This is a genomic window from Pseudobutyrivibrio xylanivorans (genome assembly GCF_010906925.1).
Taxonomy (GTDB): Bacteria; Bacillota; Clostridia; order Lachnospirales; family Lachnospiraceae; genus Pseudobutyrivibrio.
Genome location: NZ_VTVE01000003.1, coordinates 346,029 through 403,699 on the forward strand (window position 1 = coordinate 346,029; position 57,671 = coordinate 403,699).

Consider the following 57,671-nt stretch of genomic DNA (forward strand, 5'->3'; position numbering starts at 1 on the left):
TAGGAGATATTCGTTTTGAAGCTTTCAAAGAGGGCGTACATTTGATGGTAGTGCAGCACTGGGGCAATTTTAATTTTACTGTTCTTGAGCTTGATACCAGTGGAAATATGTGGCTGGACTACGGACGTGAGTCGGGAATCATGGTCCTTATTCCGATATTGATTTTCTTTGGACTTACTATCAAAGACACTATACAGCTTGCACTTAATAAAAGCGTTGGCATTTTCACTAAGACACTTTTGATTACGGCTTTTGTATTATTTAATGTTTACTATTTCATAGAATCGGATGCATTTATTTTCCAGTTCTACTGGTTTGCTGGCCTTGCAGTAAGTGGTGCTATAAGTGTCCTTAGACTATCTGGCAAGGAAGATTAGCATTACCGTATAGACGATATAAATTCTATGAATTAATTATGGAGTTACACCATAATAGATTTTTTTACGATATAATTAATAGGGATAATTTAATAATTGATTAGTGTTTGAATTGGAGTTATGGACACATTTACTGAGTGATAACTGAGAGGGGAAGGTTATGGCAGGTTCAAAGATTAAGGGGCAAACACGAAAGACAAATGAGCGTTTCTTCGACGAGTACAAGATATTTGACGAGATACTTTGCGAGCGTTTTAATGTACCGGAGCACGGTGTTACTGAATACATTAAGCGCATGAAAGAGGCGGTGACGGAGGCTAGAGAGGCAATCCCAGAGTGGGATGTGACTTATCAGCGTCTTAAAAATATAAAAAAGCGTTCCGACGGCTTGAAGAGTCAGGAGCTGACCTTTGATGATTTTCAGGGCAAGGACGAGGATGTGGTCTGGATGAATATCTTCTGCGAGAAGATGGATGCAAATGCAGACCCACTTTCAAAATATTCTACCATGAGCTTTACCTATAAGAGACGCAGCAAGACTTTATTTCAGCGTATAATGGAGGCGCTAAATTTGGGGTAGATTAAAAACCTAGTAACATTAAAACAAGTGCACGGGGGTGTACTTGTTTTTTTATTGTGCTATAATTATACAGATTATGTGCGCCTATATTTATTTGGCGCTATGACAGGAGAGAAAAATTGAAGATTCTGATTACCGGTGCAGCCGGATTTGTTGGGAAAAATTTAGTAGAGACTCTTAAGTGCGTAGCTGACGGCAGAGACCGTTTCCACGGCATTGACGCTGATGAGCTAGTTGTTTACGAGTATGATATGGATTCCACCCCAGAGGAGCTTGACCGCTACTGCAGCGACTGTGATTTTGTTTTTAATCTTGCAGGTGTCAATCGTCCAAAGGATAATAGTGAGTTCATGGCTGGCAATTTTGGATTCGCTAGCACACTTTTAGATACACTTAAAAAGCATGGTAATACATGCCCTGTTATGCTTTCATCTTCTATCCAGGCCACACTTCTTGGACGCTACGCTGGTAGCGAGTACGGACAGAGCAAGCTTGCAGGCGAGGAGCTTTTCTTTAAATATGAGCAGGAGACAGGAGCCAAGGTTCTTGTGTACCGTTTCCCTAATCTTTTTGGTAAGTGGTGCAGACCTAATTACAACTCGGCAGTTGCTACTTTCTGCAACAACAAGGCTAACGACCTTGAGATTACTGTCAATGATCCGACTACAGAGCTTGAGCTTGTATATATAGATGATTTGGTAAATGAGATGGTAGACGCTCTCAGAGGCGACGAGCATCGCTGTGATTTTGATGGTGAGGGACAGGTGGTTCCTGACACAGCTGGCAAATATTGCTTCGTTCCAGTTACTCACCATGTTACATTGGGAGAGATTGTTGAGCTTCTTGATAGCTTTGTGGCTCAGCCTAAGACACTTCAGATGCCAGCCATTCCAAATGGCTCATTTGTGAAAAAACTTTACAGCACATATCTTAGTTACCTTCCAAAGGACAAGGCATGCTTTGATTTGAAAATGAATGTAGACAATAGAGGCTCATTTACAGAGCTTTTAAAGACAGCTGACCACGGTCAGTTCTCGGTTAATATTTCAAAGCCTGGCATTACAAAGGGCCAGCATTGGCATCATACAAAGTGGGAATTTTTTATCGTAGTTTCAGGCCATGGCTTGATTCAGCAGCGCCGTGTAGGCCTTGATGCCGATGGCAATCCATTCCCAGTTATCGAGTATGAGGTTTCTGGTGAGAAGATTCAGGCGATTCACATGCTTCCTGGATACACTCACAACATTATCAATCTTTCAGATACACAGGATTTGGTTACACTTATGTGGGCAAACGAGCAGTTAGAGCAAAACCGCCCAGATACCTACTATGAGATAGTATAGTGTATTTAATAATTTTAATGAGCTGGTAAGCATCAAGCTCTGAGATTTCTTGAGCGAGACGTGTTAGTCGAGCGGAGAAATACTCAGGCTTGTAGCTGTAACCAGCGGATTTGGAGTATTGAATGTTTAAAAATAATGGAAAACTTAAGCTACTAATAATAGTAGGGACACGTCCGGAGATTATTAGGCTTGCCGCGGTAATCAAAAAGTGCCGCCAGTATTTTGACTGTGTGCTTGCTCACACCGGCCAGAATTATGATTACAATCTTAACGGAGTATTCTTCAAGGATTTGCAGCTAGATGACCCTGAGGTTTACATGGACGCAGTAGGTGACAACCTAGGTCAGACAATTGGCAACATCATTGCAAAGTCTTATGAGCTCATGGTGGAGATTCAGCCTGATGCACTTTTAGTCTTAGGCGATACCAATTCATGCCTCGCTGCTATTTCTGCAAAGCGTCTTCACATTCCAATCTTCCACATGGAAGCTGGAAACAGATGCAAGGACGAGTGCCTTCCAGAAGAGACCAACCGTCGTATAGTAGATATTATTTCTGATGTTAACTTGGCATACTCAGAGCACGCTCGCCGCTACTTGGCAGAGTGCGGACTTCCTAAGGAGCGCACCTATGTTACAGGTTCTCCTATGGCAGAGGTCCTTCACGAGAATCTTGAGTCAATCGAGGCATCGGGAGTCCTTACAAAGCTTGGACTTGAGCCAAAGAAATATATGCTTCTTTCCGCACACCGCGAGGAGAATATTGATACAGAAAAGAATTTCACCAGCCTGTTTACAGCTATTAATAAGCTGGCTGAGAAATACGATATGCCAATCCTTTACAGTTGCCATCCACGCTCTAGAAAGCGTCTTGAGGCATCGGGATTCAAGCTTGACCCTAGAGTTAAGATGCATGAGCCACTTGGCTTCCACGATTACAATCATTTGCAGATGAATGCTTTTGCAGTAATCTCAGATTCTGGAACACTTCCAGAAGAATCAAGCTTCTTTACAAGCATTGGCAGACCATTCCCAGCTGTGTGCATCCGCACATCAACTGAGCGCCCTGAGGCACTTGATAAGGCATGCTTCGTGCTTGCTGGTATCGATGAAAAGTCCCTCTTACAGGCAGTCACCACAGCAGTGGAGATGAACGAAAACGGCGACTACGGCATTCCAGTACCTGACTACGTAGAAGAAAATGTTTCCACAAAGGTAGTCAAAATCATTCAAAGCTACACCAACGTAGTCAACAGAATGGTATGGCGCAAATCCGACGACTAGTGGCGCTGTGCCGATGGTTAGAATGTTGTTTAAAACAATTTTAATTAAATGAGTGAAATTTGAACTACTACATACTTGCAAATGAACCCTTGATGAGCCATCCCTACTTAGATGGTGCAAAGCAGCATCTTATGTAGGGCAATGAGCGAATAAGAGCGAAAGCGTGGTGAATTGCAAGGTATGTAGTATGTGAAAATCACGGATTAGGAGATAAGAAGATGAATTGTGAATTATTTAAAGACAAGACTCTTATGATAACAGGAGGTACAGGTTCTTTTGGTTCTACTGTACTCAAGCATTTTTTGGATTCTGATTTAAAGGAAATCCGTATTTTCTCACGTGATGAGAAGAAGCAGGATGATATGAGACATCAGCTTCAGGCTGAGCACCCAGACCTTGCTGGCAAGGTTAAGTTCTACATCGGTGATGTTAGAAACATGCGCTCAGTTCAGGATGCTATGCCAGGTGTTGATTTCATTTTCCATGCAGCAGCACTTAAGCAGGTTCCTTCATGCGAGTTCTTCCCAATGGAGGCTGTTCGCACAAATGTAGAGGGTACTGACAACGTGCTTCACGCAGCTGTTGACGCAGGTGTTCAGAGAGTTGTTTGTCTTTCAACTGATAAGGCTGCATACCCAATCAATGCTATGGGTATTTCAAAGGCTATGATGGAGAAGGTTATCGGAGCAAATGCTCGTGTAGCTGCAGGTAAGACAACAATCTGCTGTACACGTTATGGAAATGTTATGTGCTCTCGTGGTTCAGTTATTCCTCTTTTCATCGACCAGATTAAGGCAGGAAATCCTATCACAATCACAGATCCTAACATGACACGTTTCCTTATGAACCTTGATGAGGCTGTTGCACTTGTTATGTTTGCATTTGAGCATGGTGAGCCAGGCGACCTTTTCGTTCAGAAGGCAGATGCTTCTACAATCGGAGACCTTGCTAAGGCTGTTCAGCAGCTCTTTGGTGATACTGGTACAAAAATCATCGGTACTCGTCACGGCGAGAAGCTCTTCGAGACACTTATGACAAACGAAGAGTGCGTTCGCTCAGTGGATATGGGCAACTACTACCGCGTTCTCCCTGATGGACGTGACCTCAACTATGACAAGTTCTTCGTTGACGGCCAGGTTAACACTATGGCAAACGACGCATATACTTCTCACAACACAAACCGTCTTGATATTCAGGGCACAGTAGATAAGATCATGACTACTGACTATGTTCGCGAGATGTTAGAAAAGTGGGATAAATAATAATCTTTAAAAGTTTAGGGGCGCAACATGATAATGTGGCAGCCCCTTTTTATTTATATAAGATTTATGCGGCTATCTATCAAGGAATACTTCCGGAACTACTGCCTAAAAAGGAAAAAGCAAAAAAGCAGTAGCTCAAAAGAGAAATACTACTGCCTAAAAAGAAAAAAGCAAAATAAGCAGTAGCCAAAAAGAAAAAAGTTACTGCCTAAAAAGGAAAAATCAAAATAGGCAGTAGTCCAAGAGAAAAATGCTACTGCCTAGAATAGAAAAAACGAAATAAGCAGTAGTCCAGGAGAAAAACACTACTGCCTAGAATAGAAAAATCGAAATAAGCAGTAGTCCAAGAGAAAAATGCTACCGTCTAAATAGAAAAAAGCAAAATAGGCAGTAGCCCAAGAGAAAAATGCTACCGTCTAAATAGAAAAAAGCAAAATAGGCAGTAGTGTATCATGTGGAGCTCGTGGTATTTGATAATAAACTAGCTTTTCAGAGATTCAAGAGTTATACTTATATGGCTTATGAAGGAAAAGAATAGGTAGAGAATATGAGTAAACAAACAAAAAGTATCGTGAGTACCACACTGGTGGTTTCCATACTTACTTTGTGCTTTAAGTTACTTGGCTTTGTCAAACAGATGGTAATAGCCAAGGTCTTCGGCACAGTATTTGAAACAGATGCATATAATGTGGCATTCAATTTTGTGGGGATGCTTAGCTCTGCGTTTATAAGGGCTATAACTATTTCATTGGTGAGTATATACACTCATTGCTTGGTGCAAAAGGGTAAGGATGCAGCATCCCGTCTGATGTCGGCTTGCCTTGAGATATTGGTACCTGTTGTATTGATGGTGCTTCTTGTGGTCTATATGATTACTCCATTTATAGCTGGAGTGTTAGCGCCCAAATACACGCCGGATCAGTCTTTGGTTTTGCAATCCTATTTGAGAATATGTTATCCATTCTTTTTATTTGCTGTGGTGACGCTTGTGTGGACATCACTTATGGATGCCAACAAAGATTTTGTGGTGAGTCGTACAGAATCATTTGTTACTAGCGTTACAACAATTGGATGTTGTATTTTCTTAAATTCGATTTTAGCTGTCAAATCCCTTGTGGTGGCGCAGTATTTAAGCTACATCATCTTCGGAACTCTTCTATTGATTAGGGGACGAAGATATTTTAAATTTACACTTGTAAATATTTTTGAGGTACCGGAAATACGATTTGTACTTGCGACAGCCCTTCCGCTTTTTGTAGGAAATTCTGTATCTCAGATTAATAAAATAGTTGATAATGCACTTTCGACTGGACTCGGTGAAGGCAATGCCTCTGCTCTTACATATTCAGTTACACTAGAGGATTTTGTAATTGTAATTCTAGTAAACAATGTGGTAGATATATTATATGTTAATTTCTCCACCTACATTGCGGAGGGGAATTTTGATAGCCTTATAGCTACAATGAAAAAGGCAATCAATATCATGATTTGCATGATGCTACCGATAACAATTGTTACTTGTCTTTGCGCCTCTAATATTGTTTCTATAATATATGAAAGAGGTAAATTTGATGGTGCTTCAGTGGCTATGACGAGCGCGGCTCTTATAGGATATGCACTTGGTTTCGCTAGCATGGGTGTAAGAGATATTATTTTGCGTGGTCTCTATTCATTTAAGAATATGAAGGGACCTATGATTACAGGTATTATTGCAGTAGCAGTTAATATTCTCTTTAGTGTGATTTTATCCCGATTCCTTGGAATAATGGGAATAACTATTGCTAGCTCCATTAGTATGACAGTTAATTTTATAATTAATTCGCAGATGCTAAAGAAGCACTTGCCAAGCTACAATTTTTTGGCACACATTCCAGTGCTACTTAAGCAAATACCATCGATTGCTTTTTCTTTGGTGGTTATAATATTTATAAAAGAACATGTAACTAATAACATACTCGTCTTCCTGCTTTCGGCTGTTATAGGAATAGCAGGCTATGGGCTAATCCTTCTATTTATGAAAATAGAAGAGGTGGATTACATAAAAGAAAAAGTATTAAGCAAACTCCCAAATCGTAAATAATTGACGAGTTTAGATTTGGATTGAGAGATAAATCGTAAATAATTGACGAGTTTAGATTTAGTTTTATATAGTAAGTAAAGAATCGCATCTATAAAGATTATAAATAGCTTGTAGTTATCAAGCTCTAAGTGTTGCGTAGGTTCACATGTAGTGAACCGAAGCAATATCTTAGGCTTGAGAACGTAACAAGCGAGAGATATCCTATGGTGCGTATGTATTATAAAGGAGGAAATTATGATTCCTGTTATGAATGTCCAGAGACAATATGCGTCTCTCCAGGATGAATTAGATAAAGCAGCTCTTGAGGTTCTTCACTCAGGTGGATACATTTTAGGACCAAAGGTTGCAGATTTTGAAAAGCAGTTCGCAGACTACTGCGGAGCAAAATATTCTGTTGGTGTAGGCAATGGTACAGATGCTCTTGTAATTGCACTTTTAGCAGCAGGCATTGGCCAGGGCGATGAGGTAATCACTACAGCCATGACATTTGTATCTACTGCTGAGGCTATTGCTCAGGTTGGTGCTACACCAGTATTTGTCGATATTCAGCCAGAGGTTTACACAATGGACCCAAGCAAACTTGAGGCTGCATTTACAGACAAGACTAAGGCAGTTATTCCTGTTCACATCTATGGCCAGGCTGCTGATATGGACGAGATTTGCCGCATTGCACATGCTCATAATGCAATCGTAATTGAGGATTGCGCTCAGGCAGCTGGTGCAAAATATAAGGGACGTCGCACATGCTCTCTTGGAGATATGGCTTGTGTTTCATTTTTCCCTACAAAGAATCTTGGTGCAGCAGGAGATGCTGGAATCATCGTTACCAACAACGAGGATTTCTACAAGGGTTGCTTAGCTTACCGTGTTCACGGTTCAGGAATTAATGGAGCATACACTTATGCTCGCCTTAACAATCAGGAGTTTGATGAGAGCAAGATTGATTTCCACGGAAATCTTCCAAAGTACTACAACTACCTTGTAGGCTTCAACTCACGTCTTGATGCTCTTCAGGCAGCTATGCTTTCTGTAAAGCTTCCACATTTGGATAGCTGGAATGAGCGTCGCCGTCAGATTGCAGCCATCTACAATGAAAAGATTACAAACGCTAAGATAACAAAGCCTGTTGTTGCAGACTACAATGAGCACATTTTCTATGTTTATCCACTTCGTGTCGAGGATAGAGCAGCTTTCCGCGCATTCCTTGAGGAGCGTGGAGTTACAACTGGCGTATACTTCCCAGTTCCAATGCACGAGCAGGCATGCTTCGCAGGACTTGGCTACAAGCACGGTGATTTCCCAGTTGCAGAGGACTTGGCTGAGCACGGTGTTACAATCCCAATGTTCCCAGAACTCACAGATGAGGAAATCCAGACAGTAATAGATGCAGTAAATGCATACGCAAACTAAAGTTAAGGGCTTACACAAAAGTGTAGGCCCTTTTTGTCTTGACATGTAGTACGGTGATACCGTATTATAAATACGAGGAGGACGTAACATGCAATTATCAAATGAAGATATTAGAATAACAATTTCTAATAATATAAAGTTTTATTTGAATAAAGAGGGTAAATCTAGAAAAGAAGTATGCAAGGATTTAGGATTAAAATATACGACTTTCTGTGATTGGATTAATGCAAAAACTATTCCTAACTATGGCTCTTTAGAACAGTTAGGGAAATATTTTGGGATTGAAGCATGGGATTTTTATAGATCAAGTGAAGATCAAATTAGAAGATTGAGTATATATGCGCAGGAATTAGAAAAGGGGAGGTTGCTTGATATGAGTATTATAGATAATTTAGATGACGAACAGATTAAAAAACTTTTAGAATCAGGCTTTAGATTTAAACATAGAACACTAGAAGAATATATACGTTTATCTGGAAAACCAATGCAAGCATCAGAAGAATATGAATGGGGAGAACCTGTAGGAAGAGAAATATGGTAGAGCAAGGTGATATTATACAAATTGAAAATATAAATGATTTAGCGTTGGTTATTAGTAAAAACCAATATAACGAATCTGAAAAAGCTATTCTATGTCCTATTCTAAAAAATAGTTGTGGTTCAACTTTTGAGATAGAATTTACTTATAATGAACAATCATATTATGTTGTTTGTGATAGTATTAAGCAAATAGATTTAAGGCCAAGACATTATTCTAAGAAAGGGACAATCCCTCTTAATAAATTAATGTATATTTCAGATATGATTCAAGCAATCATCGATTATATATAAAGATACATATACCCTAGGTTAGAAAATGAAGCACCTGGGGTTTTATTATGCTCTTTAATGTGGTAAAGTGGAAAAAGCGAATTTAATCAGGAGGGAAATGATTATGAGCAATAATGGAATAGGTACAAAATGTGTACAAGCTGGTTACACACCAGGAAATGGCGAGCCACGTCAGATTCCTATCGTGCAGTCGACTACTTTTAAATATGACACAAGCGAGGATATGGGCAAGCTTTTTGATTTGGAGGCATCTGGATACTTCTACACAAGACTCCAGAATCCTACTAATGACTACGTAGCTGCTAAGATCGCAGCACTTGAGGGTGGTACAGCAGCAATGCTTACATCATCAGGTCAGGCAGCTAACTTCTTTGCAATTTTCAACATTTGTGAATGTGGAAGCCACATCGTAGCATCTTCTTCAATCTATGGTGGTACATTTAATCTTATCGAGGTTACACTTAAGAAGATGGGCATTGATGTGACATTTGTAGATCCTAATGCATCAGAGGCTGAGCTCAATGCTGCATTTAAGGAGAATACTCGTGCTGTATTTGGCGAGACTATTGCTAACCCAGCACTTACAGTTTTAGACATCGAGAAGTTTGCTAAGGTAGCACATGAGCATGGTGTTCCACTTATCGTTGACAACACCTTCCCAACACCTGTGAACTGCCGCCCAATCGAGTGGGGTGCTGATATTGTTACTCACTCTACTACAAAATACATGGACGGTCACGGTGCAGCAGTTGGTGGATGTATTGTAGATTCTGGTAAGTTTGATTGGATGGCACATGCTGACAAGTTCCCAGGACTTTGCACACCAGATGACAGCTACCACGGTATCACATACGCTGAGAAATTCGGCAAGGAAGGCGCATTTATCACAAAGGCTACAGCACAGCTTATGCGTGACTTTGGTTGCATCCAGTCACCACAGAATGCATTCCTTTTAAATCTTGGTCTTGAGTCACTTCACGTACGTATGCCACGTCACGTTGAAAACGGACTTGCTGTTGCTAAGTTCTTAAGTGAGCAGCCAGAGGTTAAAAAGGTTACATACCCAGGCCTTGAGGGAGATGATTACTATGAAATCGCTCAGAAGTATCTTCCAAATGGCGGATGCGGCGTAGTATCATTTGAGCTTGAGGGTGGCCGTAAGGCAGCTGAGAGCTTCATGAAGAAGCTCAAGCTTATTGCAATCGAGACACATGTTGCTGACGCTAGAAGCTGCTGCTTGAATCCAGCTACATCTACACACCGTCAGATGACAGATGAGCAGCTTGAGGCAGCTGGTATCCCAGCAGGCCTTATCCGTGTATCATGCGGTCTTGAGGATAGCGCAGATCTTATTGCGGATATTGCACAGGCACTTAAATAAATTAAAAAATGCAAATAAAAAAGACATCCTACACTTATGCCAATTGGCCATAGTATAGGGTGTCTTTTTGGTTCATACAAATAGTCTATAAATTAATACCAATAACTTGGATTATATAATGGCGCAGTAACCATTCTGAAAATCATAATTAAAAAAACTATTTCAAGAACAACTAATACCGCTGCAATAATTAAAGCGATGAGTGACATTTTTTTATTTGATTCATCCTTGCTGACAGCCATTCCAATGATTCCAAGGATTAATCCTACGAAAGGTAAAAGAATAGAAAATACAAGAGCACATATAGCAAGAGCCTTGCTCTCTGGTTTCTGAGCTGGCTGGCTGCCGTAGTATTCGGTCTGCTGTGTAGCTGGAGCTTGAACTTGAACTACATCTCCTACAGGCTGACCGCAGACGCTACAAAAGCTAGAGTCATCAGGTATTTCGTTTCCACATTTTGTACAGAATGCCATTTTTATATCTCCTTAAACATAAAATTTAAAACCGTTTATCTCCCCGAGGAAATAAAACTACTAGCACATTATACAGTAGTAAAATAATAACGTCAAATGATAAATATAAAGGAAAAAATAATAAGAAACATAGGCTATGATGCCAAAATCTGGTATATTGAAAAGGTATAGATTAGACAAAATTGTAAATAAAAGATGGAGTGCAAAATGACATTTACAACTCTTTGCTACTTAATAAAAGATAATAAATATTTGATGCTTCACAGGACTAAGAAAAATGCTGATATCAATGCCGGCAAGTACATTGGTGTAGGTGGTCATGTGGAGGAGGGAGAGTCTCCAGCTGACTGCATCAAAAGGGAAGTGCAGGAGGAGACAGGGTTAACCCTTAATTCATACAAATGCAGAGGTCACATTACATTTGTGATGGGGGATATTACAGAGTATGCATTTGTCTACACTAGCGATGATTTCTCAGGTAAGCTACGTGAAAATTGCGACGAAGGCGAGCTTGCCTGGGTAGATATTGATAGAGTTATGGAGCTTAATCTCTGGGAGGGAGATAGAGTCTTTCTTAAACTCCTAGGGGAAACGGAGGAGTTCTTTAGCTTGAAGCTTGTGTATGACAAAGATGATAATCTGATTTCCACAACCATAGAATAGAAAATCCCAATGGCACCCATGATAAAAGGGTGCCATTTTTATAGTGATTTTAGTTATAAAATATGAGAAAATATTATTTAATGTAAATTAACGGGTGAACCTAAACAAGGAACAGATATGTTATTCAATTCATATATATTTATATTTTTATTTTTACCAATTTGCATAGTGGGATATTTCCTCTTAAACAAGACGGGGAAGTATCAGCTGGGGCGAGCTTTTTTGCTGGGTATGTCCCTATGGTTTTACGGCTATTTTAATCCAGCATATCTGCTGATTATTGTTTCTAGTGTCTGCATCAACTATCTATTTTATCTATGGATGAGCAGATTGCAGCAGCAGGATAAAAATAAATTCTGCAAGCCGGTAATGATTTTTGCAGTGGCGGTTAACTTAGGAATTATCGGCTACTTCAAATACATGGATTTCTTTATTGAAAATGTAAATGCTGTTGCAGGTACTGATTGGCCACTTAAGCATATTATGTTGCCACTTGGAATCAGCTTTTTTACATTCCAGCAGATTTCCTTCATTGTAGATACCTACCGCGGACAGGTTCCGAGGTACGATTTCCTTACATACGCTTGCTATGTGACATTTTTCCCACAGCTAGTTGCAGGACCAATCGTGACTCATGATGAGCTGGTTCCTCAGCTTTTGGACGCAGACAAGAAAAAAGTTGATTGGAATAACATGGCGAAGGGATTTTATATTTTTGCCATGGGTCTTGGAAAAAAGGTGCTGATTGCGGATGTGTTCGGTGGTGCTGTCAACATAGGTTATGGAAATATAGCGACACTTCAAGCTACTAATGCCATCATGGTTATGTTTGCCTATAGTATTCAGCTTTATTTTGATTTTAGTGGATACTGCGATATGGCAATTGGTCTTGGCAAAATGCTCAATATTGATTTGCCACTTAATTTTGACAGTCCATACAAGGCCCTTAATCTGGCAGATTTTTGGAATCGCTGGCACATGACTCTTGGTCGATTTTTCACTAGATATGTCTATATTCCACTTGGTGGCAATCGCAAGGGAAATATGAGAACATACTTCAACATTTTCATTGTATTTCTCCTCAGTGGTTTTTGGCATGGAGCAGCATGGACCTTTGTAATTTGGTCAGTGCTAAACGGACTTCTTGTTATAGTGACTAGGATGTTTAAGAAGGCATTTGATGCTATGCCATCAGTACTGGGATGGTTGATTTGCCAGGTGTATTTTAGTATGTCACTGGTGTCCTTTAGAGCAGCCAGAACTAGAGATGCTATAGATTTCTTTAAGCAGATTTTTCATTTGAATTTTACAAGCATAGATAAAAATATTATGACAGCATTTGCGACCCCTGGGTTAAAGTTTCTTCTTGATGGCTCAGCACTTGCAAATTTACTGCCAGTAATTTACGCGGCCATCTATTATGTGATAGCTCTAGTGATTATTATATGCTGTAAGAATGCCCATGAAAAAATGGTGGCATTTAAGCCTAATGTACGAAGCCTGCTTTGGACTGTGGTGCTCTTTGTTACCAGTGTTTTGTCCTTCAGCGGCATCAGTACATTCCTCTACTTTAATTTTTAAAATTAGGAAGAATTCGTAACTCTAGCGGAGTGAATTAATATGATAAAAAATGTTAAAAGTTGGTTGGTATGGGCCTTGGTGCTGGTACTAGCGGCGCTTGGGATTGTAGGCGGAACTATCGCTTACATTGACCCATATTTTCACTATCACAAGCCACAGCCCAACCTATACTATGAACTTGATAATCAGCGAAGCCAAAATGATGGCATCATCAAGAGATTTGATTATGATGGCATGATTATTGGTACCTCTATGTCGGAAAATTTCAAGACAAGCGAGGCGGAGGAGCTCTTTGGAGGTAGCTTCATAAAGGTTCCATTTGCTGGTGGCACATATAAGGAGCAAAATGAAAATATTGCAAATGCCATAGCAGCTAATCCAAATTTAAAAACCGTGATTCGCCCACTTGATTACGCATATATAATAGACGAGCCTGACAGAATCAGAGATGATTTGGGCGATTACCCAGAGTACCTTTATGATAATAATCCATTTAACGATGTAAATTATATTTTCAATAAAGAGATTTTATTTGATATTTGCCTGCCAATGATTCAAAAGTCTATAGCAGGAGCACCAGCAGGAATCACTAGCTTTGACGACTATTCCAACTGGATGGATGAGGCTACATTTGGGGCTAAGGCAGTTTTAGGAGACAGGACTGAATTTGCACCAGCTCCATATAAGGTGCCTTTTGTAGATGAGATTAAGGCCAACGTATATGCGAATATTACTGAAAATGTTACTGACATTGCAAAGGCTAATCCAGACATCGACTTTTATTATTACCTTACCCCATACTCAGCTGCCTGGTGGGGCGCTCAAAATGAAAAGGGTGAGGTACAGAGATGGATTGAGTCGGAGAGATATGCTATTTCTCTTATGTTAGAATGTGATAACATTCATCTATATTCATTTAACAATGAATACGACATCACCACCAATCTGGACAATTACAGGGATGAGTGTCACCATGGTGATTGGGTTAATTCTCAGATTTTAGCTTGGATGTATTCTGGCACCGACCAGCTTACACTTGAGAATTACAATGAATACATCGAAGTTGAGATGATGTATTATTTGACATTTGATTACAACAGTCTGCTAGAGCAAAAATAGCAGCACTGTTTTGATAAATAGATTTCAAAAGTCTGTTATGGATAAATGAAATCTAAAGTTTTAAGGAGTTAATAGTTATGATAGAAATTAAAAACATCAACAAGAGCTACGGCAAGCACAAGGTGCTGAAGGGCTTGGACTTTACAGTCGAGCCAGGAGAGATTGTTGGTATTCTTGGAGAAAATGGTAGTGGCAAGTCCACTCTTCTTACAATTCTTGCAGGTTTGCAACATCCCAATAGCGGATTTTTCAATATTGATGGCAAGGATCTTTTGAAAAATACAAAGCTCAGAAATGAGCTTGTTTCTTATGTTCCACAGGAGACTCCACTTATTACTGAGCTTACCGCGTGGGACAATCTTAGAATGTGGTATCCAGTAGATAAACTTAAAAAGGAGCTTGAGGGAGGTTTCCTTGCAATGCTTGGAATCAACCAGTTTATTAAAGTTCCTGTAAATCAGATGTCAGGTGGTATGAAAAAGCGTCTCACTATTGGTTGTGCTATAAATTCCAATCCAAAGCTTTTGCTTTTAGATGAGCCAACAGCAGCACTTGATTTGGTTTGTAAAGAGAGAATTTATACATATTTTGAGCAATTTAAGCGCCAGGGCGGGTCGCTTATTATTGCAACTCACGAAGTGCAGGAAATAGAACTTTGTGACAAGTGCTTTATTTTGAAAGAGGGAGTGCTTTCTCCATATAAATACGACGGGGATATTCCACATTTGATAGGAAGATTATAGAGTTATGATTAAGTTTAGAGATTATTTAATAATACAGTACAAGAGAATCTTTAAGCTCCTTCCAGGTATAGTGGCCATGATTTTGGTTATAGCAGCACTTTTGGGTGCGGCTGGCATCGCGTTGATGTACAGCGATGCTTACAAAGAGGAGCAACAGAGATACAAGCTAGGTGTTGTTGGTGACACGGATGATGAGATGATTAGTCTTGGTGTTTATATGATAGGCACCCTCGATGAGAGCCGCTACATGATTGAGCTTGTTCAATTTGATGATGAGGAGGCAGCCAGAGATGCTATGCGCGCTGCAGAAGTTTCTGCATATATCGTAATTACGGATGAGTTTAGCGATGCCCTGAATGCCATGACTAATGACAAAAAGCTGAAATACTACGCTACCTCTGGTCAAAAGGGTATTTCAAATGTAATGATGGATGAAATAGCATCTATCGCAACCAATATTATCGTATATTCGGAGACTGGAATTTGTACAGTCCGCCAGCTTATGAAGGAGCAGGGATACGATAAAGCTTACCGTCATGAAAAAATAGACGAGCTGTTTATGGTTTATATAGCTTCACTGATGGTACGTACAAATGTTGCTGAAATAACAGAACTTGGACTATCAGACGGATTGTCTACACCAGCATATTATTTTTCGGGAATATTGGCATTTTTTATGATGCTGCTTTCCTTCTGTGCAATCTCATTTTTCTTGGGACAAAAAAATGCCCAGTACAAATTTATGAGTGCAAAGGGCATTACGGCTCCATATCAGATAGCGGGAGAATATATACCATTTTTATCTATAAATGTTTTGTGTACAGCTATTACACTTGGAGTTATATTTACGGTCATGGGTATGGGAATCTTCTCCATGGAAGAGTTTGCAAGGGGATATGTAAGTGATTACATTGGATTTGGAATAAAGCTTATCCCTGTATGCATTATGTTTTCTGCTCTGGGATTTATGATTTTTGAAATTCTCATTGGCGTAATTAACAAGATTCTCGTGGCATTTATGCTTTACATTGGCATGGGATATGTATCAGGTTATTTCTATCCAAAGACATTCTTTCCAGGACTAGTGCAGCGCATTGGAGAAATAATTCCGTCAGGTGTGGCCTTTAGGTATATTGGCCAATTATTAACTAGGGGACACTGGGGATTATCTTGTCTGTGGATGTTTGGTTATACTGTAGTATTTTTAGTTGTGGCGACAGCTTTGCGCCAGCAAAAGATTAGATAGAGTTATGAGATATTTATTATTATTAAAAAGATTATTAAAAAAGAAAAGTTATATAGCTATGCTTCTTGTTGTCCCTCTTATGGTGTTCATGCTAAACATTATGAGTTCTGCAGATGCAGGGCTTATGACAATAGGCGTTTATATTCCAAAGGATGATGAGTATTGTCGGACCCTGAGGGAAAATATAGAAAATAATCCTGGGTCACTGCAGTTTATTTTCTATGATGATAAGGATGAGGCAATTTCAGATGTGGAGCACCAGCAGATAGCAGAGGCATGGATTATCCCAGAGGATTTTGAAAAGACTGTCTCTGACATGGCGACAAAGGGTAGGACAAAAGAAAAGATTGAAATTGTAATCAGAGAATCTGGTCTTACTCATATGCTTGGTAGAGAGGTGCTTTGCAGTAGGGTTTATCCACTTGTAGCTAGAGAGATAGGTATTAAATATACCGCAGAGGCTGTCTACAACAATGAGCCAACAGACGCTGAGCTTTCTCATATTATTGATACTTATGACACCTACGGAATAAATGGAAATTTATTCGAAATGGGATATGTGGACCAGCCAAAAAGCAATGATACAGATGTTAGTTATCTGATGATGCCTCTTCGAGGAATTTTAGCCCTGTGGCTTTTACTTTGTGGCGTTGCAGCATCAATGTATTATATCGAGGATGATAAGAACAGTCTCTTTATTTGGTGGAAGACTAAGTTTCCTCTTGTTAGAGATTTCCTATATTACCTGGTGATTATTTTGATTCCATCAATTATGGTTCTCATAGGATTGGCATATGGCGGTGTATTTACAAATCCTCTTCGAGAGGTTGTGGCATTGCTTGCCTATGACTTTGCTGTTATCTGTCTGGCCAGTGTTTTGAGACTTTTAATTCGAGGAATAAAGGGGCTTGGAATCATTACACCGATACTGATTATGTCATCAGCTATTCTTGCTCCAGTGTTCATAGATTTAAAAGAGGGAAGATATTTGCAAAAATTTTTCCCAACATTTCACTATTTGTATTGCATTCATGATGAATATTATGTAAAATCATTATTGTTTTATGGTACAATTTTGTTATTAATTTGGTATCTATTAAATACTTTGAGCCGTAGGTTCAGGTAGAATTTATAGGAGGAGATGAATTATGAATTGTTCTAAATGTGGACATGAGCTTACTGGCAATGTTAAATTCTGTCCAAAATGTGGAACTCCTGTTGAGGAGACCCCAGTAGTTGAGGAGACTCCAGTAGCTGAGGAGACTCCAGCGGTTGAGGCTTCAGCAGAGGAGAGTGCATCTTTATTTGGTGAAAAGAATGAGCCACTATTTGAGAAAAATGAGGGCTCTATTTTCGAAGAGACTTCTGCATCACAGGAGGATGTTTTAGGAGATGCGCCTACAGAGGAGCTTGTTCAGGAGGATGCTTCTGCACAGGCATCAGAGCCAGCACAGGCCGCAGAGCCAGCTATGGAACAGCAGCCTGCATATGACTATGCTACATCTGACTATACACCAGAGGCACCAAAGAAAAAGTTCAACAAGATTTGGCTTATCGTTATTGGTGCAGTTATTTTAGTAGGTGCTATTGTAGCAATTATTTTCTGTAATTTCCGCGCAGCTTTCGCTAGCCCAAAGAGCTTGATGAAAAATGCACTTGTTGGATATACAGAGGATTCACTTGATAAATATGAGGATCAGTACAATTCTCGTATCGATGCGTTAAAAGACAACGGCAATCAGCAGGTTGTAGATGCTACAGTCACATTAGATGATGGCTTCAGAGATTTACTTGATGCATATAATGTAGATGCAGATTGGCTTGAGTCAACACATATCAAAATGGAAGTTAACGCTGAAGATGATAGCAATATCGGCGCAAATATCTACGCTGGCGTAAACGGAGTGGATATTTTCTCATTATTATATCTTGCACAGATAGAGGATGAGATGTTTTACATGCAGATCCCTGAGTTATCTGATGAGTACATAGGTGTAGATTTAGCTGAGCTTAGTGATAGCGATTTTGGTGGTACGTTCTCGAATTTTGATTCTATTTCAAAGGTAGAAAAGATTTCCAATGAGGATGTAAAGAAATTATCTACTAAGTACATCAAGATTATAATCGGTGAGCTTGAGAAGGTTACTAAAGAGAAGGAAGAGCTTGAGGTAGAAGGCGTTTCAGCAAAATATTACAAGCTTACAGCTACTGTTGACGAGGAGACAAGATCTGCGATTAATGTAGCTGTTGATAAAGCAATTCTTAAGGATGAGGATCTCAAGGACATCCTTAAAATCTACCATGAATACTACGGTACTAACGAACAGTTAGCTGAGATGTATGGTATCTCTTCAACAGATTTCGACGAGTGGTATGATGAGCTTATGGAAAAAGTTCAAGAGAATCTTGATGAAGAGGAAGAAAAGCTTGAGGGCTATAAGAAGAATAAAGATGGAGATAAAGAGATTTTCGACATTGTTGTTTATGTAAATCGCAAGGGAGATCTTAAGGGTCTGGAGATTAACAAGTTAGAAGACAAAGGTGAGATGTATATCCATTATCCAGAAGATGGTGATGATTTCGGTATGGAAATGGGATTCTATGATGGTGATACCAATGTTGTTATAACAGGTGCAGGTACAAATTCACATGATGTTATCAATGGTGACTTCACAGTCAAGTCAGACGACAAAGAAGTTCTTGAAATCGAAGTAATTGACTACGATGAGGGTTCATCTAAAGATGGTGGCGTCAATGGAGAGTTCATTGTAAGAGCTGGTGAAGATGCTGGCGAGGGCACCGATATGGCATCTCAGATGCTTGCTAGTTTAGAGTATGATTTTGTCTTTGATTCATCAGATGACAATTCGACTTGCAAAATTACTGTTAAGAATGACACTGTAAGTTTTGCGACAATCAATATCGAGTCAACATATGATGATGTAGAGACTATCTCAGAACCATCCGATTATTTAGATGTTACTAATACTTCAGATGTTGGAGAATATGCTAAATCAATGAGCTTATCAACACTTATTTCTAATCTCAAAGAGGCTGGTGTTCCTGAAAAATACACATCACAACTTGAGTATTTTGAGCAGATGTTGAGCTACGGATACTAAGATTATTAATTAAGCCCCTGCTATTTGGCAGGGGCTTTCATATATTCTCTAGGTGTTTTATTGTATTTCTTTTTAAAGCATCGGTTGAAATGGGACAGGTTTTCAAAACCTACCTGCTGGGAGATGGTGAGAATGTTTTCCTCGGTGGACAGCAGGAGTCTGGCTGCCATCGAAAGCCTGTAGTCGTTAAGATAGGTTATAAAACTTACTCCAAATACGTCCTTGAAAAATCGCATAAAGTGGGATTCTGAAAATCCTGCAAGCTTTGCCATCTCAGCAACAGTCATCTGTTTACTATAATTCAACTCTACATACTTGATGACTGGCTTTAGTTTATCTATTCGTTTGCTTTCTGCAATATCTATTTTTGTCTCATAAAGTGTTACCAAATTAAATAAAAGAAGGTACATGTTTCCTTTTATGGCTAGGCCCCAGGCGCCCTCTCTATGACTTGAGATATTGTCATTGGCATCTAGATATTTTTTGATGCTTTCGTATCCAGTAACCCCTCGACGGAAAATGTGGGGGATTACCACTGTGTTTTCAAAAAATGGCAGCAGAAAAGTATCATAGAAATCATCTGTGGTGGAGGAGAACATTTTTGTATCAAAAAGAATGTTTTCATACTCCATGGAAGAGTTCTCAAACTGATAAATACCGTGCATACGCCCAGGAAGAATAAATGCTATATCTCCGGCAACAACAGTATGTTCCTGTCCGTCTATGACAATTATCCCTTTTCCTTTTTTTATATAGATGAATTCCGTGTCCTCGTGCCAATGTAAGGGCACGCTGTCAAAATCCAAAGGAATGGTGCAAGGATATGTATTATATGGAATGTAGTAGTCAAAATGACTTATCTTTTCATGTATCGCCTGATACTCATTTATATTAATCATGATAGAATAGTATCACTTTTTAGCGTAATAACGCAAGCAAATCGTGGTAAAATAGCAGTATACTCTTACTGTCACAGGGTGTTAATTTAAATTTGTCTGTAGCTATCAAGCTCTAAGTGTTGCCGCAGGAGACGTGTTAGTCGATGAAGACAATATCTTAGGCTTGAGAGCGTAACAGACGGATTGATATCAATAGGAGGAGAATACAATATGACAGCTAACGAGTATATTAAGATAAGATTTGGTCGACACATGGATCAGTGCACTAATGAGGAAATCTACATTGGCCTATTAGAGTATGTTAAGGATAAGGCTCAGAATAAAGAAATAAAGGGTGGCAAGAAGAAGCTTTATTATATAAGCGCAGAGTTTTTGATTGGTAAGCTTCTATCAAACAATCTGATTAATCTTGGTATTTATGATGAGGTTAAAAAGGAACTTGAGGCAAATGGAAAGTCACTTGCTGAGATTGAGGAAATAGAGGTGGAGCCATCTCTTGGTAATGGTGGTTTGGGACGCCTTGCTGCATGTTTCCTTGATTCCATTGCTACACTTGGTCTCAATGGTGATGGTGTGGGACTTGCTTATCATATGGGACTTTTCAAGCAGGTATTTGCAAACAATCTCCAGAACGAGGAGCCAAATCCATGGATGTCTGAGCATAGCTGGATGACAAAAACAGACAAGACATATCAGGTGGATTTCGGTGGATTCAACGTACAGTCTCGTATGTATGATATAGATGTAACTGGCTATGATTCAGTGACTACAAAGCTCCATCTTTTTGATGTGGATACAGTTGATGAGTCTATTATCAAGGACGGAATCAATTTTGATAAGAGCGAGTTTACTAAGAATCTTACACTTTTCCTTTATCCAGATGATTCTGATGAAAACGGAAGACTTCTTCGCGTATACCAGCAGTATTTCATGGTTTCAAATGCCGCTCAGCTTATTTTAGATGAGGCAGTTGAAAAGGGCTCTAACCTTTATGATTTGCCAGAATACGCTGTTATTCAGATAAATGATACACATCCATCAATGGTTATACCTGAGCTTGTTCGACTCCTTCAGATTCGTGGCCTTACTATGGATGAAGCGATTGATGTGGTTTCAAAATGTACCGCATATACGAACCACACAATCCTGGCTGAAGCCCTTGAAAAGTGGCCAATCCACTTTATGATGAAGGCTGTTCCACAGCTTATGCCTATAATTAGAGAGCTTCACAACCGTATTGCTAAAAAGGTGTCTGACCCTGATGTGGCAATTATAAGAGATGGCCTTGTGCACATGGCACATATGGATATCCACTATGGTATTTCAATCAATGGTGTTGCGGCTCTTCATACAGAGATTTTAAAGGAAACAGAGCTCAATAAATTTTACAAGCTCTATCCAGAAAAATTTAATAACAAGACAAATGGTATTACATTCCGCCGCTGGCTTTTGTATTGCAATCCAGAGCTTGCTAGCCTTGTGGAGGAGCTTATTGGCCCAGGATTTAAAAAGGATGCCACAGAGCTTAAAAAGCTTGAGCAGTACATGAATGATGATGTTGTAGTAAATAAATTCCTTGAGGTAAAGGATCTTCGCAAAAAAGTTCTTAAGGATTATTTGGCTAAAACACAGGGGATTTCACTTGATGAGAATAGCATTTATGACATTCAGATTAAGCGACTTCATGAGTACAAGCGTCAGCAGATGAATGCTCTTTACGTGATAAACAAATATTTTGAGATTAAGGAAGGTAAAAAGCCAAGCCGTCCAATCACAGTTATTTTCGGTGCAAAGGCTGCTCCTGCCTATGTAATTGCAAAGGACATTATCCACCTTATCCTTTGCCTCCAGGAGGTTATTGCAAATGACCCTCAGGTAAGCCCATATCTCAAGGTGGTTATGGTTGAAAATTACAATGTGACACTTGCTGAAAAGCTTATTCCAGCCTGCGATATCCATGAGCAGATTTCTCTTGCTTCAAAGGAGGCATCCGGTACATCTAACATGAAATTTATGTTAAATGGTGCTGTTGCCATTGGTACTATGGACGGTGCAAATGTGGAGATGCATGATTTTGTAGGCGATGACAATATCTTCATTTTTGGTGAGGATTCTGATACTGTCATTAAGCGTTACGCTGAGGGCAGCTATGTTTCAAAGAATTACTACAAGAAGGATAAGAAATTAAAGAAGGCTGTAGACTTCATTATTTCAGATAAGCTTTTAGAGGTAGGCCAGAAAGAAAACTTGGAGCGCCTTTACAATGAGCTTTTAAACAAGGATTGGTTCATGACATTCCCTGATTTTGAAGACTATTGTGCAACAAAGGAAAAGGCCTATAAGGCATACGAGAACCGACTTGAGTGGGGCCGCAAGATGATTAAGAATATTGCAAATGCAGGCTTTTTCTCAAGTGACCGTACAATAGCACAATACAATGAGGATATTTGGAAATTGTAAAGACTGTACGGTGGCGGTTTCGCGAAGATTAGATTGATTTTGGGGTTATGGCATGATAGAATATCACTTAGTTGTGACCCAGTAAGGGTCTAGGTAGGAGGATTATTTTATGAGCCCATTAGCAATTACTTTGCTTGTTATCGCAATAGTGCTTATCGTAGCTATTGTTGTTTTATATTTCTTAGGTAAGAAGGCTCAGGAGAAAGAGGCAGCTCAGAAGGAGCAGATGGATGCGGTTGCACAGCAGGTTTCAATGCTTATCATCGATAAGAAGCGTATGAAACTTAAGGACGCAGGTCTTCCAGAGGCTGTTGTTAAGGAGATTCCTTGGTACGCTAAGAACACAAAGGCTCCAGTAGTTAAGGCTAAGGTAGGCCCACAGATGATGACACTTCTTTGCCAGGCAGATATCTTTGATGAGATGCCAGTTAAGAAGGAAGTTAAGGCTACTGTTTCTGGTCTCTACATCACAAAGGTTAAGGGACTTAGAGGTGGCAACGCTCAGGCAGACACTAAAAAGAAAAAGGGTCTTAGAGCATGGGCTGCTAGAAAGCGCAAGGAACTTGCAGAAGAGCAGGCAAATACAAAAAAGAAATAAAATTAAGAATCTATAGTAAAACACCTTGTTTTTAAAGCAAGGTGTTTTATTTTTTTATGCAACGTGCTAGAATTGAGTAAATAGTCAGAATAATGTCCCATCTATATGGGAAATAATGATTTTATTCATTATTAGAATTATGTTATGAAACATGGAGGAATTATGGAAAAAATTTTAAAAATCAACAAGCGAATTGTTGCGTCAATTCTGTGCATTTGCTTGGCATTTGCCTTTGTGCCTAGTTTAGAAGTAAAGGCAGCAGCAAATGACAACATCCAGGCTGTAGCGGCAGTCTTCGATGAGGCATACTATGCCACAATGTATCCAGATGTAGCAGCAAATGCAAATGGTAGCCCACTTTATCTTTTAAACCATTACGTAAATTGCGGTATTTACGAGGGTAGAAATGCTAGTGCTACTTTTAATGCAACAGATTACAAGACAAAGAACCCAGATCTTGTTGCTCTTTACGGAGACAACTTGATTGCTTATGTTTACCACTATGTTCACATGGGAGCAGCTGAGGGAAGAGATGCTACACCAACAGTAGGTGGTGGAATAGAAGTTCCAAAGCAGCTTACACTTCTTGGAGTATATGCTACAGAGTACGATCCAACAGCTGCACGTGCAACTAATATTGCTCTTGCTGCATCCAGCGTTAATGGCACAGTAGTTGCCCCAGGAAAGACATTCTCAGCAAATAGTGCAATTGGTCCTCGTTCTACAGCAAATGGATATGTTACTGCTCCTGTATTTATCAACAAGGAGCATGCAATGGGACTTGGCGGTGGTATTTGTCAGGTTTCTTCTACTATCTATGCAGCAATGAAGGTGGCAGGAATTCCGGCTACAGAGCGTCACGCTCATTCCCTTCCTGTAAACTATCTTCCTGCTGGTTGGGATGCTACAATTTCATGGGGTTCCCTTGATATGAAATTTGTAAATCGCTATGACAAGAACATGGTTATTTACATGAATACAAACAATGGCATTTTGACAGCTGCGTTATATTTGCAAAATTAGTCGTTTTGTCTAATGGATTTATAACGAAGCTGATGTTATAATTCTCTCATAATGTTATGCAAGTAGAGGGAGTGTTGGTTTTGGAAGATATCCTTAGCAAGAAATCACCAGAAGTCACCGAATTGGTTGATGAGATAAATAAAATTCGCAAGGTAGACAACGAACGTCACCTTGATTTGGCATGCGATTTATTTGACATGGCCCAGGAGCGAGGCAATGACGATCTTAAGGATTTTGCTAGCTGTATTTTGGGCGATGCTTGCTGCCAAAATGGTGATTACTCCCAGGCTCTTTACTATCTGTCAGCAGGTCTTCAGGGACTGGCTCAGACAGATGAATATCTTTTAGCGTGTCTTTGTTACAATGAGCTTGGCATCATTTTCAGAAGTGAGTGCCACTATATTACCAGTGAAGAACATTTTATAAATTGCATAGAGTTGGCTAGAGCTCAGCGCCTGTATGGCGCTGAGGCTAATGCCTGCACCAATTTTGCCTCACTTTGCAAGGAGATGGCATCACCTGAGAGAGCTCTTGAGTACAACTATAGAGCTATTGAGTGCTGCGCATACATGGAGGATGGCCTGCAGAAGAGCTCTGTTATGGCGGGCAATTACGCATGCATCTTCAATATATATTGTGAGATGGGCAAGCAGGCTAATGCAGAGGATGCATATAAAGAGCTGGAAAAGGTTATGGCAGAGTGTCCAGCCTGCGAGAAATATTTCGATATTATTCTTGCTAAGTATCATTACTATCGCATGATAGGTGATGAAAAAAGGGCAGAGGAGACATTAAATGATACTCTTGCAGCATTTTTCTGCTGCGATGATTACTATACATATTTTGACGAGATCAAGGATTTGCTTCAGATTCTCCTAGAAGAAAAGCAATATGAGACTCTTGAAAAGATGTTTATCAGAATCGCTGAGACATCAATAAGAGGAGATGTTTCCAATCTGAATCTGTTTGTTTGCAATTGCAAGATTCAGATGTATGAGGAGCTTGGGGATGAGCAAAAGAAGCTTCAGTGTGCTTACGATTATTTCAAGTATTCACAGCAGCAGTCTATCGATAATAAGAGAGCTTTCCTTACCACCCTTAGACTTCGTTCTGAGCTTGTTCAGCAGCGCACCAGAAATCTTTTCCTTTCTGCAGCAGCGGAGACAGATCCATTGACTGGAATCGCCAATAGACTAAAGCTCAACTCAGTTATAGATGAGCTTTTCGATATGGCAAATAAAGAGGGTAAGAATCTAGGTGTGGAGATGATGGATGTTGATTCCTTCAAGCACATCAATGACAGCTATGGTCACGATATGGGAGACAAGCTTCTTGCAGCCATAGGTCGCGTTCTTAAGAAGATTGTAAGTGACAATATTTTTGTTGCCAGATATGGTGGCGATGAGTTTATCATTTATTACTACGATATGAGCGATGAGGAAATTGTGGAAAAGGCAAAGTTTATCCAGAATGAGATAGATGCAGTATCTAAGAAATTAGAGCTTGAAAGAGTCACTCTTTCTCAGGGTGTGGTCAACCACATTCCACAACATGGAAACAGAGCTTGGGACTATATGAATTCTGCTGATTATGCTCTTTATTTTGTTAAAAAGCATGGCAAGGCCAATGTGAGACTTATCCACAAGCGAGTTGACCTTGAAAAGGAAGAATGGAAAAAGGTATTTTAGCCCAAGAATTTTGACACTACAACAATTAAAATGTAAAATATGTAATTAACTGGACAGAAGACTTCTATCAGTCTTCTGTCAATTTGTGTAAAGGGGTTTTGTTATGGCGAAACTGTATTTCTATTATGGCGCAATGGGCTCATCAAAAACTGCCAATGCGCTTATGACTCATTTCAATTACGAGGAGGTCGGTCAGAATGCTCTCCTTGTTAAGCCGGAGGTAGATACTCGTTTTGGTGAGCGAGTAGTTCGCTCTAGGATTGGTCTTGAACATGAGTGTGTTTTCCTTGAGGATCTCATGGAGATGTCTGAGGAGGAGATTAAAAAATACGATTGTATTATTGTGGATGAGGTGCAGTTTGCCACACCGGAGCAGGTAGATTATTTGTCGGATATTGTTGATTTTATGGATGTGCCTGTAGTAGCTTATGGATTGAGAGCTGACTTTAGAAATGAGCTTTTCCCAGGTTCAAAGCGTCTCATTGCTATCGCAGATGTTATTCACGAGGTGAAAACAGTCTGCTGGTGCGGTCGCAAGGCTACTTGCAATACCCGTTACAATGAAAACGGAGTAGTGCGCTCGGGTCCTCAGGTCATGCTTGGTGCCAATGATTCTTACGTAGCACTTTGCCGTAAGCATTTTAAATTGGGACAGTTAGCTCCTGAAAAATAGAAAGGATTTTCCATGTTATCTAATATAGGAATTACATTTGTATTTTTTATATATAGCTTAATCTGGCTCCAGCTTCCAGGTATGCTTTTTGTTCAGCTTCTTTTGCCTAGGAGACTAAAGGTAGCCACTAGACTTTTAGCTAGCTACTTTTTAGGTTTTATGTATCTGGCGTTGGTATATTATATCCAGTCATTAGTGGGATGTAGCTGGCTTATTACTGCAGCTGGTCCTGTGGCCACAGCCAATTTTCTCTTTGTATATTGGAAAAAGGGCAGACCATCTATATTTAATGCAGGGGAGAAGCTTAGCCTGTCATTTATAGTTATTTTTGTGGCTACATACATTATATCGCTGATTAATTTTAAGCTTAAATTTATTGGAGCTTTATCTGGACAGACTACCCAGATTTATCATGATTTTCTTTTCCATACTGGAAATATTGTATCTCTTAGCAAGGGCTTCCCTTCTGGAGATATTCGAGTTGATGGTCTTACATTTTACTATCACTATTTTTATGAGCTTATTTTTGCTATGTGCAAAAATATCTTCCATTTTGATGCCTTCAAGACATATCTCAATGGAAATGCATTAGTGTGCGCTTGGCCACTTTCCCTTTCTCTTATGATTATAGGAGAGCGACTAAAGGGCGGCAGATACTGCAGACCTAGGACATTCTTTTTCTATTGCATAGGTACTCTAGTGTCTTGCATTTGTTTGCTTCCTCTTAATGTGGTGGGCGGTACATTTCCAGTGTCTTGGCTGGACAATCACCTATTTGGCAATGGAAATGCTATGGGCCTTGCTATGGCTCTTACCATTCTCTGTGTGGACATACTGGTGGAGGTTTGGTACGACAAATATTCATTCAAGGTGATGTGCGCAATTTTTGTGCTTGCAGCAGCTACTACTGGATTTAAGGGTACATCTGGAGTTTTGCTTGCAGCTATTACTTTTATCGTATTTGTTGTAGAGCACGCTATCACCAGGAGATTTCACTGGGGTAGATTCTTGTATGTAGTCGCCACTGTTGTAGGCTTTTGCTTTACATATATGACAGTTACAGTTGGACTTAGTTCTACAGGCTCTAATAACAGAGCTATGACCCTCACCCCTGAGGGCACCTTAGAGGCAGGGCGTGTAGGTCAGATACTTTCTAAATTAGGTATTGATTACATGGATTCTCCTTGGATTATACCTGCAGTGATTGCAGCAGCTATTTGTATTGTTGGACCATGTATTTTGCCATTTGTTGGATTTACTGTTTCAAAATTTAAGACTCTTATACATGATGGAGTTATCGGCAATATTTTTGATTGGTTTGTCATAGGCTCAGTTCTTATGGGCGTTATCGGCTTTTGCTTTGTTTCTGTGCCAGGACTTTCTCAGGGATATTTTGTCATTACTAATGCGGCCTTTATATTCTACGGGGCTATGATGTATGTCATAGACAACAGAGGTAATTTGATATCGCACATTATGAATGGATTCTGGTGCTTGGGAACCCTGTTTTTAGTGGTAGATATAGCATACTTTTGCCGCGACGACATCAGACAACATGCTATTTATAAAATGGAAGCAGGCGACAGAGCAGATCTTGTTTCTCGGGATACCATGGAGGCTTATCTATGGCTGAGGGACAATACACCTGAGGATGCCAAGATAGCAGTAGATAGATTTTCAGAAGAGCTAGATTATCGCAATATTTATTTTTATGCAGGAGCCTTTTCTGAGAGACAGTGTTATCTAGAAGGGTATGATTACTCAGATATTAGCGAGGAGCGCATTGGCGCAATGCGAGCTGTCAATGAGAGATTCTATAGCAGCGACTGGAAGGAAGCTGATGTAGCTATTGAGATTTGCGGCATTGATTACATCGTTGTGACAGACATGGGACATCCTGATTACCAGGGGGACAACTGGCAGTTAGATTTGGTGTTTGAAAATGATGATGTTAGAATATATAAATACAACTACGAAGCTAAGCCATAAGAAAGGCAAGGTAAGATGAAGGAACTAGAATATCCATTTGACAGTGATTATTTACTTTCCAAGAAAAAGAGAATAAAAAAGGAACTGCTTGCTTCAGATGTTAAATTCATCGACAAAAAAGTAGCTATATTAGGCGGTAGCACCACAGCTAATATTATGCTGATGATGGAGCTGTTTTTGCTTAATAATGGTATTCGACCTACCTTTTATGAGAGCGAGTACAATAAATACTACGAGGATGCAGTTTTTCCTAATCCAGAGCTTGAAGAATTTGCTCCAGATATTATTTACGTTTGCACTAGCAATAGAAATATCAGCGATTATCCAGATTTATCTATGTCTAGGGAAGCGGTGGATGAGCTCCTTAACAGCCAGTACGCCAAGTACGAGACAATCTGGAAGACATTAGCTGAGAAATATAATTGCCCAATTATCCAGAACAATTTTGAGATGCCTCTTTTTAGGCTTATGGGCAATCGCGACGCATATGATTATCATGGTCACATGAATTTTATCTCTAGACTCAATCAGCGACTTTATGATTACGCTGAGGCCACTGAGAACTTCTACATCTGTGACCTCAACTATATTTCGGCAGACTACGGACTTAAGGAATGGTCAGATCCATTTTACTGGTATATGTACAAGTATGCTATGTGTGTGCCTGCTATACCTAGTCTTGCTTTTAATGTTGCCAATATTATCAAGTCAATTTTCGGTAAGAATAAAAAGGGATTTGTCCTTGATTTGGATAACACTCTCTGGGGCGGTATTATTGGTGATGACGGTGTTGATGGAATTGTCATTGGACCAGAGGAGGCTGAGGGCCAGGCATACAGCGAATTCCAGCAGTATCTCAAGGCACATCAGCAGCTTGGTATCATTTTAAATATTGATTCGAAAAATGATTATGAGAATGCAATAGCAGGAATTAATCATCCGGACAGTGCATTTAAAGAGGATGATTTTATCTCTATTAAGGCCAACTGGGATCCAAAGGATAAAAACTTTGCAGATATAGCAAATGAGCTTACCCTTCTCCCTGAGAGCTTGGTTTTTGTTGATGATAATCCTGCTGAGCGCCACATTGTAACAGAGCAGCTTAAGGGGGTGTGTGCACCTGAGCTTGATAATGTGGTTCACTACATACAGACTATTGATAGGTCAGGATTTTTTGAGACCACAAGCATTTCTGCAGACGATTTAAAGCGCAATGAAATGTATCAGGAGAATGCAGCTCGTGCCAAGCTACAGAGCAGCTTTATAGATTACGGTGAGTATCTTGATTCTCTTGAGATGACAGCTGAGATTGATGCTTTTTCGCCAGTTTATATGGCGAGAATTGCACAGCTTACTAACAAGTCAAATCAGTTCAACCTCACCACTAAAAGATATACTCAGGCTGAGATTGAGGCCACTGCAGCAGACGACAATTATGTCACACTATACGGCAAGCTCATCGACAAGTTCGGTGACAATGGAGTGGTAAGTATCACAATTGGCCACGTTGATGGCGAAGCTTGCGATATTGATTTATGGCTTATGAGTTGTCGAGTTTTAAAGCGTGATATGGAATATGCTATGATGGATGAGCTTGTGGCTCGTCTTAAGGCTAGAGGAGTTAAGACACTTCGCGGTCACTACCTTCCAACAGCTAAAAATAAAATGGTTAAGAATTTCTACGGTGATATGGGATTTACACTTGTAGAGGAAAAAGAGGATGGAGCATCTGATTGGACACTTGACCTTCAGGGCTATGTCGACCAGAATACACACATTAAACGCTAGTTTATAAAAGAGGTATTATGTTAAAAGATATTATTGCTAATAAAAAATTAATAGCAAAGCTTGCAAAAAATGATTTCAAGCAAAAGTTCGCCGGCTCCACACTTGGTGTTATCTGGGCTTTTGTACAGCCGGTTATCACTGTGCTTGTGTACTGGATTGTATTTGATAAGGCACTTAGCGCAGGAAGTCAGGGCACAAGAGAAGGAATAAAGGCACCATTCGTGCTTTGGCTATCAGCAGGTATTGTTCCCTGGTTTTATTTTAGCGAGGTACTTTCGGCGGGCACTGTTGTATTGCAGGAGTACAATTACCTGGTTAAAAAGGTGGTATTTCCAATTAACGTGCTTCCTGTGGTAAAGGCAGTATCATCGCTATTTGTCCATGGATTTTTCGTGTTATTTACATTGGTTATTTATCTGCTTTATGGATTTGGAATTACACCATACATTTTACAGGTTATTTATTATTCATTGGCAATGATGATACTTGTAGTAGGACTTATTTATTTATCAAGCGCCCTTTGTGTGTTCTTTAAGGATATGGCGCAGCTTGTTAATATTTTCCTTCAGGTTGGTATTTGGGCTACACCAATCATGTGGAATTTTGACGATATGCTCGATAAAATTCCTCTATGGCTGGCGTATTTGCTTAAGCTTAATCCAATGTATTACATAACAAGCGGTTATCGCGATTGCTTTATAGCACGTGTAGGTTTTTGGAATCGACCATTGCTTACCGCATATTTTTGGATATTTACAGTGATTGTATATCTCATTGGTACCCACGTATTTAAAAAATTACAGCCACAGTTTGCAGATGTGCTATAAGAACTGTAGCAATTCGATAATGAAAATTTTATGTAGCTGTGAAGCTCTAAGTGTTGCACAAGCAAGGCTTTTGAATGTCAGTGGACGGTAATGACAACAACATTTAAGCCATGTGGTTGTAATAAAAAAATATATAAAAATTGCTCGAAATTTTCGGGCAATTTTTTTATTGGAGTTTTAATGTCAGATAAAAGTCTCCGTGGTACAATATAAATAGCTAGAAGAGAGGGGGCTTGAATTATGAGGGGGTTATTATTTTCTAAAGTGAGGAGAACCGTTGCTGTCAGCGTGGTTGCCTTGCTTTGTTCTTTTCTATTCTTCAATGAATTCAAATTTTTACCAGCCGACGCTGATGAAGATATTGTGGTTCAAATAGTGGCTCACAGAGGTTACTCGGGAGCCTATCCTGAGAACACCCTTAGTGCCTTTGCAGGAGCTTATGCATGCGGTGCTAAGACGGTTGAATTCGACGTAAGAAAAACAAAAGATGGGGAGCTTGTTATCTTCCACGATGACACGCTAGAGAGATTTACTGGTGACGAGTCTACAGTTGCGGACTACACTTATGATGAGCTTCTTCAATTGGATGCCGGTTCTTGGTACTCAATTGATTTCATCAGTGAGCGTATTCCTACTTTGGATCAGACATTATCACTTCTTCAGTCTACGAACATGCGCATGTTCTGTGAGCTGAAAGACATTGGTGATGATCCAGAATTTGTGCAGCAGGTCTATGACAAATGCGCTGAGTATGGTGTGCTTGATAGAGTGATTTTCTTATCATTTAACTATGATTATTTGTCAGCTATCAAGGCAATCAATCCAAGCCAGCCAATAATGGTGCTTGCATCATTTGGTAAATCAAATTTACCAACAAAATATCCTGCTGATTACTACGGAATCAACATGAAGACTCTCACACCAAAGACTGTTAGAGCAATTCATGAGGCCGGAGCTAAGGTGTATTCATATGCGCCAGAGAACAAGGGCCAGATGCTTTCTTTGCAGCGGTTAGGCGTTGATGGAGTAATCACAGATTACGCTGATATTGACGCTTTATAATTCTATATCCTCCGCTTCAGGTATGGGGTTGCCTGAAGCTACTGTGCAAGTGGCACCTTTTAGGTGCCACTTTTTTTGCTGTTTATTGAAGGTCCTTCACATTATATACGACTGTGTTGTCATTTTGGTTGCATTAAGTTTCAAAATATATAAAAAAGCGCGGGAGATAGATTGATACACAGTAATTGAATAATACTTTATAATATGTGATAATATACTATAAGATACAAAGAAGAGGAGTATACCAATGATTACTACAGTAAAGAAAAAAGAATTGAATTTTGTGCAGTGTGTTTGTTTAGTATATATTGCTCAGCTTTTTGTGTTCGTAGTTCATATGATTGATGCGTGGCATCCCTTTATGTTTAATTGGATTGATTGGATTTTATATATACTATGCATTAGCATGGATGCAATAGCATCGAGATGCTTGGGTGATTTTGGCACAGAGGATGTGCATAAAAAGTTTAAAGGAAAATTCTTTAAGTTATTTAGCTGTGAGCTTGTAATCTTAATTGTGGACATGTTCGCGGATTATATTCTTTGGCCGTTCATTCCATTACTTATCGGATTTATAGCAAAGTATGTGATTTTGTTTAGCGTCCCTTTAGATGCTTTTAAATATGTTTCTAATCAGTTTTCTCTGAGGGAAGAATATGATGATGTAAAACAGATAAACAAGTATAAAAAACAAAACATTATAATTGGCGTATTAGTTATATTTTTTCTTGGGTTGCATGTTTTTAAGAAGGATCAAATATGGGTATATGTAGGATTCGTATCATGCGCAATTTTGTGGGTAGTAGATTTTATTTCCTCTGCTAAGGTTATGCAAGAAAAAGATGATTATCTAAAGATTGGCAAAATGGTAAAGGATACTGAATCTGAACCACTTCAGGTCGAGAAAATATTTGTAGACCATACTTTAGATAATACTTCAGAACGCCAATTGGAGTATAAAGAAGAGGTTGAGAAAGTTGTATCAGCTAAGAAAAAATTGGCAATTAAGGTTGCAAAGAAACTTTTTAAAGTCTGCGGGGCTGTATATGGAATAATGGTTTTGGCAAGCTTGGTTGGCCAGAATATTTATCATGGTGGAGAGTATTATCTCTATGATGAAAACGGAAATAAAGTTTCTGAACAATCTTCTGCAGTGGAGTTCAATACAATCTGGGATGATTCGCACAGAGGCTATGGGAGTTCTGAGATGCTCTCTTTTAACTATTATGTTTGCACCAAAGAAAATATAATGCCACAATGGACGGGTTTACATAAAAGCAGATATGGAATAATACGTGAAGATGGCAAAACGAATGGCAAAAAGTATTTGAATCATTTAATCACTCCAGATAGTAATGGGTGCTTACCAGATGGTGAAGGACATATAATTGATGTTTCTAGAGATATAATTGCTGATATGCCATATAGTTATAAGGCTAAGATATCTAATAGAACCAAATTAATTAGAAAGTTGTTTCCATGTAATTATTCTAAAATGTTTTTATGGGGTGCTAATGATGGATATATATACGATGGAATATATAAGCTGGAATCGGGGAATTATATTTCTGAAAAAGGTAGAATCAAATACTATTCAGAGGTGTTTGATGGAGAAGGAACATGCGATACTCAGGGGCATATAATATTGTCCCCTAAATACATATCTATTGATATAACAGCGGATTTAGATGTAACTGTCGTAGCGAATGGGGATTATACCTTTGATGTTTATGATGGCGATGGTAATTGCTTAACTGAAGATTTTTTGAATATAAATGATATAGGTATCGTGAAAGATGCTGAGTTAATTAAATTTAACGCAGATGTTGAGCATGATCCGAATGAAGAAAATTATAATTGGGGCGATATGATACTTGATTATCAGGGGAATGTTATTGAATATGATGTAACGATAGAATATGGAGATAGATATAGTGACCATATTACATACTACAAGGATGGGCAGAAATATAAAATAGGAGCTGACCATGTAGCTCAGCCTATCACAGATGAAAACTAAATTAGCTTTACTAAGGGCGGCCTGGCGGGCCGCCACTTTTTGGCCCTAGGGGACGGGGTTAGTGGTCCATTTTTATTTTGGCCCTATGATCCCGTCCCCTAGGACCATTTGCTCTTGTAGCGTTTTATGTTAAAATATAGTGTAAATTTGGAGGCACTATGAGCAATAACGTAATCGAGGTAAAGAACGTAGACAAGGTCTACAAGCTTTACGACAGTAACAAGGCTAGAGTGGCGGATACTTTAGGCCTTACAAGAAAGAAAAATTACAAGGAGCATTTCGCTCTTAAAGATATGTCCTTTGAGGTTAAAAAGGGAGAGTGTGTGGGACTCATTGGAACTAATGGTTCCGGAAAGTCTACTATTCTCAAAATTATCACTGGTGTACTTTCTCCTACTAGAGGAGAGGTTAGTGTAGATGGCAGGATTTCAGCTCTTTTGGAACTTGGTGCTGGATTTAACCAGGAGTACACAGGTATTGAAAATATTTATCTTAATGGCACCATGCTTGGCTACTCCAATGAGGAAATAGATGCTAAGCTTGATGATATTTTGGCATTTGCAGATATAGGAGATTTTGTTTTCCAGCCTGTTAAGACATATTCATCTGGTATGTTTGTCAGACTTGCATTTGCGGTAGCTATCAATATTGATCCAGAGATTTTGATTGTTGATGAGGCACTTTCCGTAGGTGATGTTTTCTTCCAGGCTAAGTGCTACAAGAAGTTCGAGGAGTTCAAGGAGGCAGGCAAGACCATTCTCTTTGTATCCCACGATTTGGGTGCAATCAGCAAGTACTGTGATAGAGCAATTCTTATCAACAAAGGTGACAAGGTGGCTGAGGGCACTCCAAAGGATATGATTGATATTTACAAGAAGATTCTTGTAGGTCAGGAGCCAGCCCTTAATAGCAAGGTTGATGCCTTGGATGATTTGACTGAGGCTAGTCCATTAGCAGATGATGGGACTCTTTGGAAGTCTAACTATCAGCTTAATCCAAATGTTAACGAGTACGGCGATGGAAGAGCAGCAATCGTTGATTTTGCAGTGATTGATGACAATGGCACATTTACTAATGCCATTATGAAGGGTAGCACCTTTACAGTTAAATCCAAGGTACACTTCAATACAGATATTGAAAATCCGATTTTTACCCTTACATTTAAGACCCTCAAGGGTATAGATGTGACAGGCACTAATACTATGTATGAAAAATGTGACGTGGGCCTTTGTAAGGAGGGCAGCGAGTACGTCGCCACATTTACTCAGAAGATGGATATGCAGGGAGGAGAATACCTGATGTCTATCAGCTGTACTGGCTATGATGGAGTGGATTTTGTTGCTTATCATAGACTGTATGATGTAATGAATATTACTGTTGTTAGCACTAAAAATACCGTGGGATTCTATGACATGAATTCCAAGGTCAGTGTTGAACAGGTTAAATAATGGGGTGAGTTCTGAGAAAAATGGAGGAGAGTCTATGCTTCAAGAAAAGTACAACCGACGTATTTTTGATGAGGGAACTGAGGACGCGATACAGATGCTTTCGCATATGCGAAGCAATGTACTTTCGCCTCTTAACATAAGAGAAGGTGACAATGTATTGATTCTCAATCCGGACAGTGTATCCCTAGTTGAGTGGCTCCTTGAGAAAGCCTCGGATGTAACCGTAGGGATGACAGAGGATTATAAAGACGAAATGATAAATGTCCTATCCATGTTACCCAATGTGAAAAAAGAGATTATTAAGGATATTAAGGGCACATTTAATATAATTATCAGCTTAGGCCAGTTGGTAGAGACACCTACAGTCCTAAAGAGATTACTTTCAGCGGAGGGCAAGCTTGTATATGCCCTGTCTCAAAAGGATAGACTTTCGTCTTTCACAGAAAAGCTTCTTGATGAGGCTGGTTTTACTGACATCTTAAGCTATAGAGTTAGTCCTGATTACTTGTACACTACAGAGATTTATGCGGAGGATTACAAAGGGGGAGGAGCAGGTGATTATCTGCTTATTGCGAAATAATAATGGAACGATTACTTTACGAGAAGCTCTCTAATGAGCGCAACCCAAAATATAATATTATCACCGACATAGTAGAGCGAGATGGAAAAAAGGTGGTAATAAAAAAGCCATACGATGAAATGGCTATAGACCATATTCACAGAGTTTATGATAGTTACAGAGGCTTGCAAAATGTTTTGCAGGGCTCTGATTTTTGCGTAAATGAAAGTGAACTTGTAGGGGATACCATTGAGAGTGAGTACCTAGAAGGCGAGCATATTACAGCTGATGATGCCACAGCATATATCGAGGCTGTTAAAAAGGCATATATGGGTCACGCTAAGGAGTTTGTCTCATCACCAGAGTTTGAGCAGGTGTTTGGTTCTGTGGATTTGCCTAGAGGAGTGCTTGCAGCAAACTATTTAGATATAGATTTAATTTTTGAGAATATTATCAAAACAGACAAGGGCTGGGAAATAATTGATTACGAGTGGACATTTGATTTTTTAGTGCCAATCAACTACGTGTTATATCGAGCAGTGAAGTTTAGCCAGCTCCCAGGCAATTTGGTAGAGATTTCGGATGCTGAGAAGGCAGTATATCAGCAAATGGAGGATCATTTCCAAAAGAATTACTGCTTCAAGGACGTGAAGAATCTATTTGAGCTGAGAAAGCATGCGGATAGCCACAGCAAGACAGCAGCAGATTTTGCTATTGCATCTCGTGATTATCAGATTAAGCAGCTTCAGGAGCTTATCGCAGCCAAGGATGTTCACATCAGAAATATTGAGGCTGTAAATGCTGAGCTTCGCACTATCTACGACAATACTGTTAATACAAAGGGCTATAGGGCTCTTGAAAATATCCGTGCCTTCAAGGCATTTATAACTGGCAAGGACACACCTGCCAGACAGGAGCGCAGACAGCGCAAGGAATTTGACAAGGCAGCTAAGCTTGCAGAAAAAGAAGCTAAAAAACTTGCTGTAAAGGGCGAGCTTCCACCATCAGTTGCTGTGCATTTGCACCTTTTCTATGTGGATTTGCTACCTGAGTTTGTCAGCTATTTTGCTAACATTCCTTTCAAGTTTGATTTATACATTTCGTGCACGGAGGATTCTGATGTCAATGTAATCAGAGCAGGTCTGAAGGAGCTTAAGAATCTGGGAAAGGTCGACATCAGACAGCTTCCTAATAGAGGACGTGATCTGGCTCCTTTATATGTTAAGTTTGCAGAGGAAATATTAAGTCACGATTATTTTTTACATATACACAGCAAGAAATCCCTTTATTCCGGACAGGAAAAGGGGGGCTGGAGACAGTTTTCTCTTGAGTTGCTTCTTGGCTCGCAAGAGAAGATTAATCACATTATGGAACTGTTTAAGACTGGCAATGCTGGACTTGTGTATCCAGACATTCACGAGGAGGTTCCTACAATTGCCTACTCTTGGTTAGCAAATGAGGCTATTGGTCGACAGCTTTTTGAAGAATATGATTTAGGCGATATGCCATCAGTTTTCAACTATCCAGCAGGTTCATTTTTCTGGGCCCGCACAGATGCCCTTCGCCCACTTTTGGAGCGAGGCTACAGCTATGAGGATTTCCCTCAGGAGCATGGTCAGACTGACGGTACACTTGCTCACGCCCTAGAGCGTATTGTTCCATTTGTATCTAGAAAACAGGGATATGATGATTATATTTTGTATCTCAAGGACGAGGATACAGCGAAGAACAAGAGCCTTAGACCATTTTTTAACACCTTCAAGACTGACAAGGAAATTCTCACTATGAAGCTTGCAAGCTATGATGTGATTTCCTTTGACATCTTTGATACCCTCATCACTCGAGGTATTTATGAGCCTGACGATGTGTTCAGACTCATGGAAAAGATAATTAAAAATACATACGGCAAGTCTGTTGACTTTTTGAAACTTAGAAAAGAGGCGGAGGCAGCAGCCACTGAGAAATACGGTGCCCTCACCACAATAGATAAGATCTACGTGGAGGTAGCTAAGGACAAAGTAATCGGCGATATTGCCATGGATGTCAAGCGCCTTGAAATCGACCTAGAGACTAGACTTTGCATGCCTAGAAAGGACATGGTAGAGATATTTAATTCTCTCAAGGCTATGGGCCGACATGTGATTCTTGTAAGCGATATGTATCTCAACAGAGTTGAGGTGGTAGGCCTTCTTCACAGGTGTGGAATCGGTGGCTATGATGAGCTTTTGATTTCATGTGAAGTAGGAGCTAGAAAAGATGATGGCTCAATGTGGGATTATGTACTTTCTGGAATTAATCCAGACAGATTTATCCATGTGGGAGACAATTTCCGCAGCGACTCACAGATTCTCATGGATAGGGGAGTTGCAAGCCATATAGTTCTCAATTCAAAAGCTATGCTTGAACTGTCAGATTTCACATATCTTGCTGATTTTGCAAGAACAAGTCTTGCCAACTCAATTATGGTGGGACAGGCAATTAACGGAGGTATTTTCAATTCTCCATTTGCATTTGGCGATACTGGAAAGCTTACATTCAAGGATATCTACGATTTTGGATATACCACTATGGGGCCACTTATGGCCAGATTTGTCCAGTGGATTGTTGAGGAAAATAAGGACAATAAGGAACGACTCCTTCTTTTAGCGAGGGAAGGCTACATGCTACAGAAAATGATAGAAGGATACTGCGGCTGTAGAGGACTTGAGGTTCCTGATATACATTATTTCCTTGCTTCTAGAAGAGCCTGTGCGGTGTCCGCTCTTGAAAATGACGAGGATATTCGAGAGCTTATTCTGCAAAAATATCAGGGCAGCTTCAGCAATCTTTTGAATGAGCGATTCGGTGTTGAGATTCATGAGGATGATGAGGATAGACAGCTTGATTACAACAGTAAGCCAGAAGAGATAATGGAGATGCTTGCTCCTTATAAGGCTGAGATTTTTGCCAAGGCGGCTAAGGAGAAAAATGCATATATTAATTATGCTAATGAATTTATCTCAGGGGCCAGCGATATTGCTGTTGTGGACGTAGGATTTTCAGGAACAATCCAGTATTTCCTTATGAAGCTTACTGGTAGAGATATAGCAGGACATTATCTTGCTCTCCATTCTAACAAGCCTGAGCGAATTGGCGGTAAGGCAGATGCTATTTTTGAAATTCGCGACAAGAAATTAATTGATAATAGCAAGCTTTTACGGTACCAGCTTTTCCTTGAAAATGCCCTTAGCGCGCCATCAGGTCAGCTTATTAATTTTACAATGGAAAACGGCAAGCCAGAGCCACACTATAAGGACGACGATTTTGTTAGCGACCAGGTCAAGAGGCTTCAGTTTGGCATGATAGACTTTGTTCTTCAGTATGCTTACGCCAGCAAAAATTCTCCTGATGGTCTTTTTGCAGATACCACACTTGTAGAAGATTTATTCTATGATATAATTGCAGCTGGCACACTGACTGAGGATATTGCGGATTCCCTCACAGTTGAGGACGGCTATAGCCGTGGTGGTGTTCAAAAATTTGACGTGGAATCTGGCACATGGAAAGTGAGCTAGTTATTCCAAATGATGAATTAGAAGGAAGAAAATATTGAGAGATACTTTTAATGTGGTGTTTATCAGATACCACCTGACAAAGAAAAATACACTATTATTCCAGGGATTTTACCCATTTGACAATCCTAAGGGATATTCCCTTGTGGCAGAGCTTAATGGCAAGCCTTATGACATGGATATTACTATCAATGAAGGCAATGAGGTGCGCCGTCGCTACATAGCAGCTCACAAGAGTGTTTCTAAGGAATATGTGGGAGAGATTCAGCTTCCTGAGGAGTTGTCTTCAGTTAGAAGCCTTCGTCTTATTTGCGTATTAGGTGAGGATGGAACAAAGGGACAGGTTCGTTCAGTAGTTTACAAGGCTACTGGCAGAGACCTTGAGAAGCTTAAAAAGGAGTATGAGTACAACTTAGAGCGCTCTGCTGTTACCGATGATAAGATTCAGATTCTTGGCTGGGCAATTGGCAATGTTCCAGAGGAGTTTCATCTCTACGATGGCAATACAGAGATTCCAATCACTGTTAAGCGTATGTTTAGAAAGGACGTTTACGGTGTTTATCCAGAGCTTACTGAAAAGTGCGACTCTGGTCTTGAGATAGTTTTTGACAAGGGAGACTATAAAAAGCTTCGCCTTACCATCACTGCAAATGGTCAGGTATACGATTGCAAGGTGGATACAGCCCATGTTTTGACAGGCGGCAATCTCCTTCCAAAGAAGAGTCTCTGGGAGCGTATCGAGCTCTATCGCCAGGACAATGGTCTTGGTGCTACTATCAGACATGCCATTGATAAATTTAAGGATGCAGATGCACCTAAATATACATACATGGACTTCCTTACAAGCTTTGGCCCTACAGAGGTGGAGCTTCAGCGTCAGCGTGACGAGAAATTTGAGTACAATCCTCTTATGAGTATTGTTATTCCTATGTATATGACTCCTGAGAAATATTTGATTGAACTTATTGATTCTATCAGGGCTCAGACATATTCCAACTGGGAGCTTTGTCTTGCAGATGGCAGCCCAAAGGATATTATGGGCGAGTTCATTGCCAAGAGATATGGCAGTGATTCTCGTATCAAATACACTCACCTTGAGAAAAATTTAGGCATCTCAGACAATACTAACGCAGCAATTGCTCTTGCAACAGGAGATTATATCGTGCTTTCAGACCACGACGATACACTTGCACCTAATGCAATGTATGAGCTTGTTGCTGCTATTAACAAGGACAGAAGCATCGATGTGCTTTATACTGACGAGGACAAGATTTCCATGGATTCCAAGGAATATTTTGAGCCAGTATTCAAGCCAGATTACAATTTAGATTTACTTTGTTCTGTAAATTACATTTGCCACCTTTTTGTTTTCAGCAGAGCAATCTATGAAAAGGTTGGCGGTTTCAATAAGGAATACGATGGTGCCCAGGATCACGATTTGATTTTGCGTTACTGTGAGGCAGCGACCAAGGTTCATCACGTTCCAAAGGCCCTCTATCACTGGAGAAGCCATGCAGCGTCCACTGCTATGTCTGCAGAGTCCAAGCTTTATGCATTTGATGCAGGAGCCCGCGCTGTTCAGGCACACTATGATAGACTTGGCATTCCAGCCACTGTAGAGCAGGATACATTCTACGGTTGCTATCGCACCACATATCATTGGAACAAGGAGCCACTTGTTTCAATTATCATTCCTAACAAGGATCACACTGATGACCTTGATAAATGTATCAAGTCAATTGACGCCAAGAGTGTTTATAAAAATATTGAGTTTGTTATTGTGGAGAACAACTCCACAGAGCCTGAGACTTTTGAGTACTACAAGAGCATTGAAGGACGTCCTGATGTGAAAATAGTTCGCTATGAGACACCAGGATTTAATTTCTCAGCGATTAACAATCTAGGCGCTAAAAATGCCAGCGGAGATATGTTCTTACTTCTCAATAATGATACTGAGATTATCAATGAGACCTGCATCAAGGAGATGGTAGACGTGTGTCTTCGTCCTGATGTTGGTATCTGCGGTGCATTACTTTACTATCCTGACAACACTGTCCAGCATGCAGGCGTTGTTATGGGAATAGGCGGTATCGCGGGTCACACATTTGTTGGACTTGAGCGTTCAGAGCCAGGCTACATGTTCAGAGCGGTGACTACTCAGGATTTATCAGCAGTTACAGCAGCTTGTCTCATGATTCGAAGAGAAGTATTTGAGGAAGTTGGAGGTCTTACAGAGGACCTTGCAGTTGCATTCAATGACGTGGACTTTTGTATGAAGGTCCGCGACAAGGGATATCTTGTAGTTTACAATCCACATGCAGAGCTTTATCACTATGAGTCAAAGTCTCGTGGATACGAGGATACCGGCGAAAAGGTTGCTCGCTTTAATTCAGAGGTAGAAAAGCTTGAAAAGCTTTGGCCAGAAATCCTTGAAAAGGGTGACCCTTACTACAATCCAAATCTCTCGATTCTGGATGGGTGGTATCGTCTCAAGGAAGAATAATATAAGGAGTTTATTATGAATAGACGTATTGCTGTGGCAGGTACAGGCTATGTTGGTCTTTCGATTGCTACGCTGCTTTCCCAGCACAATCATGTTGTAGCAGTGGATGTTGTACCTGAAAAAGTTGAATTAATCAATAATAAAAAATCTCCAATTGTAGATCCTGAGATAGAGGACTATCTTGCAAACAAGGACCTTGATTTGGTTGCAACTTTAGATGGAGAGTCAGCATACAAGGATGCAGAGTTTGTTGTTATTGCTACACCTACAAACTACGACAGTGCTAAGGACTATTTTGATACATCAGCTGTAGAGGCTGTTATCGACCTTGTGCAGAAGGTTAATCCTAATGCATACATGGTAATCAAGTCTACAATTCCTGTAGGCTACACTAAGCGCATCCGTGAGAAGACAGGCTCTGATAAAATCTTATTTAGCCCAGAGTTTTTGCGTGAGTCTAGAGCGCTTTACGATAACCTTTATCCATCTAGAATTATCGTAGGTACAGACGAGAATGATGCAGAGCTTACAAAGGCAGCTAAGGATTTTGCTGCACTTCTTGCTGAGGGAGCTATCAAGGAAAATATTGATACTCTTGTTATGGGATTTACAGAGGCAGAGGCTGTAAAATTATTCGCAAATACGTATTTAGCTCTTCGTGTTAGCTACTTCAATGAGCTTGATACATATGCTGAGACAAAGGGACTTGATACACAGGCTATCATCAAGGGCGTTTGCCTTGACCCTCGTATCACAGACCAGTACAATAATCCATCATTTGGCTACGGCGGATACTGCCTACCAAAGGATACCAAGCAGCTTCTTGCTAATTACAACGATGTACCACAGGAGCTTATCCGTGCAATCGTTGAGTCCAACAGGACTCGTAAGGATTTCATTGCAAATCAGGTTCTCAAAAAGGCTGGCTACTACACCTATGAGGATATGAATCAATACAGCAAGGAACATGAAAAGGACGTAACTATCGGCGTATATCGTCTTACCATGAAGTCCAACTCTGACAACTTCCGCCAGTCATCTATTCAGGGTGTTATGAAGCGTGTCAAGGCAAAGGGCGCCACTGTTGTTATCTACGAGCCAACACTTGAGGATGGTACAACATTCTTTGGTTCTAGGGTTGAAAATGACATCGAGAAATTCAAGGCTATGAGCGATGCCATCATTGCTAACCGCTATGACAGCTGCCTTGATGATGTAAAAGACAAAGTATACACAAGAGATGTATTCTCTAGAGATTAATTAAATTTGCTGAAATAAAAGGATTCAGAAACTATCAGATGATAATTTCTGAATCCTTTTTTTATTCTATAGTTTCAACTGCGGTGTAGTAGGAAAGTACCTGACTTAAAAAGTCGTCTACTTCTAGGTCGTCAAGGTAGCGTACCTGGCCGCCCTCTGTGCTTACCATATATGAGGCATCGTAGAATATGCTGTCAAATTCTGAGCTAGCCTTTGAATCAAATAGGCTGGTGCCTAGGAAATAATTTTCTGAATTAATATCTAAATAATCAAGTACTGTTGGTGCAAAGCAAAGTGAATTCTTGCCACCTGCATCAACGGTCTTATGATCCATGCCCTTGTAGTAAATGAAAAATGGAATGGTGTCCACATCGGTGCATTCTCTTTTGTAGTCAGGGAAGGCCTTCATGTAGGTCTGATCTGCGTATGTGGCATGGTCAGTGGTGAAAATCAAAATAGTGTTGTCTGCTAAATCTGATGCCTTGAATTCTTCAAGGAACTCACCGAATTCTTTGTCTAAGTAGTAGAAGCGATTAAGTACTTCATTTGAGCCGTCATCGTACACAACCTCAGAATCAGGTGTATCAAATGATACATGGGTGCCAAAGGTGTATACGCTTAAGAAGAATGGCTTATCAGATTCTGACAGGTCATAGGCTGAGTCCATGAGTAGTCTATATGCCTCTCCGTCAGTCATTCCCTTTGCCTCACCGGTGCAGTGGGTTATATCTGTGATGACATTGTCGAATCCTAGGTTATTACAATACTCAATGAAAATATCATTAATAGGCTCCACATTTATAAATGAGGTGGTGTAGCCTTGATTTTTAAGTATGCCCTGAACTGATATGAGATTGTTGGCTACCTCATTGTCATCTAATTTATAACCGCTGTATAGCTGTCCCTGTACACCTCTAAGGGTTGGGAAAGTGTGGTTGTAGTAGTTTTCAAATGTGAGACATTCATCTTCAAAAGCTGCCAAGTTTGGCATGATTTCTCTCTCATCAGAGATAATATTTGAAGACAACCCCTCGGTGAAAATCACAATTATATTTGGATTCTCAGGTAGGCTTTTTGGCTTTGCAATGCCATCTTCAAATGTAGGGCGATAGTAGCTTTCTCTTGCAATCTCGGGATTGACACTGGCTCTTTTTACCTTTTGATATCTGATTTCGCTTGCAAATATAGTTCCAAAACTCTGGACTGGGCTAAATCTCTTATATGAACCGTGAAGTACAATTTCCACAATCAAAAGAAGAATAACAGGTGCCAGTAGTATCTTTTTATTTATCTTATGTAAAATGTTTTGCCCTGGCATAAAAACTATAGCAAGAACAATGACTGTGCCTAAAATATAGGCTACTGCTCTGCCACCTAAATCCTGCAAAAACTGGACATTTTTTAGCATGGTAAGTGTTATAAAGCTATTTCCAAAATATAGAACCAGCATCTGTGCCACATAAATAAAAAATAGCAGGTCAGCTAAAAATCGAAAGACTATTTTTGTATCCACAAGTAAATTGTAGATGACAAAAATAAGTGCAAGTTCTATAAGCCCTACCCAAAGGTAAGCTGGCTCCTTGGCAGTTAAATAAGCAAGCACAGTAAGAGCTACAGCAAAAACAAATTTTATAATAGTAAGCAAGACCCTTCGGGCTGCTTTATCTTTAAATGAAAAATTAATCAATGGTAATCCTCTCGTCCTATTATTTTGTCTCATGTGTTGCATTATATCATACACAGCTGCAAAGAGATAAACTATTAGGACAATCATTACTTAATTGAAATTGATTTAAGATGGTTAAATGAGGTAAAATGACTACCCGTAGAAAGGAATCATCTGGTGATTATTAATGAACAGTAAGGTTATATTTTTTGATATTGATGGTACGCTTATTAATTTTGATGGAGAGTTTCCAGAGTCAGCAAAAGCTGCTCTTAAAGCGGCAAAGGAAAATGGTCATAAAATTTTCCTTTGCTCTGGCAGAAGCAAGTGCCAGATAGAGGATAGACTTTTAGAATTTGGTTTTGATGGATATGTTACAGCTTCAGGTGCATACGTAGAATACGAAGGGCAGGAAGTTTTTTCTAGCTATATGACTGAGGCTCAGCTTAAAAAGCTAATTTCATTTTGTGAGGAAAATGAAATTATATACATGCTTCAGTGCACAGATTCAACAGTTTCAAGCAAGCGTTGTTTAGAGATTATGCGACAGGGATTTATGGCTAGAATGAAAGATAAAAAGGCTAGTAATCTGGAAAAAATATTTGCCAAGAAAAAATGTGATGACAATATAGTAGGCAACGCTGACAAGTATTTTAACGCAGAAAAACTCTGCTATCATAATTCGAAAAAAGATCCTGATGAAGTTGGAAAAGATTTAGGCGGAGAATTTCAGGTCACATCCATGAGTTTTAGTGAGATGCAAAAGACCTCTGGTGAGATAACCATAAGAGGAGTGGATAAGGCTCTTGGAATTAAAAAAGTAATTGAATATCTAGGTGCCAGCTGGGAGGATACAGTTGCATTTGGCGATGGTCCAAATGACTATGAGATGCTAGAATATGTCCACACAGGTGTTGCCATGGGAAATGCTTCTGATGACTTGAAGGCGCTTGCCAGTCTTGTTACAACACCTATAAATCAGGATGGTATTTATAATGGCATGAAAAGGCTGGGATTAATATAGAATTATCCTATTAAATCTTGGCTGTGCACAATTTGTACGAATGAAGGCTATATGGTAAAATAAGGCGATTAAAGAGATTTACTTTAAGGAATATTTTTGATGGATAATAATACATTAGGAAATAGATCTTTAGGTCGAGATAACAATCTAAACCTAGTGAGATTAGTTGCCGCTCTTATGGTTATGTACATGCATTCTTTTGCCCTTTGCACTAATGCACAGCAGCAGGATTTGATGTACACTTTGACTTTTCATAAGGCGCTTTCGGGCCAGGTTGGCGTTGATATATTTTTTATAATCAGTGGCTTTTTAATTTATAGAAGCTACGATAGAAGCAACAATGTATTCAAGTATTTAAAAGCCAGATTTTTGCGCATATGGCCACTGTTGGCTTTGTTCGTTTTGGTTTCTGCGCTTGTTCTTGGACCAATGTTTTCTGTCCTAGATAGGGGCACCTATTTTTCTGGTCACGAGACTGGCAGAGTTGATACATATTTATTGAATTTGCTATTTATTTCAGGAGCTAATAGACTTCCTGGAGTATTTTCATTTCATATTAATCAGAGTGCTAACGGCAGCATTTGGACACTTCAGCATGAGGTGATTTGTTATCTTTTAGTGCTTGCTATGGTTCCTTTGTTTAGAAAGCATAAGAGAGCTATTTTTGCATTTATAGCTGCATCGGCAGCCCTGTATTTTTATATGAAATATAGCAACTCAGCAGATTATTTGCCTACCAATTTTCTGGTAAACTTTGGCAGACTTACCTGGGAATTTGAAATAGGTGTTATGTATTACCTATACCGTGACAAGATAATCATGTCATGGAAGTATGCGCTATTATCCCTGGTTGGACTTGTGGCAGCTGTTTATTTTTTAGATTTTGAAATCGCATTTACGATATTTGGAGCATATATAATTTTATTTGTGGGATTTGGATATTGGAAGATTTCTGAGTTCTACAATAAAGTGGGGGATATCTCATATGGCGTTTACATTTTCTCATTCTTTGTACAGCAGAGAGTGATAGATGTAATGGGTAACGCCCCAGACGGCTATCTGGTTGTAATGGACCCTTATGTAAATTTGGGAGTATCCATTCTAATCGTAGTGCCGCTGGCATTTATCAGCTGGCATTTATTTGAAAAGCAGCTATTGAAACTTAAATGAGACTATTAATTAAAACAATATGAGTGATATTAGAGAATATAAACAACCTAAAAATAAAATAGAAAAAGGTCTGCTGTATCTTCAGCATTATGGCCTGAAAAAGACTGTTGCTAAGACTATCAGAAAGGCTCTGGGGCATGACCAGGAGCACTATAGCTATGCACAGTTTTTAAAGGCTCATCCAGTCACAGAAAAGGACCTTGAAAAGCAGCGTCATACTATTTTCAAGTTCAATCCTGTGATTAGTATTGCAATTCCTCTTTACAATACCCCAGAGAGATTTTTAATAGAATTGATTCAGTCATTTACTGCACAGACATATGCTAATTGGCAGCTTTGTCTTGCTGATGGAAGTCCTAAAGAGGGACTGAAGGACATTATTCTCAAGGCGACAGATGGTGTATGGGACGAGAGAATTGTCTACAAAAAGCTTGAGGATAATACAGGCATCGCTGGCAATACTAATGCAGCACTTGAGCTTGCCACTGGAGAATTTATCGGATTTACGGATCACGATGATCTCATTACACCAGATGCCATGTACTACATTGCCAAGGCATTAAATGAGGACCGTACAATTCAGGCCCTTTATTCAGATGAGGATAAAATCGACATGGAGTCCAAGGAATATTTCCTTCCTCACTTCAAGTCCGATTTCAATATAGACTTACTTTGCAGCCACAACTATATCACCCACCTTTTTGTTGCAAGGGCTGATATTGTTAGGGCAAGCGGAGGAATCAGGTCAGAATTTGATGGTGCGCAGGACCACGATTTTGACTTGCGAGTACTTGAAAAGTGCAAAAATATTTATCACATCCCTAGGGTGCTTTATCACTGGCGTACCCATCCTGCCTCAACAGCAGACCATCCAGAGGCCAAGATGTATGCCTATGAAAATGGTCGCAGGGCGGTGGAGGAGCACTACAAGAGACTGGGGATTCCTGCTAATGTACAGCTGGATACACACCTTGGATACTATCGCACCAAGTACCGTTGGCCAGGTTCACCACTTGTTTCCATAGTGATTCCAAACAAGGACCATATCAAGGATTTACAGGCTTGTATAGATAGCATCATTGAAAAAAATGAGTACAATAATATCGAGTTTGTAATTGTGGAAAACAATTCTACTGACGAGGCATTACGTGGATATTATCACGAGCTTCAGATGAGAAATGACATAAGTGCAAGAGTATTTGATTATACAGCAGAGCATCCTGAGTCAAAGGGCCAGTTCAACTACTCAGCCCTTGTTAATTATGGCGTTCATCAGGCAAAGGGAGAGTACATTCTTCTTTTGAATAATGACACTAGAATGATTAATGGAGATGCCATTTCTGAGATGCTTGGACTTGCTCGCCGTGAGGATGTCGGTGCAGTTGGAGCCAGACTTTATTATGGCAACAACACAGTTCAGCATGCCGGACTTATTTTGGGTCTTGGCGGTGTTGCCAATTCACAGTTTTTAGGAAGCGGTCGCGAGCAGGTAGGATACTTTTACAGAAGCACATGTGTCCAGGATTTATCAGCAGTGACAGGGGCCTGCATGCTTACTTCAAAAGAGGACTATCTTGCAGTAGGCGGTTTTGATGAGGGCCTTGCAGTTGCATTTAACGATGTGGATTATTGCCTGAAGCTTCGGGCTAAGAATCTTCTTTGTGTGTACACACCATTTTCTGAGTGGTATCACCTTGAGTCTGTTAGCAGAGGACTTGACCTAGAGGACCCTGAGAAAAAGATGCGAATGGAAGCTGAGACACAGTACTTCACAGCTAAATGGAAAGAGGTTATAGAGAAGGGGGATCCATACTACAACCCAAATCTTTCCCTGAAAAAGTTTGATTACTCATTTAACATCTAAGTGAGTTTATTAAAAGGTCTTTTGACTTATATAGTTAAAAATATAGCTAAGTAAAGGAGAATAATTTATAATGTTTACTAAAGAACAAGCTATTAATGTATTGAGGGAGAATAAGCAGGAGCACGTCATGAAGTTTTTTGACGAGCTTGATGCTTCAAAACAAGCAGAATTTCTTAATCAGATTGAGAATATCAACTGGTCTGATTTCAAGCTTATCGGCGGAGATGAATCTGCCGGAAGAGGACAGTTTTCTGTTCCACCTGCTGTTGAGATTTCTGAGATTGAAAAGAGACATGATGAGTTTCAGGCTGTTGGTCTTGAAGCTATAAAAAAGGGTGAGGTTGCAGCAGTACTTCTTGCTGGAGGCATGGGTACTAGACTTGGATTTGATTTACCAAAGGGCTGCTTCAATGTAGGCAAGACTAGAGAGCTCTATATTTTTGAGTGCCTCATTAACAATCTTATGGATGTGGTAAAGCAGGCAGGATGCTTCGTTCCCCTCTATATCATGACAAGTGAAAAAAATGATCAGGCTACTAGAGCTTTCTTCAAGGAGCATGACTATTTCGGATATAATCCTGAGTACGTTCAGTATTTCATTCAGGATATGGCATGCGCTGTAGACTACGATGGCAAGCTTCTCTTAGAGGACAAGGGCCGTCTTGCAACATCACCTAATGGTAATGGTGGCTGGTATGCATCTATGGTCAAGGCTGGTCTTGATAAGGATTTAAAATCAAAGGGCGTTAAGTGGATTAACATCTTTGCAGTAGATAATGTTTGCCAGCGTATTGCAGACCCAGTATTTGTAGGTGCTACAATTGCAGGTGGTTTCCAAGCAGGCTCTAAGGTAGTTAGAAAGGTAGACCCACAGGAGAAAATGGGACTTCTTTGCCTTGAGGATGGCAAGCCATCAATCGTTGAGTACTATGAGATGTCTGACGAGATGGCAGAGGCCAAGGCAGAGGATGGTAGCCTTCTTTACAAGTACGGCGTTATCCTTAATTACCTGTTCTCGCTTGAGAAGTTGGATGAGATTGTAAATAACAATATGTACGTACATGTTGTTGAGAAAAAGATTCCTCATATTGATGCCGATGGCAACCAGGTTTCACCTGAGTCTCCAAACGGCTACAAGTTTGAGTTATTAGTGCTTGATATGGTCCACATGATGGATTCAAATCTGGCATTCGAGGTGGATAGAGTTAGAGAATTTGCACCAATCAAGAATCTCCATGGTGTTGATTCGGTTGATAGTGCAAGAGAATTACTTGAGAAAAATGGAGTTACACTCTAAAAATTAGGGGATAACCCGAAGCTTTTAGGAGATAGACGTGTATAAAAAGAAAAAACGTTCCTGGGTAAAACATCTAGATTTCATAATACTTGATATGTTGGCAGCTGAGCTTGCCATCTTTATAGGTGTATACCTTAAGTTTCACAGTATTATCTTTCTAGATAAATATGAGTGGTACAACTTGTATCAGAACTTGGCAAAGATTTTGCCATTCATTGATTTGACAGGTGTGCTTTTCTCAGAGACCTACACAGGAATACTTAGACGAACTAAATATCAGGAGCTTACTTCCACTATCTGGCATTGTGTAATTAATTTCTTGGGCGTATTTATTTACATGTATGGTACCCGGACTACATACTACTACTCTCGTTTTGCTATAGGCGTTTTTGCTGTTGCAATGGTAATTGTCACCTATTTCTTCAGAGTAATTTGGAAGAGATTAATTCGACGCAGAAAGCTTCTTGATATCAATAAGAGGTCTATGATTGTGGTTGCTGAGGCTTCCACTGTAGAGCACTGTCTTTCTGAGATTGCCCACAGCCCATACACTGAGTTTAAGGTAGAGGGTGTGGCGGTTGTAGACGAGGATATGACAGGTCAGGAGATACAGGGCATTCCTGTAGTTGCATCAGCTGACAATCTACTTGAATATTTGAGGACTAATGTTGTTGATGAAGTGTTCCTTGATGGTAACACTAGAGCCAGTGAGGAGAGCCTTGCAGGACGACTTGTTGAGCAGGGACTTACAGTTCATATGGCCCTCATTCACACTAACAACCTGATGCCAAACAGAATAATGGAGACTTATGGTGACTACGTGGTACTTACTACAAGTATGCACATTTCCAACAACAAGCAGGCTTTCCTTAAGAGGGTTATGGATATTGTTGGGGCGATTGTTGGTCTTGTTCTTACAGCTATTGCATTCATTATATTTGCACCTATTATCAAGATTCAGTCACCAGGACCTGTTTTCTTTACCCAGACACGTATCGGTGAAAATGGCCGTCGTTTCAAGATTTTTAAGTTCCGCACCATGTATGTGGATGCAGAGGAGCGGAAAAAGGAACTCTTAGATCAAAATGAGATGGATGGAAATATGTTTAAGATGGAAAATGATCCAAGAATCATTCCTATCGGACATTTCCTTAGAAAATATTCTATTGATGAATTGCCACAGTTTTTAAATGTTCTCATTGGAGATATGTCCCTTGTTGGCACCAGACCTCCTCTTGAGGATGAGTACGAAAGATACGCTCTTCATCACAAGGCTCGTCTTTCAATCAAGCCAGGCCTTACTGGTATGTGGCAGGTAAGTGGTCGCAGCGACATCAAGGATTTTGAGAAAGTTGTTGCTCTTGATACACAGTATATTTCTGATTGGTCTTTGGGACTTGATATTAGAATTATATTAAAAACAATAGCCGTTGTTTTTGGCGGAAAGGGCTCGAAATAGTGGCAGATGCATATTTTACATTAGTCGTATGGACTATTGATACCAACATGGACCAGTTTAAGGACATGCTGGAGTCCATCGACCAACAAGAATATCGCGAATTTGAACTTTATATTTTAGACAACAATCCTTCTAATGCAATCGAGATCACTATCAAGGAGTTTTTCCCTGATATTGTGGACAAGGTTCATTACAGAAGATTGAAGAAAAAATCAGGTGGCGCCTATGCTTACAACATTGGCGCTCATTTTGCTGAGGGAAATTATTTGGTTTATCTGGGTCAGCACGATAGACTCAGTGCCAAGACCCTTGGGGCATTAAATGAAAAAATAAATTCTAGAGAGGATTTTAATTCTATAATCTATACTGATTCAGACGAGTTGATTGGCCTAGATAGAATGAATCCTCACTTCAAAAGTGATTTCAATAAAGAACTTCTTTTGCAGACTAATTACATAGGAGATTTCTTTTGCTTGCCAGTGGCTCTCTATAAAAAGCTAGGGGAGTTTAATGAGAAGGCAAAGACCGCCTATATTTACGAGTACTACCTGAGGGCGGCATTTAAAAAAGAAAAAATCGAGCACATCCCTTCCCTTTTATATCACAAGAGAATAGATAATAAAATCAAGACAAAAGAGGATAGGGCTGCTGAGAGATTCTATTGTAATGAACACATGGCACTTGCTATTTCCTACCTGAGGAAGACAGGTGTTATCTGCCGAGGACGAGTGGATGCCAATATGAAAAAGTGGCACATCGACTACGACGAGACTGCATTTAGGAGATTTTCTGGTGACTACATGTTTTTAAGGGATGAAAATGTAAAGCTTTTCACCAGAAACAATGCCAAGAGAATGTATGCTTACCTTAGCCAGCCAGATGTGGCGGTGGTAGGATGTCGCTTTATAAATAGAGGATTTACCCTTGATAATGTTGGATACATTTATGGAGAGGATGGAGCTCAGTATCCTGCATTTCACGGACAGCGAATCTTCAGGGACAGCTACGAGGGACTTGCCAGCATGCCTCATGATGTGGCTATGGTGGACAGCGGATGCTGTATGATTGATGCAAAAGTATATAGGATGCTAAGAGGCTTTGACCCTAGACTTTCAGGTAGGGATGCCATGCTTGATTTTTGCATCAGAGCCCGTGAAAGGGGATTCCGTACTGTAGTAGTTCCAAAGTGTATTGCAAGGTACAAAAATAAAGACAATATCTCTACAGAGGAGTCTCATGATTTTCTTATGGAAAAACACAGGGAGCTAATAGAAAAAGGTGACGGCTTTTACAATAAAAACCTGCCTGTAGGTATGGAAAATTATCGACTTCCAGGAATGGAGGAATAAGACCTAAAAAAGCTAGACGTGTTTATTGATTTTTTGTTTATTTTTTTAGTGAATGTGACGGAATAATCTCCGTTTTCTTGACAATTTGAGAATACCTAGAGTAGACTTAATCAGTATTACTATTTTTAAAAGATTACTACTTAAAGATGGGAGACAGTGGAAATGAGTAATTTCGAAGATTACGATTTGACTAGAGGCGCTGGCACCAGAAGCCGTGCCAACAGAACACCAAATCGTGTAAATAATGGAGCACCTCGTAGAAGACCAGATTCTCAGTACTCACAGGGACAGATGAATTATGATTATGATATGTCCCTTGATGATGAGATGGATATGTATAATTATGACTTACAGGGAGAGGCTATGGACCAGCGTATGCCACGTCAGGGTGTATCACGCCAGGGCGCAGCTAGACCATCAGGAGCTAGAACAGGAGCATCACGTCAGGGACAGCCACGCAGATCATCACAGCCTGTACGTCATTCTGCTAGCCATCCAGGTACTAGGAGCAGTTCTTCTCGCTCAGGTAGAGGTGGTTCTTCTAGACCTAGTTCAGCAGGTGCGTCAAGACGTCCATCTAGTTCAAAGAAGGGCAACACTTCTAGAAAAAATAAAAAGAAAAAGACCAGAAGAACAGTTATTGTAGTTGAGGTTGTAATTCTTTTAGTTCTTGCATTGGTATTCTTCCTTTGGAACAAGATCAGCAAGATTGATACAGGTATCAAATACGAGAAAGAGACTAATGACTTGGATGAGGCTACAGTAGAGCTTCTTAGCAACTACACCACCATTGCTCTTTTCGGTGTAGATAACCGTAGTACCGGTAACACTGATTCTGGTAATTCCGATACTATCATGATTGCAGCTATTAACAATGATACTAAGGAAGTTAAGCTAGTATCTGTACAGCGTGATACTTATCTCAAGGTAGAGGATGACAAGTACAGAAAGTGCAACTATGCATATGGACATAGCGGCCCTGATGGAGCTTGCAATATGCTCAATGCCAACTTAGATATTTCTGTAGATGGTTTCGTTGCTGTTGATTTCTGGACTCTTGCTACTATCGTTGATGATCTTGGGGGCTTAGAGCTTGAGATTACTCAGAAGATGATTAATACAGACAATCCAGACACACATCAGAATGCTTTGGCAGGATATATTGCCGAGGTAGAAAATGTACTTAACTATCATCCAGATCAAGAGGATGGCTGGAAGAAGAGCGATTGCTACTTCGATTCTCCAGGTACATACAAGCTCAACGGAGCTCAGGTAGTAGGCTATTGTCGAAACAGATACGCTGTAGATAACGATTACGGTCGTGCAGCAAACCAGCGTATGGTAGTTAATATGATTGTTGAAAAGGCTAAAAAGGCAGACTTGGTTACACTTAACAAGATTACAGACCATGTCTTTGAAAAGATGTCTACAAACTTGTCTAAGACACAGCTTATTTCTATGGCTACTGCAGTAAAGGATTACGAAATTGTTGGTTCTTCAGGATTCCCATTTGATTTGACTACTGGTACATACGGTAGCAAGGGAAGCTTGGTTGTACCATGTACACTTAGCACTAACGTTGTTAAGCTTCATGAGTACCTCTATGACCAGCAGGATTACACTGTAACAGAATCTGTTCAGGCTATATCTGATAAGGTATCTAGTGACACTGGTACAAGTGAGGGCAGTGCTACAGTCAACCAGACGCCGGATTCATCTCAATAAACATAGGAATAATAACTAGGGTTTCTTGTGGGTGCAATGATGTACCCACAAGACTCTTGTTTTATTATGAACAATTTTTATAGTAAAATATTTCATTATAAAGACTAATTATTTTTAAGAGGATAAATAAATGTGTGGAATAGTAGGTTATGTTGGTAAGTCACAGGCAGCTCCAATTTTGCTTGATGGACTTAGCAAGCTTGAGTACAGAGGTTATGATTCAGCTGGTATGGCTGTTTACGATGGCAAGAAAATTGAGTTCGAAAAGGCTAAGGGACGTCTTCGTCTTTTAAGTGAAAAGACTCATGATGGCGATAGCATGAAAGGTACTATTGGTATCGGTCATACACGTTGGGCTACACATGGTGAGCCTAGCGAGACTAATGCTCATCCACATTTAAATGAAGATGAGACTATCGCTGTTGTTCACAATGGTATTATTGAAAACTACGCCAAGCTTAAGGATAAGCTTATTAAGCGCGGTTATTCATTTAAGTCAGAGACAGATACTGAGGTAGTTGCACATCTTCTTGATTACTATTACAAGCAGGGCAATGACCCACTTACATGTGTGACAAAGGTTATGCACCGTGTTGAGGGAGCATACGCACTTGGTATTATTTTTGCGGATTATCCAGATCAGATTTATTCAGTTCGTAAGGATAGCCCACTTATCGTTGGCCTTGGTAAGGACGGCAACTTAATTGCATCTGATGTTCCAGCTGTTCTTAAGTATACTCGTGAAGTTTACTTCATCGAGAATGAGGAGATTGCTAGACTTTCAGAGAATGCTATTGAGTTCTTTGATGTGGATGGTCAGCCAATCGAAAAGGAATCTAAGACAATCGATTGGGATGTTGATGCAGCAGAAAAGGGTGGCTACGACCACTTTATGATTAAAGAGATTCACGAGGAGCCAAAGACTGTTCGTGATACTCTCAATCCTCGTATCAAAAATGACAAGGTTGATATCGAGGAGCTTGGCATGAGCGATGAGGAGATAAAGTCTATCTCGCGTATTCGTATCGTTGCCTGCGGTAGTGCTTATCATACAGGCGTTACTGCTAAATATGTTTTCGAGGAGATGGCTCGCATTCCTGTAGAGGTAGATATTGCATCTGAGTTCAGATATCGCAATCCAATCCTTCAGGAGAATGAGCTTGTTATTGCAGTCAGCCAGTCTGGTGAGACAGCAGATACAAAGGAAGCAGTTCGAATGGCTCGCGCTATGGGCAACATGACACTTGCAATTGTTAATGTTGTTGGTTCATCTATCGCTCGTGAGGCAGAAAAGGTTATGTACACATGGGCAGGTCCTGAGATTTCAGTTGCCACAACAAAGGCTTACTCTGCTCAGCTTATTGCATTCTACTTGCTTGCAATGAAGTTTGCAGAGGTTAGAGGTCTTCTTGGCGAGGATGAAATGAAGGAGCTTATCAAGGATCTTAAGATGCTTCCAGAGCAGATTGAGATGCTTCTTGGTAACAAAGAGCGCATTCAGAAGTTTGCAAATAGATTCGTTGCAGCTAAGGACGTATTCTTCATTGGTCGTGGTATTGACTACGCTATCTCAATGGAGGGTTCACTTAAGCTCAAGGAGATTTCATATATTCACTCAGAGGCTTATGCAGCTGGTGAGCTTAAGCACGGTACTATTTCTCTTATCGAAGAGGGTACTTTGGTTGCAGCAGTAGCTACTCAGGACAGTGTATATCCAAAGACAGTATCTAATATTGTTGAGTGCAAGACACGTGGAGCATTTATCCTTGCAGTTACTACAGTTGGTAATGAGGATATTGAAAAGGTAGCTGATTATGTAATGTATATCCCTCAGACTAACAGATACTTTACTAACTCACTTGCAATTATTCCATTGCAGTTGTTTGGTTACTATGTATCAGTTGGTAAGGGTTATGATGTTGATCACCCAAGAAACTTAGCAAAATCAGTTACTGTTGAATAAGTTATCACCTAAACGTCACATTAAGGTCTTACACTACGCTTAGTACATGCGAAATGGAGGCGAGTTTATGAGTGACATGTATAACAACCAGAGCCAAGGCGAATCATTCTATCAGTGGACTCCTTACGATGATGGAAGACAGCCTAAGAAGCCTAAAAAACAAAAGACATTATTGAGCAAAGTCGGACAGACTGCGTTAGTAGCACTTGTATTCGGGTTGATTGCAGGCATTACATTTGAGTCTGTTGTTACCGTTTCCCATAAGATGTTTGGCAGAGATGTGGATATAGAGCAGACACAGACTTCAGATGA

44 protein-coding genes (2 of these 44 cut by a window edge) are annotated in these 57,671 nt (G+C 39.9%); 41 read left to right on the top strand and 3 right to left on the bottom strand.

The window, feature by feature from the left end; translation table 11 throughout:
• The 10 genes from F0Q01_RS10895 to F0Q01_RS10940 all read left to right on the top strand — a co-directional run.
• Window positions 1-377, top strand: partial view of a hypothetical protein gene (locus F0Q01_RS10895; RefSeq protein ID WP_090488875.1) — the final stretch only. The gene continues 751 nt to the left of window position 1, outside the view; only the last 377 of its 1,128 coding nucleotides appear in the window; its start codon lies off the left edge, out of view; it ends in the stop codon at window positions 375-377.
• Window positions 378-537: 160 nt separating this feature from the next.
• Window positions 538-957, top strand: coding sequence for a DUF6548 family protein (locus F0Q01_RS10900; RefSeq protein WP_090488877.1), 420 nt, complete (start codon window positions 538-540; stop codon window positions 955-957).
• Between the two features lie 119 nt (window positions 958-1,076).
• Entirely contained in the window at window positions 1,077-2,300 is a 1,224-nt protein-coding gene (locus tag F0Q01_RS10905) for an NAD-dependent epimerase/dehydratase family protein (protein ID WP_090488878.1), read from the top strand.
• Window positions 2,301-2,422: 122 nt separating this feature from the next.
• Window positions 2,423-3,583 (top strand): non-hydrolyzing UDP-N-acetylglucosamine 2-epimerase, encoded by a 1,161-nt coding sequence (gene wecB / locus F0Q01_RS10910; protein ID WP_090488879.1) that lies wholly within the window; start codon window positions 2,423-2,425, stop codon window positions 3,581-3,583.
• A gap of 218 nt (window positions 3,584-3,801) precedes the next feature.
• Window positions 3,802-4,845, top strand: coding sequence for a polysaccharide biosynthesis protein (locus tag F0Q01_RS10915; RefSeq protein WP_090151182.1), 1,044 nt, complete (start codon window positions 3,802-3,804; stop codon window positions 4,843-4,845).
• A 547-nt stretch (window positions 4,846-5,392) separates the two neighbouring features.
• Window positions 5,393-6,925: a murein biosynthesis integral membrane protein MurJ gene (gene murJ / locus F0Q01_RS10920; protein WP_090488880.1), complete on the top strand. Its 1,533-nt coding sequence runs from the start codon at window positions 5,393-5,395 to the stop codon at window positions 6,923-6,925.
• Between the two features lie 234 nt (window positions 6,926-7,159).
• Entirely contained in the window at window positions 7,160-8,335 is a 1,176-nt protein-coding gene (locus tag F0Q01_RS10925; protein ID WP_205467983.1) for a DegT/DnrJ/EryC1/StrS family aminotransferase, read from the top strand.
• Window positions 8,336-8,423: 88 nt separating this feature from the next.
• Window positions 8,424-8,876 carry a DUF1731 domain-containing protein gene (locus F0Q01_RS10930; RefSeq protein ID WP_090151191.1) on the top strand — a complete coding sequence of 151 codons (453 nt, stop codon included), beginning with the start codon at window positions 8,424-8,426 and terminating at the stop codon, window positions 8,874-8,876.
• Window positions 8,870-9,166 carry a type II toxin-antitoxin system PemK/MazF family toxin gene (locus F0Q01_RS10935; protein WP_163927231.1) on the top strand — a complete coding sequence of 99 codons (297 nt, stop codon included), beginning with the start codon at window positions 8,870-8,872 and terminating at the stop codon, window positions 9,164-9,166. The genes F0Q01_RS10930 and F0Q01_RS10935 overlap by 7 nt, the downstream gene beginning before the upstream one ends.
• Window positions 9,167-9,269: 103 nt before the next feature.
• The gene (locus F0Q01_RS10940) at window positions 9,270-10,547 is read left to right on the top strand and encodes an O-acetylhomoserine aminocarboxypropyltransferase/cysteine synthase family protein (protein ID WP_090488883.1); all 1,278 of its coding nucleotides are present in this window, start codon (window positions 9,270-9,272) and stop codon (window positions 10,545-10,547) included.
• Between the two features lie 92 nt (window positions 10,548-10,639).
• Here F0Q01_RS10940 and F0Q01_RS10945 read toward each other — a convergent pair whose 3' ends face one another.
• On the bottom strand, window positions 10,640-11,020 hold the full coding sequence (locus tag F0Q01_RS10945) for a zinc-ribbon domain-containing protein (RefSeq protein WP_090488884.1): 381 nt from the start codon (window positions 11,018-11,020) through the stop codon (window positions 10,640-10,642).
• Between the two features lie 207 nt (window positions 11,021-11,227).
• Here F0Q01_RS10945 and F0Q01_RS10950 point away from each other — a divergent pair, with 207 nt between their 5' ends.
• The 7 genes from F0Q01_RS10950 to F0Q01_RS10980 all read left to right on the top strand — a co-directional run bounded on the left by F0Q01_RS10950 (window position 11,228) and on the right by F0Q01_RS10980 (window position 19,494).
• The gene (locus F0Q01_RS10950; RefSeq protein WP_090488885.1) at window positions 11,228-11,683 is read left to right on the top strand and encodes an NUDIX hydrolase; all 456 of its coding nucleotides are present in this window, start codon (window positions 11,228-11,230) and stop codon (window positions 11,681-11,683) included.
• 231 nt (window positions 11,684-11,914) lie between these two features.
• Window positions 11,915-13,264, top strand: coding sequence for an MBOAT family O-acyltransferase (locus tag F0Q01_RS10955; protein ID WP_242941868.1), 1,350 nt, complete (start codon window positions 11,915-11,917; stop codon window positions 13,262-13,264).
• Window positions 13,265-13,303: 39 nt separating this feature from the next.
• On the top strand, window positions 13,304-14,383 hold the full coding sequence (locus tag F0Q01_RS10960) for a hypothetical protein (protein WP_090488888.1): 1,080 nt from the start codon (window positions 13,304-13,306) through the stop codon (window positions 14,381-14,383).
• A gap of 77 nt (window positions 14,384-14,460) precedes the next feature.
• On the top strand, window positions 14,461-15,126 hold the full coding sequence (gene ccmA / locus F0Q01_RS10965) for a heme ABC exporter ATP-binding protein CcmA (RefSeq protein ID WP_090488890.1): 666 nt from the start codon (window positions 14,461-14,463) through the stop codon (window positions 15,124-15,126).
• 4 nt (window positions 15,127-15,130) lie between these two features.
• Window positions 15,131-16,372 (top strand): ABC transporter permease, encoded by a 1,242-nt coding sequence (locus F0Q01_RS10970; RefSeq protein WP_090488892.1) that lies wholly within the window; start codon window positions 15,131-15,133, stop codon window positions 16,370-16,372.
• A 4-nt stretch (window positions 16,373-16,376) separates the two neighbouring features.
• Window positions 16,377-17,498, top strand: a complete 1,122-nt coding sequence (locus F0Q01_RS10975) for an ABC transporter permease (RefSeq protein WP_090488894.1) — start codon at window positions 16,377-16,379, stop codon at window positions 17,496-17,498.
• Between the two features lie 22 nt (window positions 17,499-17,520).
• A complete protein-coding gene (locus tag F0Q01_RS10980; RefSeq protein ID WP_090488896.1) occupies window positions 17,521-19,494 on the top strand; it encodes a zinc-ribbon domain-containing protein in 1,974 nt (657 codons plus the stop codon).
• Between the two features lie 20 nt (window positions 19,495-19,514).
• Here the strand turns inward: F0Q01_RS10980 and F0Q01_RS10985 are convergent, their stop codons facing one another.
• Window positions 19,515-20,393, bottom strand: coding sequence for an AraC family transcriptional regulator (locus tag F0Q01_RS10985; RefSeq protein ID WP_090488898.1), 879 nt, complete (start codon window positions 20,391-20,393; stop codon window positions 19,515-19,517).
• Between the two features lie 210 nt (window positions 20,394-20,603).
• Between F0Q01_RS10985 and F0Q01_RS10990 the strand changes: the two genes are divergently transcribed.
• From F0Q01_RS10990 to F0Q01_RS11060, 15 genes are all read left to right on the top strand, one after another.
• A complete protein-coding gene (locus F0Q01_RS10990) occupies window positions 20,604-22,853 on the top strand; it encodes a glycogen/starch/alpha-glucan phosphorylase (protein WP_090488900.1) in 2,250 nt (749 codons plus the stop codon).
• Window positions 22,854-22,962: 109 nt separating this feature from the next.
• On the top strand, window positions 22,963-23,451 hold the full coding sequence (locus tag F0Q01_RS10995; RefSeq protein WP_090488902.1) for a hypothetical protein: 489 nt from the start codon (window positions 22,963-22,965) through the stop codon (window positions 23,449-23,451).
• Window positions 23,452-23,613: 162 nt separating this feature from the next.
• A complete protein-coding gene (locus F0Q01_RS11000) occupies window positions 23,614-24,474 on the top strand; it encodes a VanW family protein (protein WP_163927233.1) in 861 nt (286 codons plus the stop codon).
• An 80-nt stretch (window positions 24,475-24,554) separates the two neighbouring features.
• Window positions 24,555-26,162: a GGDEF domain-containing protein gene (locus F0Q01_RS11005; RefSeq protein WP_163927235.1), complete on the top strand. Its 1,608-nt coding sequence runs from the start codon at window positions 24,555-24,557 to the stop codon at window positions 26,160-26,162.
• A gap of 103 nt (window positions 26,163-26,265) precedes the next feature.
• Complete coding sequence (locus F0Q01_RS11010; RefSeq protein ID WP_090488908.1) at window positions 26,266-26,835, top strand: thymidine kinase; 570 nt, start codon at window positions 26,266-26,268, stop codon at window positions 26,833-26,835.
• 12 nt (window positions 26,836-26,847) lie between these two features.
• Window positions 26,848-28,824, top strand: coding sequence for a hypothetical protein (locus F0Q01_RS11015; protein WP_090488910.1), 1,977 nt, complete (start codon window positions 26,848-26,850; stop codon window positions 28,822-28,824).
• Window positions 28,825-28,839: 15 nt separating this feature from the next.
• Window positions 28,840-30,612, top strand: a complete 1,773-nt coding sequence (locus F0Q01_RS11020; RefSeq protein WP_090488912.1) for an HAD-IIIC family phosphatase — start codon at window positions 28,840-28,842, stop codon at window positions 30,610-30,612.
• Between the two features lie 17 nt (window positions 30,613-30,629).
• Entirely contained in the window at window positions 30,630-31,439 is an 810-nt protein-coding gene (locus tag F0Q01_RS11025) for an ABC transporter permease (protein ID WP_090151247.1), read from the top strand.
• A gap of 240 nt (window positions 31,440-31,679) precedes the next feature.
• Entirely contained in the window at window positions 31,680-32,501 is an 822-nt protein-coding gene (locus F0Q01_RS11030) for a glycerophosphodiester phosphodiesterase (RefSeq protein ID WP_090151250.1), read from the top strand.
• 247 nt (window positions 32,502-32,748) lie between these two features.
• A complete protein-coding gene (locus F0Q01_RS11035) occupies window positions 32,749-34,521 on the top strand; it encodes a hypothetical protein (protein WP_090488914.1) in 1,773 nt (590 codons plus the stop codon).
• Between the two features lie 158 nt (window positions 34,522-34,679).
• Entirely contained in the window at window positions 34,680-35,969 is a 1,290-nt protein-coding gene (locus tag F0Q01_RS11040; protein WP_090488916.1) for an ABC transporter ATP-binding protein, read from the top strand.
• A gap of 34 nt (window positions 35,970-36,003) precedes the next feature.
• On the top strand, window positions 36,004-36,549 hold the full coding sequence (locus tag F0Q01_RS11045) for a hypothetical protein (RefSeq protein ID WP_090488920.1): 546 nt from the start codon (window positions 36,004-36,006) through the stop codon (window positions 36,547-36,549).
• A 2-nt stretch (window positions 36,550-36,551) separates the two neighbouring features.
• Window positions 36,552-40,082, top strand: coding sequence for a rhamnan synthesis F family protein (locus F0Q01_RS11050; RefSeq protein ID WP_090488921.1), 3,531 nt, complete (start codon window positions 36,552-36,554; stop codon window positions 40,080-40,082).
• A gap of 34 nt (window positions 40,083-40,116) precedes the next feature.
• On the top strand, window positions 40,117-42,582 hold the full coding sequence (locus tag F0Q01_RS11055; RefSeq protein ID WP_242941869.1) for a glycosyltransferase family 2 protein: 2,466 nt from the start codon (window positions 40,117-40,119) through the stop codon (window positions 42,580-42,582).
• Window positions 42,583-42,597: 15 nt separating this feature from the next.
• A complete protein-coding gene (locus F0Q01_RS11060; protein ID WP_090488925.1) occupies window positions 42,598-43,842 on the top strand; it encodes a nucleotide sugar dehydrogenase in 1,245 nt (414 codons plus the stop codon).
• Between the two features lie 61 nt (window positions 43,843-43,903).
• On the opposite strand, the gene F0Q01_RS11065 is transcribed toward F0Q01_RS11060, so the two are convergent.
• Window positions 43,904-45,529 (bottom strand): LTA synthase family protein, encoded by a 1,626-nt coding sequence (locus tag F0Q01_RS11065; RefSeq protein ID WP_163927237.1) that lies wholly within the window; start codon window positions 45,527-45,529, stop codon window positions 43,904-43,906.
• A 166-nt stretch (window positions 45,530-45,695) separates the two neighbouring features.
• Between F0Q01_RS11065 and F0Q01_RS11070 the strand changes: the two genes are divergently transcribed.
• The 9 genes from F0Q01_RS11070 to F0Q01_RS11110 form a co-directional block, all read left to right on the top strand.
• Window positions 45,696-46,532 carry an HAD family hydrolase gene (locus F0Q01_RS11070; protein WP_090488929.1) on the top strand — a complete coding sequence of 279 codons (837 nt, stop codon included), beginning with the start codon at window positions 45,696-45,698 and terminating at the stop codon, window positions 46,530-46,532.
• A 99-nt stretch (window positions 46,533-46,631) separates the two neighbouring features.
• Window positions 46,632-47,702: an acyltransferase family protein gene (locus F0Q01_RS11075; RefSeq protein ID WP_090488931.1), complete on the top strand. Its 1,071-nt coding sequence runs from the start codon at window positions 46,632-46,634 to the stop codon at window positions 47,700-47,702.
• Between the two features lie 19 nt (window positions 47,703-47,721).
• Window positions 47,722-49,566 carry a glycosyltransferase family 2 protein gene (locus F0Q01_RS11080; RefSeq protein WP_090488933.1) on the top strand — a complete coding sequence of 615 codons (1,845 nt, stop codon included), beginning with the start codon at window positions 47,722-47,724 and terminating at the stop codon, window positions 49,564-49,566.
• Window positions 49,567-49,636: 70 nt separating this feature from the next.
• Complete coding sequence (locus F0Q01_RS11085; RefSeq protein WP_090151283.1) at window positions 49,637-50,863, top strand: UTP--glucose-1-phosphate uridylyltransferase; 1,227 nt, start codon at window positions 49,637-49,639, stop codon at window positions 50,861-50,863.
• Window positions 50,864-50,900: 37 nt separating this feature from the next.
• Window positions 50,901-52,322: a sugar transferase gene (locus F0Q01_RS11090; RefSeq protein WP_090488935.1), complete on the top strand. Its 1,422-nt coding sequence runs from the start codon at window positions 50,901-50,903 to the stop codon at window positions 52,320-52,322.
• On the top strand, window positions 52,322-53,671 hold the full coding sequence (locus tag F0Q01_RS11095; RefSeq protein ID WP_090488937.1) for a glycosyltransferase family 2 protein: 1,350 nt from the start codon (window positions 52,322-52,324) through the stop codon (window positions 53,669-53,671). Before F0Q01_RS11090 ends, F0Q01_RS11095 begins: the two co-directional genes overlap by 1 nt.
• 162 nt (window positions 53,672-53,833) lie before the next feature.
• Window positions 53,834-55,396: an LCP family protein gene (locus F0Q01_RS11100; protein ID WP_090488939.1), complete on the top strand. Its 1,563-nt coding sequence runs from the start codon at window positions 53,834-53,836 to the stop codon at window positions 55,394-55,396.
• A 130-nt stretch (window positions 55,397-55,526) separates the two neighbouring features.
• Window positions 55,527-57,359, top strand: coding sequence for a glutamine--fructose-6-phosphate transaminase (isomerizing) (gene glmS / locus F0Q01_RS11105; protein ID WP_090488941.1), 1,833 nt, complete (start codon window positions 55,527-55,529; stop codon window positions 57,357-57,359).
• Between the two features lie 67 nt (window positions 57,360-57,426).
• Window positions 57,427-57,671 carry the start of a S1C family serine protease gene (locus F0Q01_RS11110; RefSeq protein WP_163927239.1) on the top strand. The gene runs 1,066 nt beyond the window's last position, so the window shows 245 of its 1,311 coding nt (coding positions 1-245); it begins with the start codon at window positions 57,427-57,429; its stop codon lies beyond the right edge, outside the window.

What these genes read in the sequence shown, in the direction of transcription:
- F0Q01_RS10900 (WP_090488877.1), top strand. Translation starts at nt 538, where the DNA reads ATGGCAGGTTCAAAGATTAAGGGGCAAACACGAAAGACAAATGAGCGT.
- wecB (WP_090488879.1), top strand. Translation starts at nt 2,423, where the DNA reads ATGTTTAAAAATAATGGAAAACTTAAGCTACTAATAATAGTAGGGACA.
- F0Q01_RS10915 (WP_090151182.1), top strand. Translation starts at nt 3,802, where the DNA reads ATGAATTGTGAATTATTTAAAGACAAGACTCTTATGATAACAGGAGGT.
- murJ (WP_090488880.1), top strand. Translation starts at nt 5,393, where the DNA reads ATGAGTAAACAAACAAAAAGTATCGTGAGTACCACACTGGTGGTTTCC.
- F0Q01_RS10925 (WP_205467983.1), top strand. Translation starts at nt 7,160, where the DNA reads ATGATTCCTGTTATGAATGTCCAGAGACAATATGCGTCTCTCCAGGAT.
- F0Q01_RS10930 (WP_090151191.1), top strand. Translation starts at nt 8,424, where the DNA reads ATGCAATTATCAAATGAAGATATTAGAATAACAATTTCTAATAATATA.
- F0Q01_RS10935 (WP_163927231.1), top strand. Translation starts at nt 8,870, where the DNA reads ATGGTAGAGCAAGGTGATATTATACAAATTGAAAATATAAATGATTTA.
- F0Q01_RS10940 (WP_090488883.1), top strand. Translation starts at nt 9,270, where the DNA reads ATGAGCAATAATGGAATAGGTACAAAATGTGTACAAGCTGGTTACACA.
- F0Q01_RS10945 (WP_090488884.1), bottom strand. Translation starts at nt 11,020, where the DNA reads ATGGCATTCTGTACAAAATGTGGAAACGAAATACCTGATGACTCTAGC.
- F0Q01_RS10950 (WP_090488885.1), top strand. Translation starts at nt 11,228, where the DNA reads ATGACATTTACAACTCTTTGCTACTTAATAAAAGATAATAAATATTTG.
- F0Q01_RS10955 (WP_242941868.1), top strand. Translation starts at nt 11,915, where the DNA reads ATGTCCCTATGGTTTTACGGCTATTTTAATCCAGCATATCTGCTGATT.
- F0Q01_RS10960 (WP_090488888.1), top strand. Translation starts at nt 13,304, where the DNA reads ATGATAAAAAATGTTAAAAGTTGGTTGGTATGGGCCTTGGTGCTGGTA.
- ccmA (WP_090488890.1), top strand. Translation starts at nt 14,461, where the DNA reads ATGATAGAAATTAAAAACATCAACAAGAGCTACGGCAAGCACAAGGTG.
- F0Q01_RS10970 (WP_090488892.1), top strand. Translation starts at nt 15,131, where the DNA reads ATGATTAAGTTTAGAGATTATTTAATAATACAGTACAAGAGAATCTTT.
- F0Q01_RS10975 (WP_090488894.1), top strand. Translation starts at nt 16,377, where the DNA reads ATGAGATATTTATTATTATTAAAAAGATTATTAAAAAAGAAAAGTTAT.
- F0Q01_RS10980 (WP_090488896.1), top strand. Translation starts at nt 17,521, where the DNA reads ATGAATTGTTCTAAATGTGGACATGAGCTTACTGGCAATGTTAAATTC.
- F0Q01_RS10985 (WP_090488898.1), bottom strand. Translation starts at nt 20,393, where the DNA reads ATGATTAATATAAATGAGTATCAGGCGATACATGAAAAGATAAGTCAT.
- F0Q01_RS10990 (WP_090488900.1), top strand. Translation starts at nt 20,604, where the DNA reads ATGACAGCTAACGAGTATATTAAGATAAGATTTGGTCGACACATGGAT.
- F0Q01_RS10995 (WP_090488902.1), top strand. Translation starts at nt 22,963, where the DNA reads ATGAGCCCATTAGCAATTACTTTGCTTGTTATCGCAATAGTGCTTATC.
- F0Q01_RS11000 (WP_163927233.1), top strand. Translation starts at nt 23,614, where the DNA reads ATGGAAAAAATTTTAAAAATCAACAAGCGAATTGTTGCGTCAATTCTG.
- F0Q01_RS11010 (WP_090488908.1), top strand. Translation starts at nt 26,266, where the DNA reads ATGGCGAAACTGTATTTCTATTATGGCGCAATGGGCTCATCAAAAACT.
- F0Q01_RS11015 (WP_090488910.1), top strand. Translation starts at nt 26,848, where the DNA reads ATGTTATCTAATATAGGAATTACATTTGTATTTTTTATATATAGCTTA.
- F0Q01_RS11020 (WP_090488912.1), top strand. Translation starts at nt 28,840, where the DNA reads ATGAAGGAACTAGAATATCCATTTGACAGTGATTATTTACTTTCCAAG.
- F0Q01_RS11025 (WP_090151247.1), top strand. Translation starts at nt 30,630, where the DNA reads ATGTTAAAAGATATTATTGCTAATAAAAAATTAATAGCAAAGCTTGCA.
- F0Q01_RS11030 (WP_090151250.1), top strand. Translation starts at nt 31,680, where the DNA reads ATGAGGGGGTTATTATTTTCTAAAGTGAGGAGAACCGTTGCTGTCAGC.
- F0Q01_RS11035 (WP_090488914.1), top strand. Translation starts at nt 32,749, where the DNA reads ATGATTACTACAGTAAAGAAAAAAGAATTGAATTTTGTGCAGTGTGTT.
- F0Q01_RS11040 (WP_090488916.1), top strand. Translation starts at nt 34,680, where the DNA reads ATGAGCAATAACGTAATCGAGGTAAAGAACGTAGACAAGGTCTACAAG.
- F0Q01_RS11045 (WP_090488920.1), top strand. Translation starts at nt 36,004, where the DNA reads ATGCTTCAAGAAAAGTACAACCGACGTATTTTTGATGAGGGAACTGAG.
- F0Q01_RS11050 (WP_090488921.1), top strand. Translation starts at nt 36,552, where the DNA reads ATGGAACGATTACTTTACGAGAAGCTCTCTAATGAGCGCAACCCAAAA.
- F0Q01_RS11060 (WP_090488925.1), top strand. Translation starts at nt 42,598, where the DNA reads ATGAATAGACGTATTGCTGTGGCAGGTACAGGCTATGTTGGTCTTTCG.
- F0Q01_RS11070 (WP_090488929.1), top strand. Translation starts at nt 45,696, where the DNA reads ATGAACAGTAAGGTTATATTTTTTGATATTGATGGTACGCTTATTAAT.
- F0Q01_RS11075 (WP_090488931.1), top strand. Translation starts at nt 46,632, where the DNA reads ATGGATAATAATACATTAGGAAATAGATCTTTAGGTCGAGATAACAAT.
- F0Q01_RS11080 (WP_090488933.1), top strand. Translation starts at nt 47,722, where the DNA reads ATGAGTGATATTAGAGAATATAAACAACCTAAAAATAAAATAGAAAAA.
- F0Q01_RS11085 (WP_090151283.1), top strand. Translation starts at nt 49,637, where the DNA reads ATGTTTACTAAAGAACAAGCTATTAATGTATTGAGGGAGAATAAGCAG.
- F0Q01_RS11100 (WP_090488939.1), top strand. Translation starts at nt 53,834, where the DNA reads ATGAGTAATTTCGAAGATTACGATTTGACTAGAGGCGCTGGCACCAGA.
- glmS (WP_090488941.1), top strand. Translation starts at nt 55,527, where the DNA reads ATGTGTGGAATAGTAGGTTATGTTGGTAAGTCACAGGCAGCTCCAATT.